Raw genomic sequence first — 57,671 nt, forward strand, 5'->3', positions numbered from 1 at the left:
CTCATTCTCTCCTGGCGCGGTGGCTCTAGTTCTTCTGAAAGCCACCGTTCTCATCTTTATTTAGTCTAAACTCCAGTGATTAATGCCTCGCATAAAGTTGGTCAATAGCCTTCATAGCCTTGATGAAGGCCTCTCGACAATTAATCCACCCTCGCTGGACTTGACGAAAGGGGGGTTGGACGTAGGATTGACCCGATCGCCCGCGTGCCGTGTCCCGTGAGACAGAAATCACCCGCAACTAAACTCTCCTTAATTCAAACAACCCCAAAACACCTGATAGTTAAGTTAGTTATCAGCCTTTGAGGTTCGATATCGAGCTAGCCTCCTCAACGCCTACATCTAAAAAGTGTAAGTGACCCTCCGAATCAGTATTCGTAGCAATCACCAAACCCGTCTTCCCCCAAGGGGCGATCGCCCTAGGTGTAGCGGGGCTGCTAAAATTCCCTACTTGAGTGCCTTGACTGTTTAAAACGAGAATCTGCCCCGCAACATCCGCCAAAACCCATCCCCAATTAGCCACACAAGCAGAGACGGGCAAACTTTCCAGGGGAATCCGAGCTACCTTGAGCGGCCACAATTTCATCAACAACACGGCCGCTTTCCCAGATTGAGGAATTCCCAGCAAAGTATAAGGCTCAGGTGTCAGCAGCATCTCTCCGACGCTGGCAGACAACCGCACAGAACCCACCGAATTGCCGCGACGAGTGTAAACCCTAAAAATAGTTTGGGGATTTTTCGGTTCGTTGTCCGGCCAAATGGCTAAGACGTGTCGCCCATCCAAAAACATTAATTCAGGTAAATAGTGTTCCGCGAACGGTACAGTAGCGATCAACCTGGGAGCTTGTTCTAGATTGCCCTCGGCACTGTTTGCACCTAAAGCATAAAAGCGCAGTTCTCCCGGAACAGCCACTGTCAACCAGCGGCCGTGAGAATCAACAGCAGCTTTAAAAGCATCCGCACCTTGCCTTAAACCCGTATCCAGCAAGCACTGAGGTTCCCAAGATCGATCGCCCATCCAGTAAATTTTTTGTGGAGTCAGAACGCAGCAGCCGTGGGAAGTAGGTAAAATGCCACGCACGGTTTCGGGCATAGATATAGAAGTCGGCATTTCTTCGGTAACTAGCGGATTTTCCGGCTGACACCAAACCTTCACATCTTTATCTACTGCAGCGTAGAGATACTTCTCAGTCGCAATCAAAGCCGTCAGCGGTGCAGAAAGTATCAGTGGCTTTGGCTGCGAAACCGCATAACGCACAGTCCGAAGTAAATTAATAGCCTGCGCTGACGGTTCTTTCTCTTCAACTTGGGTCAAAGAATCAGTGTCGGACTTCAGACTTTTAGCGCCGCGGGTTGCGGGATTTTCCCAAGGAACTATGCAGTCGCCCAATTGCCTGACAGCGGGGTCGTACAGGATCAGCCGCAGAGCTTGAGCCATTTGGGAAGCACTGGCAAAACGCCGGGCCGGAAGCTTTTCCAAAGATTTTTTGACTATTGCTTGTAAAGGTTCTGGAATAGCGTCGGGAAGTTGCAAGCGTTGATTCAGGTGGGCCCACCTCAAGTCTCCGGGAGTGCCACCGAAAGGGCGGTAGCCCATTAGCAACTCAAACAACAGAATTCCCACTGCATATATATCTGACATGGGGGAATAAAGACCGTAAAACCGCTCTGGGGCCATGTAAGCGGGGGAACCTACGGTAGCGTCTGGAGAAAGTTCTTGGTGGAGGCGAGTTGTACCGATTTCTGGTAGCCGGCGGGCGATACCAAAGTCAGACAGGCGTGGCGACCAACCTCTGGAGCCTAGAGTTAGGAGAATATTTTCTGGTTTTACGTCGCAGTGAACTACACCTCGGCGGTGGGCGTAGTCTAAGCCTGTTAAAACTTCCATGACTAGCTGCAAACCTTCGAGCAGCCGCAAGGGACGGTCTTGTTTGAGCAGGTTGCGGAGGGTTCCGCCCTCGCAGTAGTCCATGACCAAGTACCTGCCTGTAGCTGTGTGTTCTAGAGCTCGGCAGGTGACAATGTTGGGGTGCTGTAAGGTGATCAGAAACCACAGCTCTCGCAAGAATTCGCTAGTTGGGGCTTTTTGATGGCTGAGTTCTTTGAGAGCAACCAGTTGGCTGGTGAGGCGGGAGTCTTTGGCGGGAGTTTCTCGAACGCTGGCACAAAATACCCGACCGAATTGCCCTTGTCCGACTAGCCCTAAAATACGGTATTTAGAATGTTGCATCTGTCTAATTATAGGAAATGCTTGAGCTAGTATTAAAATATGTAAAAAATTCTGACCAAAATTCAAACTTTGAATCGATCGCCAGTTACTGCTATGTTATCTCAGGTTCCTTCTCGGCTGAGTAAAGGCGATCGCGCAATCTCACCTACTAAAATCCTTGAGCTTCGGAATCAGTATCAATATTGCCTGATTCGGATGCCTGATCTCGAACTGCCTGTGGCTGCTATTTTAGTCGATCGCGAGTATTACAGTTTGTTTAAGGCTTTCGAGAAACCGTCTCAGGTTTTAGCCATCGCACCTTACGTTGGGGAATAGGGCGACTCAACAGCGATTACCAAAACAGCACTCGCGGTTATGCAATCAGGGTTCGAGAACCGGAAGCCAATGCTGTCAAACCATCTTAACGTTTTTACGAGTCACCCCAAATTGTTTGAACTTTAAATATTTCACGCTTGCATACTTAATTGGACAGAATGAAAAATCAATATGGTTAAAATTATTAGACTAGATCCAATTGCCGAAGAAATGGCAGTGGAAACCCGATCGAATATCCTGTCTGCCTTACTTTCCAAAGACTTAGACGTTCTCAAGGAATGCGGAGGGCGGGGAATGTGCGCTACCTGCCACGTTTACATTAAAGACGGCATGGAAGGCTTGTCTGACATCAACCGCCGCGAGAGGAGGACGTTGGAAGTCATTACTACAGCTCAAGCCAATTCGCGACTTGCTTGTCAGGCGCAAATTATCGGCGAGGGTGTGGTTGTACAGATACCTGCGGGGATGTACATCAATGCTATCGAAAATGTGGAAGCTCTGATCGGCCGCCGGGCCCAGCAAGATTTGCTACACCCAATTACGGGTCAAGTAGTTGTGGAATCGGGAAAGTTGATTACTCGTTCGATAGTTGCACAGCTTAATGAAACCCGCTTCCAAGTAGGACAATATTTAGTTCGGACTAAAGAAGCGTAAATTACCAACGTTATACCATTTTTCTAAAGATGTGCTGATGAAGTCTTAGCCCCCCGATGCTTTGGGGGGGTTGGGGGGTGTAATATCTAGCGCTACTTTATGAAATTGGTATTAATCTAATTACGCATGGGAGACGCTGCCCCAATTAGCGTCAAAACTTGATATGTTGTATTTAAACAGATTGTTGCCCAAAATAAAAAAATTATATGCTGAGCCAACTTGCGCGTTTAAGTACCGAAGCAGACGGACGCTACGCCACTGCTGACGAGCTCCAATTTTTGAAAGACTACTTTCAGTCTTTGAATCACCGGATGAGTGCTTATAAAAAAATTCAAGCCTCTGAAACAGAAATTATGCGGCAAGTGGAAGCACAAATGCGGTCTCTCGACCCTAATTTATTTCGCCGGGGGACTCAAGATGTGACTGAAAAGTGCCGTGGAGATATTCTGCGGGTGTTGAGGCATTCGACGGCAGCACTGTTGATTAATGATACTGAACGGTTGCGCGATCGACTATTGCTTTGGTTGCAAACTATTTTAGGCGCTGTTCAAGTTAGAAATATTGCTACCGTGACCTACGATGTGATGAAAAAGGTACTCAAACAATATCTCACGACTGAAGAAACCAACCTATTTTTTCCTATTCTGGACATGAACCGCACTTTACTGGGCAAATAATCAAGGGAGTTAACACCTTAACCGCGATAAATTTTGCCGTTAGGAAGAATGACTCCAATCAATTTTGCTCCAGTCAAATTCGCCTCAGTGAGAATCGCTCCCCGGAGGTTGGCTCCTGTCAAGTCAGCTTTCCGTAAGTTGGCTTTACTCAGGTTAGCTTTGCTCAAATCAATTTCATGTAGGCAAGAATTAGAAAGGTTGGCACTAATCAGGTAGGCTCCGCTCAAGTTGGCTTTGCTGAGGTTGGCCCCGCTCAAGTTGGCTTCCATCAGATAAGCACCGCTGAAGTTAGCTTCGTTCAACAATGCCTCTGCCATATTGATTCCAGTTAAAAGTTTGCCACTCAAATCTACACCAGTCAGGTCTGCGTTGCTGAGGTTGATACCGCTTAAGTGACAGCCATTCAAAGCAATCTTTCTCAGGTAGGTTTTGCTGAGGTCTGCTTTGCACAAGTTGGCTCTTTCCAAGCAAGCTTCGGTGAGGTCTGATTCGCTCAAACACGCGCCGTTTAAATAGGCTTGAGTGAGGTTGGCTCGTCTGAGGTTAGCTTTCAAAAGGTTGGCACCGGTGAGGTTGGCACCGGTGAGGTTGGCTCCGGCTAGATTGGCTTTGGACAATTCGGCTCCGGTGAGCTGCGCTTGGCTCAAGTCTGCTTCTTTGAGACTGGCTAGACTCAAGTCTGCATCTTTCAAGTTTGCCCCGTTGAGATTAGCTTTAATCAGATAGGCTTTACTGAGATTGGCCTCGCACAGAACAACTTTGGAGAGTTTTGCCGCGCTCATATCTGCACCTATGAGACTAGCCTTGAGGAGAATTGCTCCAGTCAGGTTTGCCCAATTCAGGTGAGCACCACTGAGGTTTGCTCCGGTGAGGTTGGCTCCGCTGAGATTGGCTCCGCTCAGACTTGCAGCCATGAGGTTGGCTCCGGTGAGGTTTGCTCCGCTGAGGTCGGCTTTGCTGAGGTTTGCTCGGCTCAGATGGGCTTTGGTGAGGTCGGCCCCACTGAGATTGGCACCAATTAAGTAGGGTCGCTGCTGGTGTTCGTTGAGGTTGTCCAAACGTAGAGTTGGAGCATCGCTGGAACGGAATAAATCGATCGGACTCAACACAATGCCGCGCAGGTTTGCCTGTCTAAAATCTCTTTCGCCGGCTGCATATCGATTTAGAAGTTCATTGGCGTCCATTAAGTTAGATAAAAAAAATTGAGGTTGTGATTGCTTTTAAGTTTTATGAGTTTGTTGGGTAAGTTATGAATTGTCTAGCTGCGAGTTTCCAACTTTTTTTGATGGCTAAAACCATTTTTAAAACTCTGTAGCTTTTTTATAATTTAACTTACTTTTTAGATATTTTTGTAGATGCAATGGTGAAAGAATAATCTCGTTTGCGGTAGATTGACAACAATAAGATTGATTCGTAGTGCGGACTTTAGTCCGCAGCCTGAGAGCGGACTAAAGTCCGCACTACGAAATATTTTTGTTATGGTAATTTACCAGACATGATAAAGTCCATCTGAATATTGGAGCATCTCCGGCTGTGTAAAAATATTGTTTTAGTTGAGTGCTGTCCGCCAAGAGCGAGTGTTGTATAACGTATGCTGTGCGGGGGGCAGGACTACAAATGCAAAATTTAGATGCTCGCTCTGATAGCAGTCTCCTAAAAAAGAAAATTTTAGGCCTGCGTTCCCCACTCTAGCAGCGATCATACCACGTCGGCTCAATTTGCCGCAATCTATAAAAGTTGGCAATGAGGAATGCAAGTCCTCATCATTAGAGGACTTGCATTCCTTTCGATCGAACCCATCTGATTGCGATCGCCCTTTTCGGAGATGATATTAGTTTTTATTGACCGAAAATTTAAAATATTATCACAGCTATTAGAAACCAACTAATAGCTGTGATAATAAGTCAGTTTTTGGGTTTGCAAAGTTTACTAATAATAGCTTCGTGAGTTTCTCCTTCTTCGAGCATTAAATCTGCTGGTTGCAGGCGATCGCGTATACCTAAAATAAAGCGGTTGCAGTCGGAACCCAAGGATTCGCAAGAGGTTTGCAGGCAGTGGAGTTCTCTACCTGTAAGCTGAGTAAAGAAGGAACTTAAGATGCCTGCTTCTAAAAAACAGGCTGGCCACTTGGATTGGGGGGCTGTTTTGGCAAACAGAGAGTTAGTAATTTTTACTATTAAAAATCCCTGTTCGGAATAGCTGGGGTCAAGTTCAAATGTGCCCCATCCGTGAGTTTTCCAGCACTGTTGCAGGGACTGCAGAAATTCTACCATTTCCATTTCGGAAACTGGCTGACCGTAGTATTCGCTGACTTCTTCGCAAAAACGCACGTAGAAGTTTTTTCCCCACCAGCGACCGCAGTTAAAAAGGACGAGTCGGGAGGCTTGACCGGTTTCTTGTTCTAAGCCGATATAAATGGCTTGAATTAGTGTTTCTGGGAGGGCTATGAGTCGATCGCCCCGGCGGTTCTCCAGCAGCCCGAGTTCAAGGTCGCCTCGGACGTAGGCATCGCTAGCAAAGTAGTTTCCAGGGAGTCGGGGCTGTTTGAGCAGGTCGGCAATATTAATCATGGGAAATTAGGAATTAGGAATTGGGAATTGGGAATTGGGAATTGGGAATTGGGAATTTGCCTATTCTTCGTTATCTCGATCGATAATCATTGACTGTGCTTGGTCAAAGAATGGTTGCAATATAGCTCTGGCTTGCTCAGAAAGTAGTTCTTTTAAGCGAGTTTGCAGCATATTGCACACACTTATTTCGATCTTTTGAGTGTGGTGGGCTTCGACGATGCCGGAAACCCAGTCGAGGAGTCGCTGTTCGAGAAAATCTCGATCGTTTAGCAGCATGGCCATAGAGCTGTACCGCAAGACTAAGAGCCAGTGTTTGAGCGATCGTTCTAGGGTTTCTAATTTTTCATCTGGGAATGCTTCTTGTAGCTGGTTGGCGATTGGTTGGAAGATGCTTGCTTCCTTCTCTCGCAAAAATTCATAAATTTTTAAGCGTTGGGAGAGGGTTGCAATTTGACGCTTAAAAGCTATGAGTTCTTCGCCTTTTAAAAAACGGTTTTCTGCCTGATCCAGCAGCGCCTCAATTTCAGGGTGCATAATTTTAATTTAGTGGTAATCGGTTATTGTTGACATACTCCAAGCGCGTAAACGCACTCTTGATTCCAAGAATTACTTCTTAGACTTTCTGTTTCTAGGCAACTAACTACCCGACAGAAGTATTTTTGTTAAGTCTTACGTTCGCTCTACAGACTGAAACGGCAAGACCTGACGCCCAAATATTTATAGCTGAATTAATATCGCGGACATGGTTGGTCCCGCATCTCGGAAAATCCCACTTTCTGGTATTTACTGGTAACTTATCTACAATATTACCGTAATTCCGGCAACGCCTATAGCTAGAAAACCATCGGTCAATTTTGACAAATGTCCTAATGTCCTACGGTACCACTCACACTTATATTCAAGTTGCGTGATTAATTCTTTCCAACTGGCATCACTAATAGAATCGGTACTTGAATGCTCTCTGTGTCATGTCTCACACCATAGCATTTATTCTCTAAAAGGAAGGAGGAATGAAGAAGAAAGAAGACAAATGGAAGTTGGAAGAAGGAAGGGGGAAGATAGATTTTTTTTGTTTTCTCTTCCCCAAACAGATTAAAAGAGGTCGAATAGGTCGTCAATGGTGACTTCGGCTGGTTCGGAAATAGAAATTACTGGCAAGGGTGGTGGTAGGGGCAAGGATCCAACTTGGGGAATTCCTTCCCAAGAAATAGCTTGAAAAAATTCGGCTACCGATCGGGTTAAAGTCAGGACTTGACGGGGAGTGGAGCCATTTTGGGTTTCTAAAGGTTTTCCCAGCCAATTGTAGTTATTAAAGAAGTCTTGGACAGACTTGTCCAACCATAAAGTTTGACTTTTCATCTTTCTTCCTGCCTGGAGAGGTCCACCGTCGCACTTTCAATCGCGAATTGGTGGGAGGAAAGGCAGGGCAGGTTATGTGCCTTTCCAGGTTGTTTAGCGCAACATTTCACCGTTTTGCAGTCGATTTTCAATATCGCGGGCGTTAGCACCTTCGTTAAGCCAGAATGCTGCTGCATCAATTTTATCTGGGTTGCCGAGGAGGAATTTACAATAGGTTTCTCCCATTGAGTAACATTGGAGTTCTATGCAGCTTAGAGGCTTTTTGACTAGAGCTCCGAAGAAACCTGCAAACAAACCGGCGTATAGGTGACAGACTGGTTTGCCCACGTCGCCCAACGTGCGAGCAACTGCTGAGTCAAAGAGGTTGATGAAGATGCACCCGTTTTTGCGATCGCTCATGTCCACTTCCCAGCGACCCCAACCTTGAGCTGTGAACGGCCACCACCAAGTTTCTAGCAGAAACATGAGATTTGACTGGCGAATGTTCTGGTCGAATTCGGCACTAAACCATTTTTGAAAAAATTCGGAATCTTTGAGTCCCCACTGACAACCAATAGTATACATGATTACAGAAGAAGCAGGGCCTACTTCTTCTTCGAGTCCTTCTACCAAGCCGATGATGAAGTCTTCGCTGGTAAAAATGTTGCGCGACTTACCCCAGTCGTTGATTGTTCCAAACTGGCGATCGAAGACAAAAAAATCCTGAAACCTATAATGGTTATGGCTTTTAGGAAATTTTTTCTTGAGTAGGGACTCGCTGGGGGTGGCAATTTCTTTTTGAACTGTAGAGACCATTTAGCGGGTTACTCCTGTTTTGTGTAGTTTGCAAAAAATTAGAATCAAATAGAACAAATAGAGCGGCCTGTGTATCCAATTTAACGTCATTTTTCTGAATAGAGGTAGAGGGTATAATTTTTGACTGGAGTATATACCCTTTCGAGCTCTAATATGAGGTACTATCCGGCCTAGGGCATCTTGCCCCCCGAGCGAAGTCGAAGGGTGGGCATAGGCCGGATAGGGCATACCTCACCACGCTTGAGAACCGCTATATTAAGCTGTGAAACTTTGAGGATGCTGATTTTGGATGGTTGGGACTTGTGGCTGGGGAGAATTGCTGTCGGAGGCTAGAAGGTAAAAGCGGATATAACGTTAAACGACTATGTGTTATCGTTTTGTGCAAGCTGTTAACTATATATATAGGGTATAGGGCGATGAAACATCACGCTTGTATTGCAATAGGCATCAATCAATATCAGTTACTCCAGCCTTTGAGTTATGCCCAAGAGGATGCAGAGGCACTGTACGGTTTTTTGACTGAGGAGGCTGGTTTTGCACCGGAGGGATGTCTGCTGATGACGGATAGCTCGCCGTCGCTGTGGGGTCAATCAACGTATCCGAATCGCGAAAATATTCTGAGGTTGACGCAAAACCTGTGCGCGGAACACTTGCAACAGGGAGATATACTCTGGTGTTTTTTTAGCGGCTACGGTGTCAGCTATGAAGGAAAGGATTATTTGATGCCGGCGGATGGAAATCCGGCGGACATTGAGGGTACGGGGATTTCCGTAGAGTTCCTGTTGAATACTCTGAAAAAGGCTCCTACGGAAACGGTGTTGGTGCTGGTTGATATGAACCGCAGCCAGATTGTGAAGGCGGGGGAAACGATCGGCGCTCAAACGGCCGAGGTGGCGCGGGAGTTAGAAATCCCGACGGTGCTTTCTTGCCGCCCGAATCAAGTTTCGCGGGAAACTTCGGCTTTGCGTCAGGGATTTTTTACGACGGCGCTTTTGGAGGGCTTGCGATCGGGACAGTGCACGACGCTTAAGGGTTTAGACCGTTTCTTGAGCGATCGGCTCCCGGAGCTGTGCGACCACCATTTGCGTCCGAAACAAGAACCTTTGATGGTGGTGAATCCTCCAGGAAAGGCTCATTTGGTGATTTTGCCGGATGCGAATGGGGTGCCAACTGCGGCGCTGGCGGGACGGAATGGGAATATGGCTGTTGGTGTGGCTGAGGGGTTCGATCGCCCACAAGTCGGAGTGGCTACGGCTAGCATCGATCGGCCGGAGGCTACTAACAATGCGATTGATGCGCCGGTGGAGAAGCCGCCTGTGTCGCCGCCAAATGTTGTCCCTGCGGATGGTGGGGGGAACGATCGAGCCAACTCGGTACCTCCGCAGGATGCGGATAACAGCGGCTCGGACAAGTCGTTTTTGCAGCAGCTAGTTTTGTGGAGTGGAGCTACGGCTTTGGTGCTGCTGTTGGGTGTTTTTCTGACGAACCGATCGATTTTTATCGGTCAGCAGGAATCAGAGCCTCCATCGCCTGCTGAGAATGCCCAAAATCCTCCGCCTAAAAAATCTACTGCTGCTATTTTGCCGCAGAAGCAACCGCAGGCGGTGGAAGCCGCGAGTGGAACCAAGCAAACTGAGTCAAGCCAGCAGGTGTGGGCTGAGGCGAAAACTTTCCTTAAGGATGGTTCGGCTTCTAGTTTTAATCGAGCGGTGGTTAAGGCTCGAACGATTGCGGCTAGCGATCCGCTCTACCCACAGGCTCAGGAGGATATTGAGCGCTGGAGTTTGACGATTTTGGATATTGCTAACGGGCGGGCGACTCGGGGCGACTTTACCGGGGCGATCGCAGCGGCTAAATTGATGCCTGATGTCAATAAGGCGGTTTACAATCAGTCAAAAGAGGCGATCGCTCAGTGGGAAGAGCTATCAAAAGAGCAGCAGGTAAATACTGCTTTGCTATCGGTGGCTAAGGGTCAAATTAAGCGGGGAGTTGCCTCTTCTTACGTTAAAGGCATCCAGCAAGCTAGTAAAATTAAGGCTGGTCAGCCGAAGTATGAAGAAGCTCAGCAGTTGATTGGAGAGTGGAGCGAAGCTATTCTGAAAATTGCTCAGTTGCGCGGCTCTCAAGGAAAGCTGAAAGATGCGGTTGAAACTGCTTCGCTGATACCGTCGGGTACTAAGAGTTATCAGCCGGCTCAAAAGGCGATCGCCAATTGGAAAGCTAAGCTGAAACGATAAACAAAGGTTGGTTTAGTTGATAATTTCCCGGTTTCCACCGGGAAATTATTTTAGCTACCAAGTTGAGGTAGGTCGATCGCCCGATCGCTCTTAACACTGCAAGAGAATACCTACAGAGCGATTAACACCCATAATTCGATCCACAATTGCCCCTCCGTCAATTTTGCCAGAGGAGATTTTATATGCTGTCGGAGCGATGTTTTTTTGTTGAGCCAACAATCTCCGACGAACTGGTTAATTAATATCTTTAATTCACGTCCTGGAACTCGATCGACAGGGAACATCGATCGCGCAAGCTGTTGACCGTGCATTTTTCGCTCGCTTGATTATACCATATCTTCGAGCTATTGCGCGAACGCGCTTAAAGAAAACATTTAAGCGCGATCGAAATGAGTTCCTTCCGATTGACGCGCCCCTCCACAGTAGAAAACCTGTTTTTTTCAACCCGAAGGATAGCGGTAACGATGTGTTTAAAAGAAATCAGGACTTAGGCAAATAAACCGGGTTTGTCTCATAATATCAAATTTTCTCTTCATCGGAATAGTAAATTCACTGTTGACTATTAACTGTTGACTGTTAACTGTTGACTGTTAACTGTTAACATCATGTATGAGTGCAACTGGAATTTATATAAATATTGGTTTTTTAAGTATAAAAACAAGTCTTAACCAGATTTTTATCCTCGCCTGTGGGAATTCGGGAAAATGATTCTTTTTTCTAAATAAGTTGATTTGGTTTGTGAATCAAACTATCAAATATTAGTTATTCCTAGTTTATTTAAACTGTAAATATACTTAAGTTTTAATTTGATTGTATCGTATCTTTTGTGCAGTCGCAGTCATTAACACTGGTTCGGAGTGAAAACTTCAGTTCCCACACATAGAAAGACTAAAATCATGAATAAAAATCTTTTATTGCATATCTAGCTAATACATTAAATTGTTTATTTGACATTTTTAAATTTATATTTAATCAAGTTAATTAGTATTAAAACAGTAGATTAAATTGTGACTGTTGACTGTTGACTGTTAACCGTCAATAGTTAACATCATGTATCAGTGCAATCGGAATTGACATCACATACTCAAAGCGAAAAATAATTCTGTACCCTAAACCTAGAGCGTGCGGGTATTTACCTGTTGATTTGTTTTACTTATATTTTTGACTAGCAGCAGCTATCGCTAGATGAAAGCCTATTTGAACTTGTGCTGTTTTAAAATTATTAGGATCGAGGGATTTGTGATTAATTATACAAATGAAGGGCGATCGGTAGTTGTAGTCGGCGATCCCCGCCATTAATGCGGAAAACCGATTCATCCCCATTAGCGCAGAATGTCTAGATTCGCCAACAGCGATTTTTCGCTGACCAAAATTACTAAGTTTCCTTAATTAACAATAATCAGGGCTTTGCAACAAAAGCGGAAAAATATATCATTGAGCAATCAGAATCAAAACTTGCTCGCTTGTTGTAGCCCAAGTAACAATACGTATGCCTTAAGTTATAGTTGAGAGCTAAATATAGGACTGCTCTAAATCAATAAGGTAAGGTAGCAGTGTCTGGGTGTTCATGGGGGCGATCGAAAAGGAAGGTTCGGCGATCGATCCCTTCCCAAGGGGGGAGGATAAAACCTAGAAAAGGATGGATCGCGAGGTAATGCCGAACTTTTTGAGTTCAAGAGAGTAGCGCTAGCACTAAACTCTGCATTATTGTGGGAGGTGAGCAAAATTTGTAACAGTTCTTAATTATAAATAATTCTGTCAAAACTGCTAGCATAGTGACACTTTTGCTGGCAAAAACAGATAAAGTAAATAAAGTTGGTTAGCTCTAGACACCCGATCCCCATCCTGGGGATATTGAATCAATTCGATTGGTATCAATTGGTTTTAGAGTTACAACTGGAATCTAAGCATCGCTATTTAACTGAGTTCTTTAGTTAATTTTACTTTTTGCTATGAACGTGGATTTTATCAAAGCCCAAGTCAGGTTGCTACAGGGTGCAAGTTCATCGGAGCGAGAAACCCTTATGAAAAACATCGGTGTCTGTGCTGGCGTAATCAGACCGGGCGAGTACGTGACTCCGCAGCGGAAGCACGCCATCACTCTCTGGCTGCAAACAAATGCGGTACGACTCCGGCTTCCCCAACTTCCAATGGATTTATCGGGCCAAAAGCCTTCACACGGAAGTCATTAAGGGGTAGTGACAGAGTACATAAATCAGTCAATCTTACTTAAAAGTGGTTTTTGTTGAGCTGTATAGCGTCAAGGAGACAGGATCGAGATTGAAACAATGTTTGTAGGGAGAGTTGGGCTCGGAAAAACGCCTGCTGACAAGAAGTGGCTTACCGCTTTGGTAAAAGCAGGAGATGAACGTCAAAACTGCTAAAAAAGTAGATTTGAGTCAGTTTCGCAGAACGAATGATGGCGCACAACTACAACCAAGGTTATTTGCTTTTAGATTTGAGATTCACGATCGAGCTCGAGCTGCATAAATTTGCTATTTATCGATCGACCCAAAAAAAGAACCCTATTCCATAGGTATATCTAATTACAGGGGCAGTCACTGAACTGCCCTTAATTTTGAGCTTGGAGGCGAAACTGCTGCAAGTTACATACAATAAACACATATATAGCCTTTCTCAGCCAGATGAGGTACTATGCGGCATAGGGCATAGGCCAAACCGGGCATAGGGCATCTTGTCCGATCGCGAAGTCGAAGGGTGGGCAATAGGGCATATCTCACCACGCTTGAGAACCGCTATATATTAAAGAGAGAGTTTAGCTTGACTGTCCTGTAAGCTCCAGTTCAGCGAAAGATGAGGGAAGAGGTTTTTCGCTCGTGGGGAATGTAAGATTAATATAATAGAGTAGAAGAAGTTATTTCAATTAACTTGCTTTGTCAGATATTTGTTAACGAAAATACTGTGCCGAAGAAACAAAAATTTCCTTATTTAGTTGGTTCCCGATGGACTTCTCACCAAACAACTTGGGGGTGGCGGCACTTCCAGGTAGTCAACAGAAAAAACGAAGGTAAATGGGTGTTTGCGGAAATGGTAGCGGCTTGCGATCCTAATGTCCGTTTTTGGTTGAATGCCAGACAGCTCAAAGATCGATCGCTCTGGGAAGCTGGATGGCAGTCTACGCAAGAATTAAAGGACTTAGAAACAGCAGACTAAAAGACAGCGCTTTGGGGGATAGTCTGATTTTTTAAATGATACAGAATAATGAGTAGATTTAGAAGCCGGTCTCGCCACTGCTATATTTTTTGAATGTTAATAACTATTGTCAAGATAAAGTATTCAAGAGGAACAACAGCCTGTTCGGTTTCGGTCGATAACGATTATTTGTAAGCTGTCATCTGCAAAAAAATTAACTCTATATATTGGTTTGAGAAAATGATTTTGCCCGGATAAATGCAGGGTGTGCGCTGCGGGCGATCGGCAATCAGGTAAAGTCTTGTAACAAGATGCAGCGCTTACTATTCATGACTTTGAGAGTCAAGCATTTTACTCTGTCTTTGACAAAATGCACTACCTATCACTTGTCTGTGTAGTGAATTCTGTACTCATTGCTGATACACTAATTGCGATCGCCCTCAAGACAATTTGATGCTATGTGGGACAAAATTGCCGCGCACATCTCTGAAGCAACCGGACAAACATTTTCCATCGACAACCGCCGTTCAGTCAGCGGCGGCTGCATCAACCAAGGCTATGCTATCAGCAGCAGTAAGCGCACTTATTTCGCGAAAATAAATCAAGCTTCCCAAGTTGCGATGTTTGAAGCTGAGACTCTGGGCTTGCAGCAAATGGCAGAAACTCAGACGATTCGCGTTCCTCAACCGATTTGCTGGGGAACAGAAGGCAATTCTGCTTATATTGTGTTGGAATGGCTGGATTTGCGAGGTGGCGGGGGCGAGATAGCTTGGTTAGAAATGGGGCGTAAACTGGCTCAAATGCACAAATACATCCCCCCCCATCCACCTGGGCTAAAGGGGGGAGAAGAGGGTGATTTTGCCGTTGTGGGCGGACGTTTTGGTTGGGATGTCGATAATACGATCGGCTCAACTCCTCAAATTAATCAATGGACTGCTGATTGGGCGGAATTTTGGGCCGAACATCGGATTGGTTATCAGTTAAAGTTGGCCAATCGTCGGGGCGGAAATTTCAGTCGGGGGGAAAGCTTGCTAGCAGCTATTCCGAAGTTGTTGGAGGGTTACAAGCCTCAACCTTCCTTGGTTCACGGGGATTTGTGGGGAGGAAATGCGTCGGTAACTGCGACGGGAGAACCGATAATTTTTGACCCGGCTGCTTATTGGGGCGACAGAGAGGTTGATGTGGCGATGACTGAACTGTTCGGCGGTTTTTCAGCAGCGTTTTATCGAGGTTATAATGAAGTTTGGTTGCTGGATTCTGGCTATGAAAAACGCAAAACACTTTACAATTTATATCATGTTTTGAATCATTTTAATTTGTTTGGCGGGGGTTATGAGTCGCAGGCCAATCAAATGATTAATAAAATTTTGGGTTAAGGCTTCAGTATTAGCTGAATTAGAAGGAATCAACAATGAAGTTTTGGCACTGTTGCACAAAATTGGGATTTACAGTTTTGTTTTTGACCAGCATCGGGGCTAAAAATTCTTTAGCTGCTTTACCCTTACAGGTTGGTGTCTATCACGGCGGCGGTTCTCGATACATTCAGATTGCTGAAAAGGAAAATAGAATCTGCTTCAGAGGCTTTTCTTCTAATGGAGTTACGGTGGCTTCCGTTGCTGCGGATATTCACCGCGAAAACTTTTACACAATCAACGGATTTGAGGATACATTGCTGTTGCAACAAGATACAGATACTATCTTATTCGGCCCGATGAATCAGTTGATGAAGTATGTGGCAGATTATGGTTTTCCTAGAGATTTAGGTGATGATTTGCAGCAGTGTCTGAGTTCCGAAAAGCCTTTCTTTAAGCGGAAATCAGGTGGCCGGGGCGATCGCTAAAAGATGTATCAGCCGCACCCTACAGCTAAATATTTGTAGGGATACGGCCACGTCGTGTCCGTAGCAGTCAAGTAGTATCATGTCCGGTCGATTGACGGATCTCGCGGCGCGCGCGTCATATCAAATCCGGTAGCATCGGAATTATTCATATCTCTATTCTCTCTCTGTGTCCTCTGTGTTCTAGCGCCGGTTAAATCATTCCGATGCAACCGGAAACGATATCATATCAAATCCTTTCTTCATCGGAATAGTAACTTCACTGTTGACAGTTAACTGTTAACAGTTAACATCATGTATGGGTGAACCGGAATTGATATCAGTCAGTGTCCGCACTACAAACCGTTTTTGTGACAGTCATCGAGCGGACATGAGATTACTTACTTTTGTTTGGCGGCGGCTTTTTTCTTGGCTTCTTTTTCGGCTTTTTTAGCCGTTTTCTCTGCTTCAAGTTTTGCTAACTTGGCTTGTTCTTTTTCTTCGGTTATTTTATCGAGGTAGTAATGGTAATCTCCCAGATAAGTCCGAAACTCTCCGTCTCTAACTTCTACTATTTTGTTGGCGACTTGGGAAATAAAATAGCGATCGTGCGAAACGATGATTACGGTGCCGTCGTAGTTCTGAATTGCCTCTTCCATCATCTCCTTGGCGGGAATGTCGAGGTGATTTGTCGGTTCGTCCAAAATTAGTAAGTTCACGGGTTCCAGCAGCATCTTTGCTAAAGCTAGACGGGCTTTTTCTCCGCCGCTGAGAGCGCCGACGTGTTTGAATACTGTTTCGCCGGTAAATAAGAACCGCCCCAATAAGGTGCGAACTTCTTCATTTTTCCAGTCGGGTACTTCGTCGTGAATGGTTTGCATCACGCTTTTATTCAAGTCTAAGGCTTCAGCTTGATTTTGTTCAAAGTAACCGGGGATGACGTTGTGACCTCCCATTTTGACTGTGCCTTCGGTTGGTTGTTCTAAACCCATAATCAGGCGCAATAGGGTTGATTTGCCTGCACCGTTGGGGCCGAGAAATGCTATGCGATCGCCTCTTTCAATTAATAAATCTGCTCCCAAAAATAGGATTTTTTCGCCATAGGTGTGCACCAAGTTTTCAATTATGGCGACTTCCCGGCCGCTGCGAGGGGCGGGGGGAAAGCGGAAATGCAGGGTTTTTAAGCCACCGGTGGGGGCTTCGATGCGTTCGATTTTGTCTAATTGTTTTTCGCGGCTTTTGGCTTGGGTGCTGCGCGTGGCGCTGGCGCGGAATTTTTCAACGAAGGCTTGCTGTTTTTCTAGTTCTTTTTGCTGGCTTTCGTAGGCGCTGAGTTGGGCTTCTCTGGCTTCTGCTTTTTGTTGCAGGTAGGATGAGTAGTTGCCGAGGTAGGTGCTGGAAACGCCGCGTTCGGTTTCGACGATTTGGGTGCAAAGCCGATCGAGAAATTCGCGGTCGTGGGATACGATTACCATCGGGGTTGTCAGCCCTTTGAGGTATACTTCCAGCCATTCGATCGTTTCTAAGTCGAGGTGGTTGGTAGGTTCGTCTAGCAGAAGGATGTCGGGTTTTTGGAGGAGAATTTTGCCCAAACTCATCCGCATTTGCCAGCCGCCGCTAAAGGCGCTGACTAATCGATCGCCATCTTCCATCTCAAATCCGATTTCGGGCAGAATTTTCTCGATTTGGGCTTCTAAACCGTAGCCGTTTAAGCCTTCAAATTGCCGTTGCAACCGATCCATTTTGTTGATCAGTTGGTCGAGATTTTCTGGGTTGGAGTTTTCCAAGTCTCGGTGGACTTGCATCAAAGATTCGTGAACTTCGTTGGCTTCGCTGAAGGCGCGCCAAAATTCTTCTTTGACGGTGCGGGTGGGATCGATTTCAAATTCTTGGGAGAGGTAGGCGATGTGGAGGCTGGCGGGGCGAATGACTTCACCGGAGGTGGGTTCGATTTCGCCGGCGATGATTTTGAGTTGGGTGGATTTGCCGGCACCGTTTACGCCTACTAAGCCGATGCGATCGCCCGGTTTGACTTCCCAGGTGACATCTTTGAGTACGACGCCTGTGGGGTAAATTTTACTGATGTGTTCGAGTCGCAGCATTATTATCGAGACTGGGGAAGGGCTGGTTTAGCGGCGGATGGAATACCGGCGCTGAGGTCGAGTTAATCTTAACAAATTTTAATTAAATTTAGTCATTGGGAAGATTTTAGGTTTGAATGGGCGATCAAATTTTGGATTTTAGATTTTAGATTTTAGATTTTGGACGCAGGGTAGGCAGAAACCGGGTTTTTTAGCAAAATAGTTCCTACAAAGCCAAAAATTCCTGAAAAACCCGGATGATTCAGATATATATTCTCGGACTCTGTGTACTCTGTGTTCTAGCGCCGGTTAAATCATTCCGATGCTACCGGAAACGATATGAGTGCGATCTAATTTTAGATTTGATCGCGGCTGTCAGAAACCGGGTGTTTTACAAAAATACTTCCCACAAAGCCAGAGATTTCCTAAAAAACCCAGTTTTTTTGGTGCGTGAGTGCGATCGCCAACTGCTTAGCATGGATGTATAATTCCTCTTCGATTGTAGTTGATACAATTGATGGCAGCTCTAATTGCTCGATCGTTCTAAAAAAAGTCTATTTTTGTGGTATGGGAGAAAGGGCGATCGCCTAAAGTGCGGTATAATTGCTCGCCGGAAAACTAGACGGAAACCCAGGGCTTGAGACGCGGTTCGGAAGTCGGCAACACTTTCAACAGCCTTCAATATTTATTTAGATATAGTCCTGGACGCGCGGGCGGTCAAAAATTGGGTTTTTTTTACTAAAATCCTGCGTTTTAGCCGACAAATCGGGTAAAAGACCAGGTTTCTTTAGTCTTATGCGTAACTCCTGACAAAATTAGATGATTAAAGCATTTGAGCTGAAATTAATTGAGATGTTTTAGGTGGAATTTATATATTTTAACAATTATTTCGGCTGACAAATTGTAGAATAATCAAAAGGAATAGGTGAGTTTTATGGGGCGTCTTACCGATCGAGCTTTTGACATTTTGCGGGCGGAAGTTGACAAGTGCGCCGCGGCTAATAGTCTAGCGGGTTCAGTGTACCGGGGGATAGTAATCAAGCGGTTGGAGAAATTGCGATCGCAACAGGGAATTTTTGCATCAAAAGAAGAAATTCGCGATACCTTCAAAGACGAATTTCCCAACTTCAGCGAACAAGCTCTCAAAGCTGCTGTCAAAGCCAACCGCGCGCCCGGATTATTTAATAAAATCATCTTTGCTGGCGGTTTGCTGGGCGCTGGTGCGGGCATAATTTGGTTGATTAACTTACCTTTTCCCATGATTCGCTGGCCCGTGGCGAAGACAATGCCGGTATTATTGCTGCCGAGTTTTATGAGTATGGATTATAATTACCGAGAGGCGATCGCCCTTGTGGAACAATCCGATCAACTAATTAACAAAGCGACTGCTGCGGCAGATTTTGACTTGGGCGAAACTAAAGCAAAACAAGCTCAAAAACATCTAGACGCTTTACCTGTGTGGTTTCTCGGCTATTATCCAAAGAGGTACTGCTCTTTTTTCCGCTGCACTTGGCGCTTTACATTCGATGAATTTCAAGCAGCCCGTAAAAATATCGGGCGGATGGATGCTCAAATTTTCCAGCAAAAAAACGCTTTTACTGAGTTAAATCGAGCCGAAGAAAGTCTCAAGGCGGCAAAACAGGAGTACCAGAAAGGAAAAACGGCAACTGAGAGACAAACAGCGAGTGGAAATTGGCAAAGTGCGATCGATCAACTCAATCAAATTCCCGCCGACACCCTCGCCGGAAAAACGGCTAAGCAAAAACTCCAAGCAGCAGAAAGAGACTTTCAAGCAATGGGAGGAATCGCCACCGGTTCCGCGCGCGCCGACAACTTAATCGAAGCAGCCAAAGAATTTGCTCTTTCCGCCGCCGTCGCTTCCCAAAAACAGCCGCATCCAGCCGCCCAGTGGGAGCAAATAGCAGGATTGTGGGAAGAAGGAATTAACCGACTAAAAATGGTTCCTGTCGATAATCCGGGCTATCTCGACGCTCAAACCAAACTGGCAGAATATCAGAAAAATTTAGGGATTTCTCAGATTAGATTGCAATCAGAAAAAGAGTCTGCAAAAGCTTTGCAAGAAGCTAAAAGCTTATTTGCCAACTTGCAAAATAATGTGAATTCTCCCAGTCAAAATTCCGGTAACTCTCTGGGCCAGTTGCAACAAATTATCAATCAATTAGAATCCGTCAAAGCCGGCACAACTGTTTATCCCGAATCTCAAAAATGGCTGCAATCTGCTCGAAAAAAACAGCAAGAATGGCAAAAATAATTAAAGGTTAGCAATAAAGTCTGGGAGTTACCTACCAACCACCAACCACCAACTGCCAACTGCCAACTGCCAACTACCTAATTACCAACTGCCTAATTACCAAGCAGGGTCAACATACAAATTAATTGTTACTTGCTTTTTCCCGGAAGGGATGCCGGAAATACAAGCACAAATCGTCTCCCCGCCGTCAATTTCTACTTCGCAAGCGTGACAAGAACCCATCAAACAGCCTGTAGGAATGGAAACCCCCGCACGTTTTGCTACATCTAGCAAAAGCTCTCCCGGTTCTGCTTCTACTGTCACATTATCTGGTAAAAAACAAACTTTTGTCATTAAATTTTAACCTCAACTCTAACAAACAACAGTTAACAGTCAACAGTTAACTAATTAACCTAAAATTTGCTTGATATCTAAATGTTTTTCCACCGTATCAGCTAAAGTCTCTAACAGAGCTTCTCGGTGCTCTCGGTAATTCGGAATACCTGTAGGTAATGCACGGAGTCCCCGCTGCTGGCGCAGGTGATTTAACCAAGCTCGCCGCCAAGCTCCATTATCAAAGATGCCGTGCAGGTATGTGCCCCAAACTGATTGAGCAGTGTTGACAATTCCTAAAGTCGGATCGTCAAATAGCGGTTGAGTCAAATCTGACTGTAGCATTTGCGTTCTTCCTTGGTGAATTTCGTAACCTGAAACTGGTAAACCCGGTTGAGGATAGTTAGATGTTACGACACGCTGGCGGGCGATTTTGTCCGGGGCGATCGCAGTTTTTAACGGTAGCAATCCCAATCCTTCAAATTCTCCCTGTTGTCCCTCCAGTCCTTGTTTATCGCTGATACTTTTTCCCAGCATCTGAAAGCCGCCGCAAATTCCCATGACTGTACCGCCAGCTACTAAGTAATTTTGAATAGCTTTTGCCATACCTGTTTGGCGCAGCACCTGTAAATCGGAAATTGTGGTTTTAGAACCCGGTAAAATCACGGCATCTGGATGGCCTAACTGGTCTTTTGGGCTAACGTATTTGACGGTGACGCTAGTTTCCGACTCCAGCGGGTCGAAGTCGGTAAAATTGGAAATTCGGGGCAAGCGGATGATGGAAATATTTAGGTCGGTTTGAGTGTTGGGAGAACGCCGATCGAGCAAATCGAGAGAATCCTCGGAGGGAAACACTTCGTCTATCCAAGGAATCACCCCAACTACCGGGATTCCCGTTCTTTCTTCCAGCCAAATCAGCCCCGGATCTAAGATTGATTTTTGTCCTCGGAACTTATTAATAATGAATCCTTTAATTAAAGCTCGTTCGTCGGGATCGAGTAATTCCAAAGTACCGATGATGTGAGCGAAAGCGCCGCCGCGATCGATATCAACGACTAGCAAAGTCCGAGCGTTTAAATGTTTCGCCACTCGCATATTTGTTAAATCGCGGTGTTTGAGATTAATCTCAGCAGGGCTGCCGGCTCCTTCACAAACAACCATGTCAAATTCTTGTCTGAGAAATTCTAAGGATTCCCGAATCGCTTGCCAGCCTAAATCGAAATATTTTTCGTAATATTGAGATGCTCGCACGTTGGCGATCGCCCGGCCCTTGACAATCAATTGAGAAGTCATGTCTCCTTGCGGCTTGAGCAAAATCGGATTCATTTCTACCCAAGGTGCCACGCCCGCAGCCCAAGCTTGTACTGCTTGAGCGTAGCCAATCTCTCCGCCGCTGGCTGTGACATAGGAATTCAGTGCCATATTTTGACCTTTAAACGGAGTTACCCGCCAGCCCGATCGAAAAAAGATGCGACACAATGCTGAAACGAGTAAAGATTTTCCTGCGTGAGATGTTGTTCCCACGACCATAATTGCTTTCATAATATTCAGGGGAGGAGGAAGAGGTTAGAGGGCAGAGATTCGAGGGAAGAGGTTCGAGGGAAGAGGGAAGAAGTCATATAGTGCGATCCTAAATCATTTGCATAGTTCTTGTAGGGGCAATCCCCCCGTGGTTGCCCAATCTCTCGGAGGGCGGGCCCGCACCATCCACCGCCCCTACATATCTGCATGAATGATTTAGGATTGCTATAGCAATTTGATAAAGTAGCGCTACACCTCATCCCCCAACCCCCCAAAACTTCGGGAGGGCTAGGACTTCATCAACACATCTTTAAAAAAATAGTATCAGTTCGCGATCGCACCCTGACTCCTAGAAACCAGCTTTTTTACTGAAGTTGGGGGTGAGTGCGAGATATTGTCGGGAAAAAACCCGGTTTCTTGCTACCTGCGGGTAACTTCCTGTCCGAGCGATCGACCGATCTAAAATTTGATATGTGTGGAATGCAAGTCTGCAACCGAGCTAAACCTGCATTCCCCAAGTGTTATAGCAGTTCGAGCGCGTGGTGAGGTATGCCCTATTCTGTTTTTGCTATGGTAATTGACCGGACATGATATAAGTCTTAAAAGCAAAAAGTAGAAACCAGAATCAAAAAAATTCTGGTTTCTACCTTTGGCTTTTTGGCTTAAGATGATGGCTGATCTTCGCCGGATATATTCTCAAATTTTGATTCTACGGGCGGTTTAGCAGCTTCGACTGGCTCGGAAGCGGGGGGATTTGGGCGAATCAATTCCGGTGGTTCTTCCTGGGAAGATGGTTTTTCTTCTGTGGATTCGATCGAGATTTTTGATACTGAAATCGTTTCCACTTGCACGCTCAACCCCGGTTCTCCCGGTATTTCTACCTCTACAGGCTCCGCCACTTCCACCACAGTCATTTCTATAGATACAGCAGGGGCTTCTGCTTCCGTTACGCCGGAGGCTGTTTCCGCTTCATCCACTGCTGTCTCCGCTGTTTCTGGAATCAACGGCGCTGTCTGAGTTTCAGGGGAGGCTGTGTCTAAAATTGGAGTTTCCTCTATTTTGGGAACACTCGCGGCTTCGGCCACCATCAACTCGGCCATTGCTTCTAAATCGGTGGGAAATGGCACTGCTTGGCTGGTTTCAACGACAGTGTTGCTGGTTTCGGCTTTCACTTCTTGCGCGACTTCGGCTAATTCAGATTCGAGAACCCGATCGATATCCGGTGTAGGAATTGTTGTTATTTTAGGTTCCGGTGCGATCGGATCGGAAGTTTTTTGCGCTGTTGTCGCCGGAGTATTTTGATCGGACGCGATCGGATCGGGAGTCTTTTTGGCTGTTGTCGCCGGAGTATTTTTATCAGACTTGTTTTTACTCGCACCCCGTCCCAAGATATCGCCGATACTATTTTTGATATTGCCGAACAGACTTGCGAAACCGCCGGATTTTTTAGCTGTTTTGGCTGGAGTTGAGTTGGCCGTTGGTGTCGCCGTTGGTGTCGCCGTTGGGGTCACCGTTGAGGCTGTCGAACTAACAACAGACTCGGACTCTTTAGCCTTCGCCCTCCAAATCTCCTCAAAATCGTCTGTTTCAGGCTGCAGTTGAGGCTCTGGCTTAGCCTCTGCTGGCTCCACAGTTGCTGGGGCGGCAATTTCTGAAAATTCTATAGGTAGAGGTAGAGGAGTGAAGCTGGTGGCTGATTCTGCTGGGTCTGCTGAAGTCTCAACAGCAGGAGTTTCCACGGAAAATACTGGTATTTCTGCAATTGCAGGTGTTTTGTCTTGGGGAATGGTTAAGTCAGACCCGATCGCGCTTTGGGCAATTTCTTCAGCGATTGAGGGAGTTGCCGGTTGTTCTTTTACCTTGACCTCAGTCGGATTCACAGCGGGTGCTGGAACTACATCAGTTTTCGGTTTGGGCGATCGAACAAACTTAGGTTTTTTCCCTGCGGGTTCTGGTTTTTTACCAAACAAACCCGATAGTGGCCCGCCCATCGCCCCGGCCAAATTCGCCGGCACGGGAATCGGCGTTTGCTGAGCGACGGGTGTCACCAGCCTGCGTAAAGTCAGGGTTTCCCAAGCCAACCAGCCCAACATAGCTACGCCCGCCATTTGACCCAGCAGGAGAGCACCAGTAATTCGCCCCGCACAAGTCCATAAAATTAACGCATAAAAAAGTCCTACCCCGCTCCAGGTAAAATCACTTTTGCGGTGAACTTCTGGAAAAAAGAAGGCCGCCATGTAAATACTGAAGCTGCCTAGACCGACCGCTAACGCCAGAATGTATGCAAGCATCTTGTCGGTACCTCCGCTTTGTCAAATAACTTCTACGCGCTAATTCTACCTTTGTGAGACACTCAACGGCTTCTTTCTGTAGACCAATTATCTATTTGGAAGCAAGTTCGGCAGCGGATTAGTGTCCTGGATTTAACGGATTTAAAGGATTTAACGGGTGGATGTTGACCGTAAAGCTCAAGCGTGAAGATTTTCCCTACTTTCCCAATCTCTACCTCTTTACCCTCGGAGCGAAGTCGAAGCGCTTCTCACCCCTTCTTGGTCTCACCCCCTACTCGGTAGTGATGCGTGTCACTTAACTATGCCGGTACGATCGCACTTGCGGTAGAAGATGTTCTGTAGGGTATAGGTGTCGGAGGAATTATGCCTAGGGGCATAGATATTGGAGGTAGTGTCATGTTAGAAAAATTGTTGTTAGCTGCGGCTTTAACCTTATCGCTTCAAATTTTTGCTGGAGTCGGCACTGCCTCCAAGCTACCGAAAAATCTTGTATTGCGATCGAGCGATCTGCCGACACAAACCATACAACTGCCCCAGGTTGGAGCACCTTTGTCCGCACAGCAGAACGTCGAATCCTAATTCAGAGGGGAAAAATGAGAGGTGCAAGTGCGATCGAACCAAAGGCACAGCCTCTCTCTCATATTTTATGCAAGCTGTTCTGTTTTGTATTTTAGTCTTGACAATTTAGAGGTTTCATCATTCAGACTTCAGTCCTGATTATCAATTAATCAGGATTTGCGTTTCCAGCGATCGAACAGTAGGTAAATCAGGAATAGCCGATCGCATCTTAATTGCCACAACCTCAGACAAATCTTACATTAGGTTGCCAGTTATCAACACTCAAGGCTTCAAATGCTTGTGCAAACTTCAGTAAAGGATCGAAATAGATATATAATTTTCTGAAGGAACTTGAAGCTAATAAACACATTCACTGTTAAATCAAGGAGAGCAAAAATGGCACTTAGCGATATTTTATTGAATGAAAACAACAGAGACAATTTTGTTGATGACTGCGTACAGTTGATAGAGAAACAAGTTGCAGCAGCGCCGGGATTGGGCGGTTTGGCTCTGAAAGCCGCCTACTCTACTGTCAAAGGGATACGGGCTGACTATTGCGCTCAAGTCGTCGATCAAATTCTGCCAGAAATCTCGATCGCACTCGACCCCATGTGGACTGAAGCCGTAAACAATGGCAACCCAGTAGAATATTTTGCTGAAAGAAAAGCTGAAGTAGCAAACCAATTGCTCCAAATCAGTGACAAAAAAGCCGATAACAGCACAAGAGCAGTTGTTAAAGGTGCCTATGCCAAACTCCGCCCATCAGCTAAGACTTACGTAGAAAATGGCATACCGGATTTAGCCAAAATTATTAATAAACATACTGCGACCTGAATCTTGAATGGGTAGGAATTTCCTACCCATTTCAATGCTATTACGGGCAAAAAATTTCTGCCAAATTAGTTAAATCTCGCGATTTTGTAGGGTTGGAACTAATATTAGTTGGTCAATTGATATCAAATCCTCTCTTCACCGGAATAGTAAATTCACTGTTGACTGTTGACTGTTGACTGTTAACTGTTAACTGTTGACTGTTGACTGTTAACCTCATTCCGATGCCACCGGAAACGATATGAATCAGCAGAGAGATTTTTGATTATTCATATCGCGTCTGGTAGATTGACAACGATAAAATAGGTTCGTAGTGAGGACTGAAGTCCGCCACCTATTGCGCGATATTGTCCGCACGCGCGCACCTTGTTATGGTAATTGACCGGACATCAGATTAGAACATCATCAAAACTGACGCACCCTAGGATCTAAAATTGTATTATCCGCCAGCTACCCATTGATTCGCCGCCCATATTTTCCACATTGCTTGTCCCGAAATTCCCAATCCCAAAAACATTACTAACATCGCGCTCAAAGCCGGCAGAAACTTCACGGCTGTTATCTGTTTTGGTAGCTTATCAAAATTCCGTTTCGCATAAACTAAGATTAATCCGATCGCGCTCAGCACCAAAGCCAATCCCAAACTAAAGGCTACCACTAGCGCCATTCCCAAACCTACATTCCCCAAAGCAGACGCGCTCAACAGCATCACCAAAGCAGAAGGACAAGGCAACAATCCCCCCGAAATTCCCAACAATAATAAGCTTTTCCAAGTAATTGGATCGCCGTCAGCACCGGGGGGCAAATGTGAGTGCAAGCGCCCGTCTCCGTGATGGTGGTAGTGCTGAGAGATATCTGATTTTACTGGCTTAAATTCTCTTTCCCAAGTTCCTCTATTGAGCAGATTTACTGGTTCTTCAAGGTTCGTATTCAGGACGACAGTCCTGGTTTTTTTGCGAACTAAACTCCTCACTACGAACCTGATTTTTTCTAGGAATTTATTTAAGCCGATCGTGGTAAGAATTTGATTTTTTGATTTTTTGCGGACTGTCGTCCCCGTTACTAACCTTGTTTTGATTCTTTCTGAAAGTAACTTAAAGCCGATGACTGCTACTAATAAGCCGGAGATTAAACTCAGCCAAGGATCGAGTTTTTCTGGTTCGATTAAGTTGGAAGCGAAAAGAGTAATTCCGCCGACTGCAAACACCCCCGCAGTGTGAGTTATTGTGGTTGTTGCTGCTAAAAATAAAGCGTGCATCGGAGTAGCCCGCGAACCTACCAAATAAGCGCCGACTATGGTTTTTCCATGTCCGGGCGACATGGCGTGCACGCATCCCCAGACAAATGCTCCGGCTACTGCTAGCAGCAAACTCCAACCTGTATCCCAGATAGATTCATTTCCTGTTAACAAAAACTCCCGGTTTTGGGCTGTAAATACAAAGCTTTTAACAGCACCGGCTTCCACGATGGTAGCTTGACAGCTAGCTGTAGCAACTCCGGGTAAAAATAGATTGTAGTTAATCCGCAATTTTTCGTGTTTGGAAATGACACTAGAAGCGGGCCAAGTGTAGTTTAAGATTAATGTGCTGTGGGTATTAGTTTGCTGGATTAAATGGGCGGTTTTACTGGCTAATTCTAGCGGATTTACTGTTAATGAACCTTGAAGTTTGCTGCTGTTGGTGATGCGAATTTGTTGGCTGAAAAACTTTTCTAGCTCTTTTTTGTGGCTGCGAACTTCGGCTGCTTGTAGCTGGCCGTCCCGATTGTCGTCGGCGAATTTTGTTAAGCCGGTTGGAAAAGTTAATGTTACTTCGGTTTGGAAATCGTTGACGATTATTTCTGCGACGGATAAGTCTGACCAGTGCGAGTAAACTGGTTTGGTTGATGTTGTGAGAAATAGTAATAGGGTGAGGGATAAAAGAATGAGGTATTTGTAGGATTTACGTAACTTTTTGGGCATATTTTTAAATTTTAAAACAAGTTGATTTTGTGAAATATTGTGGGTTTTTCAGGAGGCGATCGGGGGATTTATTCCCTGACTAATAGCTTGAGATTTTGTAGTAGGTACTCGTTATTAGTTAAAATTCAAAACTTCCTAAACTTAATGTTTTGCCATCACGCCCGTCAAAACTCGGATCTGTTTCTTTAGCCTTTTGAAAATAAGCGCGAGATTCAGCATCTTTTCCTAATGTGCGGGCGATCGCACCAGCCCGGTAAAAGATACCCGCATCGCGAATGCCCGATCGCATTATTTCGGCCATCACCCGATCGGCTTTTTGCCATTCCCCAGTGCTAGAAAGCGCCTTGGCGTAAATATCCAACGTCACAGCATCCCTGCGGATTTTTACCTCATCCTGCATTAACAGCAGCGCTTCGGCGACATCCTGCGATCGACCTTTTTCCAACAGCAAACTCGCCAAATCGCGCCGGTGTCCGAAACCGCGAGCTCCAGAAGCCTGTTCCTGTCGCAGCCCCGCTTCTGCTTTGTCGCGCAGTCGCTTGGAGGAGCTCGCATCTCCCTGCAACTCCTTCACCCTCGCCATACCGCGATCCACAAGGCGATCGTACACCGTCGCAGCACCCCCAGCATAGGCAGAAACCTTACTGTAACTAGCCTCCGCTTCCCGATAATTGCCCTGGTTGGTTTCCAAATCCGCCAAATAAATCAGCGCTAGCGGGTTTCGAGGCACCAACCGCAGCGATTCCAAAAACAGCGCTTTCGCCTGCACAAACTGCCCGCGGCGGGCGTAAAAGCGACCCAAGAGCGATCGGACCCGCGCCGATCCCGCAATCTCTCCGGGTTCCTCCGCCACCATTGCTTGTCGGTAATCCTGCAAAACCTCAGCATCTCGGCCCTGCGCCTCTCTCACTAACGCTCTTAATGTGAGAGAACCTAAGTTAGGAATCCGATTAACTAAGGTTTCTGCGGCTGTGTTTGCCTCACTAACTTTTCCCATCGCCAAGTTAGATGTAACCGAAAGGGCGATCGCATCTTCATTATTAAAACCCACCTGTTTCACCAAGCGCAAAGCACTAGCAAAATCGTGTCTCGCTTCAGCAATTCGAGCTAAAACCAACAGCGCACCTTTGTTGTCAAAAGGCAAATCGGCGATCGACCTTTCGGCCGCCTGTTCCGCCAATAAAAACCAACCACCCTCCCCAGTTGCGCGAGCCATTTTCAGATAAACTCCCGCCAACGCAGCCCGATTCAAACCGCTGTGAGAATCCACAGCCAATCGCTGCTGATAAAAAGCAATTTCCTGATTAATCGCTTCCTTTGGACTGGGATTATTTCTGAGAGCGTCAAAAAAATGGTAGCGGTAACTTGCATCAAGATTAGCCGGAGTTTTCTCGGCAAATAAATCAGAAATAAAACGCAGATTTGGGGGAATGTTAATAACAGCAATACCCACAACAGGAACTGCTATCAATAACCACCACCAAAAAACATCAGATTTTATTACTTGTCCTGTTTTAGTTTTCATACATCCCCGTTAATCAGCGTTCATCTGCCGTAAAAAAAAAGCATTTTAGATAGTCATTTCTCAAAAAGATGAGGAACCCTAGGGCATAGGGCATAGGGCTATCCTCACCACGCGATCGAACCGCTATATGTCATTAGCCAACAAGCAATCACCAATCACCAATCACCAATTACTAATTACTAATAACTAATTACTAATTACTAATAACCAATAACCAATAACCAATAACCAATAACCAATAACCAATAACCAATAACTAATTCGGCAAAGCCAAATAAGGAAAATTCGGTTCTAACGGCTTGTGTCCCTGAGCCGCGTTTCCGGGAGTTCCGTTATATGAAACATTATCGCCAACTGGAGAACCTACCAAAGCTCCCAGAGTGATATCAATAACATCGTCCATCAGCATACGACCTCCGATCAAACTTCCTTGAGCATTTGTCGCACTACCGTAGCCGCTGGGTTTTGTGGTATCGATCCGCATGACATCGGGTAAGAAAGCTGCGGCGATCGCATTTGGATCGACATTATCGCTACCATCCAAAAGATCAACAGCATTCAGAGTAGCAACCGCTTCCTGCCGCACTGGAGCAGCAGCAGCGCTCAAATCCAATTTCGGAGAAATACTATTAAATGCCTCCATAAACGCGGGAGTAACTACCAAACCCTCGTTAATTGCAGGTCTCGCCAAGCGCTCGAATTGTTTGAAACCGCCAACTCCATCCCGGATCGAAATTGTTGACCAAACATCAAAAGTATTCGCCCCAGTTCCTGCTTGCAAAAACGCTTTTGGAACGCGGACGGTAATTGTATTGACGTTGTAACCTTTTGTAAAGTCGATCGCTTGATTCGGTGGCTTGAAACCTACTTTCGCCCCCGTGCCCAAAGCCCCAGCGCGGACTCGGAAAAATTGTTCTACATCAAAGAAAAATGGATCTTCCCGCAAACCTGCAAATACAGTTAAGTTAGAACCGTTCACAGGTACTGTATTCAAAACAGCATTAGAATTTAGCGGAGTTGTGGCAATTAGTCCACCATTAACTGTCGTTTTAGTAGTTGTTTCCGAGCCGTTGCGAATAACAGTTATGGCTACCGCTTGCATACCTTGATTGTTAGGCGGACTGAAGGCAAATCGCAAGATGGTATCGGCGCGTCCAGTAGGTGTAGAATTAACATCACCTACCTGCGAGATGTTAAATTGGTAGAGGGCTGTAGTGCTGAAATAATATTGATAGCGCGCTACAGACCTAGGATTTGAATTCATTGTCAATATTAAATCCCCGTCCGCAGCACTGGAATTTTGGTCTTTTTCGCGATATACGTACAAGTCTGTTAAATTAACAGTTCGACCTTTGATATCGACTTCGCCGTCGTCGTGATCGGAAGCGGCAATTATCCCTGGAGTTAATACAACAATTAGAGCTAATTCAATAGCTAGTATGGTTTTACGAAACTTTTTTGTTAGTTTCACAGTTAGCACCTTTATTTCAATGGGATTTTTGGACAAATCAATGGCAAATAACCCGCGTTTGCGGGTTGTATTTTTTTAGCAAAAGGTTTCAACCTTTCAACCTGTGGGGCTTTGGTGCTGTTGCCGATTATTGTGCTATCAGTATACGAGTTAGTATACGAAGGTTTGGCAATTTTGGATCTGTGCAGAAATATTAAGTATTAAAAACTAGACCGTCAGCACCCAACTGTTGCGGTTGTTGCTACTAACAAAAGCAGCAGGTACAATTTCCAGATTCATGCCCAAAGCCTTGAAAGTAGCGCGAATAGCTGCTGCGTGGGCTGCTTCTGCCATGCCGATGCTAGCTCCTGCAGTAATCAAACCCGGAGTCTTCAACTTGGCAGCTTCCACAGTGTAGGCGATCGCAGCATCGGTCTCTAAAGCCAGGGCTAATTTAGCAATATTTACATCAGAATCTATATTTCCCTCCTTCTTATTGATGTATGATGAAAGGTCGTAACTCGACTCGGCTGTCACGGGATTTGCGCCCAAATTTTTCACCGCAGAAGCGAGAAGATCTCGGTGCTCTTTGTGGTCGTTTTGATTGCGAAGTGCTAGGGCTAAGACTGCTTTGCCAACATCAGTATTTGTGAGCTTCCCTGCTGCAAAACTGTAGGCCCAAATTGCCTGATGTTCGTAAAAAAGTGCGTTGTTGAGAATAGCAGCATCATTTTTGTTGTCATCGGGAGTGGCGGCGATCGCCTTTTCCCCAAGCAGCGAAATGCCCAAAGCGCCAGCTAACCCGGCAATAGCACCACCTGCAAGCGCAGCGCGGCGCGATCGCAAATTATAAGTATGGCGAGTTTTAGACATTTGAGATAAAGCTATTTCTTCATTTTGCATAGAACGTATTGCTAGGTTTGAAAAGTTAACAAAAAAGGTGACAAAAGTGCAATATAAATCGGGAGCGTGACAATTTAAAGCATGACAAAATTAGCCCCTCAAGGCATACTTACGATCGCATCCCCAATTGACTTACAATTATGTTCTATAGTGATATACGCCAAATATTTAATTTTGGATCTGTACACTCAAAACAAAATTTTTTAGGTACACTGAGATGACAGGCCAGAAGTCCAGCGATGAATCGCTGCTTTTAGTGCAGATTGCCCGGAAAGACCAAACGGCATTAGCTCAATTTTACGATCGCTACGGTCGCCAAAGTTATGCACTAGCTTACAAAATCCTGGGTTCGGTAGAAGAAGCGGAAGAAGTGGTATTAGATGTGTTTTCCCAAATTTGGCAAAAAGCAGCAACTTACGATCCTTCTCGCAGTCGAGCGGATACGTGGTTGTTCATGCTTACCCGCAGTCGTTCCCTCGATAGACTCCGAGTTTTGCAGCGAACAGGCCGGGCGGCCGAAGCTTGTCTGGAAGATGCAAAAATTCCTTCTTCGAGCCTTCCAGAACCCATGGAAGATGCAATAATCGAAGAACGCAGGGAACGAGTCAAAGCAGCGCTAGAAAAATTGCCCGCAGAACAGCGAATTGCGATCGAACTCGCCTACTACCAAGGACTGACTTGTGCGGCGATCGCGACTAAAATTGGTATTCCGACAGGTACAATCAAAACCAGAATTCGTTTGGGTCTTTCTAAATTGCGTCAAGCTTTGAGTGAAGATATTTAGGTTGTCAAACAAACACAAGTTAAATTGTCTAACATCAATCGAAAATTATGGCATCTCCAATTTTCGATATTTAGTGCGGAAAAACCACTCTAAAATCGCAAATCTAAAATCTAAAATCTAAAATGGAAATGATGCCCGATGAGGAGTTTAATATGCTTGCAGCTTTTCAAGTTCTCGATACGCTCGACGAGTCAGAAAGTCGCGCACTTGCAGAGAAATTGGAGAAATCGCCAGAACTGGAAAGCGAACGGGTGGCCTTGGAATCAGCAATTTCTGCGATCGCCTACACAGCCCCTCCAGTTCCCGTCGCCGCCGACCTGAAAAACCGCCTGTTGCAGCGTATAGCCGAACTGTCGCCTACTCCGGCAGAATTAGTCAATTTACCGCCAATTGTTACCGAGAAAACTGAGAATAATACTCGCTCTTTAATTGTGCGATCGGGCGATGTCAAATGGAAACCTTATGGAGTTCCCGGAGTTTGGATCGGCAAGCTTTCTTTTGATAAGAAAAAGCGCGAAATCACCTGCTTGATGCGACTGGAACCGGGGGCAAGTTTTCCGCTGCACCGACACGCGGCATCGGAAGAAGTCTTTGTATTAGAAGGAGATTTAATTGTAGAAGGGGAAGTTTGTCATCAAGGCGATTACATTCATTCCGTTCCCGGTTCCATACATTCGCCGCTCAGTGAAGGGGGATGTTTGCTGTTAATGAAAAGTTCCCTAAATAATGAAATGCTTGTTTGATATCGACAATTCGGTTTGTAGTAAGGAATGCGAGTCCGGGCGGTTTTGCGGACGGTCGTTTTCACTACAAACTGAATTTAGGTTCGTAGTAAGGAATGCGAGTCCTTAAGCGGTTTAAAATTCCAACTAAATAAGGTGAATGCTATGCTAAATTACTGGCGCTTAACTGCTGTGATGTGCGCCGTTATTATACAATTTGTACCTAGCGACAAAAGCGCGATCGCCCAAGAACACGAAGGATGTTTTTTGGTTAACTCAGCGGGAGAAGTGATTAACTTAAATCAGTTGTGTTCGCCTGAAGAATCAATTCAACTTACAGGAAATGATGGGAAATTTATTGAAGACTACAAACGCTTAGCAAAAAGCTACTCTCCAGAAGCAACCGGCAATTTACTGCAAGCAATCCAAAGAACCCCCGGTAGAAAAATTGCCGCAGCTAAAAAAATGTGTGCGGATGCAAAATCGGGACTTTCTTTGGCGGAAGTTAAATTAAGGGCGATCGGACAATCTCTCAGCATCGAAAATCCAAATGTCAAAGAAAGTTTTCTGGCTGATGCCGATATTATTACCACTCTTGCAGCTAACCATTATTGCCCGGAATTAGCAAATAAATAAATTAGTTGAAAGACGGAAGTTTCCCAATTGAGGAGGCGATCGACAATTACAGATTTTTGTGCAATTTAAAATAGATGAAACATTTAAAATCAAGTTCCGCCGACTTGCGGGATTTATTCAAAGACAGCATTACTGTTAAATACCTGGCGGAACCGCTAAAGTCTGTCCCCGCTGACGAAGATGCAGCCAAATTGCGATCGTGGATGGAGGCCCGGGATTTTGATGTGCTGGGGATCGAAGAAAACGGCACTGTTTGCGGTTATATAGAACGATCGCACTTAATCACAGGTAAATGTAGCGACTACCAGCAAATTTTTCACCCCTGTGAATTAATCGCCGCCGCGACTCCGCTGATGGAATTGTTGCCGCTGCTGCGAGAAAAACCGAGATTGTTTGTATTGGAAAGCAACCGCATCAACGGGATTGTCACCTGTGGCGATTTGCAAAAAGCACCGGTGCGGATGTTGCTGTTTGGGTTGGTGACGCTGCTAGAAATGAATTTATTGCGGATTGTGCGGATCTATTTTCCCCAAGATTCGTGGCAAAATTCGCTTAAGGGCGATCGTATTTTAGCGGCTAAACATCTTTGGGGATTGGGGCGATCGCGAAATGAAGCAATTGACTTAATCGATTACCTGCAATTCTGCGACAAGCGAGATTTAATCCTGACGAATGCCGAAATAATCGATCGGCTGGGGCTCAAATCCAAGCGTTACGGAGAGCGTTTTTTAAAGTCAGCAGAAGCATTGAGAAACAAATTAGCTCACGCCCAAGATTTAATCAACGGTTCTTCTTGGCCGGAAGTAATTTTGCTCGCTCAGGAAATAGAAGCGTTATTGCAGCGCTGCGAAGAAATTGAAATCACCATAACCACTGAATTATAGCTTTTTTCAATAAGGTTAAAAGTTAGTCAATTTGAGATTTGAGATTGAGGGAGCGATCGATACCTCATATTAATTCCGGTTGCACTCCTCATGATGTTAACAGTTAACAGTTAACTGTTAATTTACTATTCCGATACTAACGGATTTGATATCATCTTTCACTCTAACTGCTGCAGACAGCATTTAATCCTTAATTTCTTAGTCCGCGGAGGCGGACATCGTTTGTATAGCAGCGATTTCAATCGCCGAGTATTGTCATTATTTCTTATTAGTCCGCGGAGGCGGACATCGCTTGTATAGCAGCGATTTCAATCGCCGTCCGATATCTGATTTAATTTCTAATTTTGAGTTTCCGGTTAGTATACTGAGGAACCCAACCTTGAGCGGTGGTGTAATACTGCACAGCTTTCAAGTAAAGCAACGGAGTTAAATAAAACCAATGTTCGGTATTGGATGGCACTTTTATGTATTCTTCAGCTTGTAACATTAATTGTACCTGAGATCCGTTAGGATACACAAATCCAAAAACACATTCGCCAGCTAACACATGAAGAACTTCTGCATCTGCGTGGGTGTGAGTGCGATCGCTTTGAGTCATGAGTGGGTAAATTTGCGGCGAACCGGGATGCAGCACTTTTAAGTCGCACCACTGACATCCGCTTGTGCGCTTTAACTGTTCAAACTTACTGTTAAATGCTGAGAGAATCTGCTGTTTTTCTGTTACGCTGAGAATGTCTTGGATGAGAATTTCTTGAACCGCAGGATTTTTTTTCGTTAGCAGGCGATCGACCTCAATATTTAAAATAGCCAGTTGGCTGGCGATCGCGCAAATATCGCTGTATGTCGTACCGTCTTCTAGTTGCAGAACAGCCATCGTACACCACCTATTTATTTGACTTTGAGAAGAATTTAGTTTCCAGTTTCTATATACTGTTGTGACAAACTAAACTCCTGCTTATTTTCAATAATAGCCGATCGCTCAAATTAGATATTGTGCTTCCCGAACATTTAAGGTGATATCATATTTTAACTATCAAGCCTTAAATTTTAACTTTTATTTAATAACCTTGCGAGTAGAGTCCGCCACAATCACCTGACAAAACTCAAAAAATTGACAGCAGCATTCCCGCCATGCAAGCAGTCATAAAACAAGCCACAGAACCAGCAATCATCGTCCTCATATCAATTCCGGTTGCAATCCTCATGATGTTAACGGTTAACTGTTAACAGTTAACCGTTAACAGTGAATTTACTATTCCGATGAAGAGAGGATTTGAGATCGCGCCCAACCGAGCAAAATCGCCCTGATGCGATAGCGCGATCGCACCAATCCCCCAAATTTGAATCCCGATGGAAGCAATATTAGAAAAACTGCACAAAGCATAAATCGGAATAATTGCCGATCGTTCAGAAATCGTTTATGGTGATAAATGAAGAGAAAACAATGAGAGTCGGCAACACTGCAAAACCGATAAAACGCTCCATCAATTTTTCTCCATATAAAAACTTTGCTCCGCTATATAAAAAAATTAGAAACTGGGTGACTAAATCTCCTAAAAATGTAAATAGCGCCAAACCACGAGCAGTTTTGAGAATCAAAATTGTCCAAATTAGCTGCCAAGCAATTCCCCAAAGTACGGGAAGCCACTTAACAGCGCGCCGAGAAACTGAAAATGCCTAGGACAAAGCGACAAAAACCGCTAACCCCAAGAGAGAAATAAGTCTGTCCATTTCAGTCAGATTCCCTTATAATCAGAGACTAAAGCTCAAAATTACGGCGCAGCATAATTGCTGCTACATTTATGCCTCTACCTATAGTTGCTATTATTGGACGCCCCAATGTAGGCAAATCGACGATCGTCAACCGTTTAGCCAACAGCCAAGACGCCATCGTCCACGACGAACCGGGAATCACGCGCGATCGCACCTACAGACCAGCATACTGGGGCGATCGCGAATATCAAATCGTAGACACAGGCGGGCTAGTATTCGACGACGAAACCGAATTTCTGCCATTAATCCGGGAACAAGCACTGGCGGCGCTTGCAGAAGCCAGCGCAGCCATTTTCGTAGTAGACGGAAAAACCGGACTCACAGGCGGCGACGAATCCATCGCATCTTGGCTGCGCCTGCAAAAAGTCCCCATCATTCTAGCCGTCAACAAGTGCGAATCGGAAAATACCGGACTCACACAAGCAGCAGACTTTTGGACATTGGGACTGGGAGAACCTTTCCCAATTTCCGGGATTCACGGTAACGGCACCGGCGAATTGCTAGACCAACTAATGACTCACCTTCCCACAGAAATAGAGCCAGAAGTAGATGAAATTAAAGTAGCAATTATCGGTCGTCCCAATGTCGGAAAATCGAGCTTGCTAAACGCATTTCTCGGAGAAAACCGCGCCATAGTCAGCCCAATTTCCGGCACAACCCGCGACGCGATCGACACCATAGTAGAACGCAACGGTCAAACCTACCGCCTGATCGACACCGCCGGAATTCGCAAAAAGAAAAACGTCGAATACGGCGCAGAATTCTTCGGCATCAACCGCGCCTTCAAAGCCATCCGCCGCGCCGACGTTATACTGCTAGTAATTGACGCAATTGATGGCGTTACGGATCAAGACCAAAAATTAGCCGATCGCATCAGCCAAGAAGGTCGAGCCTGCATCATGGTCATCAACAAATGGGATGCCATAGAAAAGGATAACGACACCATCTACGAGTACGAAAAAGAAGTAAGAAGCAGACTTTATTTCCTCGACTGGGCAGAAATGATTTTCGTCAGCGCCATGAGCGGACAGCGAGTTGAAAAAATCATTGAATTAGTAGACAAAGCCTCCGACGAACACAAGCGTCGCGTCCCAACCGCCGTGATTAACGAAGTCATAGAAGAAGCCACAAGCTGGCACTCAGCGCCAGTTACCCGCCAAGGAAAACAAGGTAAAATCTATTACGGAACCCAAGTGCGATCGCAGCCGCCAACAATTGCATTGTTTGTCAACGATCCCAAACGGTTCACCGAAAACTACCGCCGTTACATGGAAAGCCAATTCCGCAAACACCTAGGCTTTACCGGCACACCAATGCGGCTGCTGTGGAGAGGCAAAAAAGTTCGAGCCACCGAAGTCAGCACAACAAACAGAGCACTCCGAGTCAAGTAATTTTGGATTTTAGATTGAAGAAAAAACGCAATTTAATGATAAAATTAATGAATTGCGTTTTTTTGTTTCATCAAAAATCAAACAATTGCAAAATCCCAATGTCAAAGACCCAATCTAAAATCTAAAATTTAAAATTCCAATGAAAAAATCAAAAATCGAAAATCGAAAATCCCAAGATGGACGAACAAGAGTTTAAACAAAGAACGAAGGCTCTAGCATTAAGACTTATTAAGCTAGTAAGTTCACTGCCCAAAAATACCGTTTCTGAGGTAATTGGCAAGCAGTTAATTCGTTCAGGAACTTCTGTAGGGGCTAACTATCGAGCAGCTTGTCGCGCTAGATAGACAGCAGACTTAATTGCAAAACTCAGAATAGTGGAAGAAGAAGCAGATGAATGTCTTTACTGGATGGAGCTGATAGTTGAAGCTAAATTAGTAGATGTCACTAATTTGAGGAGTATCATGTCAGAAACGAATGAAATTTTAGCAATGACAGTTGCTTCAATCAAAACTTTAATTGCTAAGAACCCAACAGCAAGTCGCAAATAAAATAATCTCAAATCCCCAACCAAAAAAGTTTTCCCTCAAAAATTAAACAATAAAATAAAGTCCAATCAAATAATTAAACAATTCAAACAATCAAAAAATCTAAAATCTAAAATCTAAAATCTAAAATCTAAAATCGCAACATGGATTTACTTCGATCGCTCCCGATAGGACTTTACCTAGAACAACCCGTAACGTGGCTGCACCGCGTAGACTCCCGCGTCAAACTAGCCTGGTTGATGACATTCCTAATCGCGCCCATACTCGCCAACCCCGCTTGGCGGTTGATGCTAGTAGCAATGTTAATCGTACTGACACTAACCGCAGCCATTCCCCTGCGCGTGTGGAAACAGCAAATGGGACTGCTGCTGCTATTCTGCCTTTTAGTATTTTGCCTCAGCGCGATCGCCCCCGACGCACTCCCCTCAGAACACCAGCCCCGCATCCCCGCCGACGAATTAACCTTTTCCCAACAGCCCGCAACCCTTCCACCCCCTCCAGAGCCGAAAGCGTGGTACAAACCTTTTAATTTAGGCTCAAACTCCCCAACCCAAAATTCCAAATCTCAACCGCAAACTAAACTCCCCCAACCCACAAACTACCGTTACGTTTTATTTAAAGGCGGCCCGATCACAATCACCCGCAAATCCATAGATTTAGCTATCAACGTCAGCACCTTATTTTTCACAGTAATTTACAGCACCAACCTCTATCTACTCACCACAGCCAGCGAAGAAATCACCTGCGCTATTGAAAATTTAATGAGCCCGCTGCGCCGCTTGCACTGGCCTGTCACCGAAATAGCGCTAACATTAACGTTATCTTTGCGCTTCATTCCCCTAGTATTGGAAGAAATACAAAATTTAGTGCGATCGGTCAGCACCAGAGCCATAAACTGGAAAAAACTCGGATTTCGCCGCGCCGCTCAAGTTTGGCTGCTCATCGCCGAGCGACTGTTAGAAAATTTGCTGTTGCGAGCCGAACAAATAGCCAGCGCCATGACTGTTCGTGGCTTCACAAGTCCCGATCGACACCGTGTAGAATGGCATCAGTTGCACTTCAAAATCCGAGACTGGATCGCCCTCGGTTGCTTGATCCTTCTCTGGAGCGCCCGCTTGGTTTGGGGTTGGGATAGTTAGGATTTTAGATTTTAGATTCTTCGACTTCGCGAGGGAACAAGTTTTAGATTTTAGATTTGGGGATTGAGTGATTGATTGATGGGTAGTTGACGCCGCATTAGACCCGTTGGGCGATCGCGCTTCCTCGAAAAAGTTTACACGCCCGCCGAACGCAGGGATTGCGGGCAATAAAATTCTCAACACAGCAGCATTAAAGGTAAAATGAATCGAGTTTCCTGCAACCAGCTAGCTGCTGGGCCGCCAAGGACGCTGTTGTCAAAGCTCTAGGCACCCGATGGCAGGGAATATGATATGCAGATGTGGAAGTTCGGCGGGACGATCGCGGTGCTCCAAACGTGCAACTGCACGGAACAGCAGCAGCACGAGCTTCAGCCACGACGGAGACTACTGAACCGCTAGGGCGATCGCCCTTTGTACCCCGCCAGAAAACAACCCCCTCCCGTGATTCCCCAGCGAAACTTAAATCTAAAATCTAAATCTTTAAACTAAAATCGATCGACTGTGAGCATAAATGACTACAGAAACCTACCTGAACCATCCAAACTTCGGCCTCCTCTTCAGGGTATCCCAGGTTGAAGACAGCCAAGAATTATTCACCACACTATACGCCCAACGCCTATTCTTCTTAGTGACAAACGGCCCAGGCGGCCTGAGATTTGAACCCATCAGCCGCTCCGACGCTCGCCTGATGGTAGAAATTCGCCTGCGAACGCTCCGCCGCAACGGGCAATACAAAGATTACGACCAATTGCAAGCCATTCACCAGCGTACATTTCAATAGCGAAAATCTGTCATTGGTCATTAGTCATTGGTCATTAGTCATTGGTAATTGGGAATTTCGTAATAGGAAATTCCTCGTTACCAGGCTCTGCCTCTGTTTCCCTCGCCGCTTCTGGAAACACAGAAGTGTAGCAGATGTTTAAATTAAGTAACCGGGCATCATTAATTACAAAAAGACTCTTGACGCTGATTGGGCCCTGGGGCGATATGCAAGTGTAATTAATTCAGCACGCCCTACTGATTAAATTTTCGTTCCTAACTTTCCTTCCCTCCACTTCCGAGCATTGAGCAACTATGACCATTACCTCTCGAATTAACAGCATTCGCCAACACTTGCCCGAATCAGTGCGGTTAATTGCCGTTACCAAACAGGTATCGACTGATGCTATCCGCGAAGCATACGGCGCGGGCATCCGAGATTTTGGGGAGAGCAAGGTTCAAGAGACTGTCGAAAAACAAAACCAACTGCAAGATTTACCCGGCATCAACTGGCACCTCATCGGGCACTTGCAAGCCAACAAAGCAGCCAAAGCCCTAGAGCATTTCCAGTGGATTCATTCTGTAGATAACTTAAAATTGGCAGCTAGGCTCGATCGCATAGCGGGAGAACAGTCCTGCTCTCGGGAAGTCTGCCTGCAAGTCAAAATGTTGCCAGATCCCGACAAATACGGCTGGACAGTCCCAGAACTGCTTGCCGACCTCCCAGAACTGAATAAATGTCAGAATCTCAAAATTCAAGGTTTGATGACAATACCTCCGCTAGGATTAGATGAGGCGCAAATCCTAGAATTGTTTAACAGCACCCGCGAACTTGCTAATAAAATCCAGCAGCAAAATTTGCCCCACATCCAAATGCAGCAGCTCTCGATGGGGATGTCGGGAGATTATCATTTGGCAATTCAAGCAGGTGCTACTATGATACGGCTAGGAACAAGCTTGTTTGGCTCTAGAAGAGAGGACAACTTGGGTTAAAAATAGAGTAGTTAGCGACCCGCGGCTAACCCGCAACGCGAGTATAGTCGGGGCAGTACAGTCGTGAAGGAGCTTAAATGGTGAGCATTTTTTCTAAGCTACGAGATTTTGTAGGCTTCAACAATGAAGGTGAATACGATTACGAATACGACGAAGCGGATGGAGATCGTTTTCAAACCGTCTACCAACCGCCCGAACCGAACGCCGCTGCAGCCGCTGCAGCAGAAGAAGAACGCCGCCAAAATCGCAGAATGCGGGAGCGGTCAGTAGTAGGATCGACAGGTACGGATGTTGTTGCACCAACCGGGGGAGTAGGGTCAGTAATGAATAACGTGATTGGAATGCCTGGAGCTATGAACGGGATTTCGGAAGTAGTAGTAATGGAGCCGCGCACTTTTGAAGAGATGCCGGCAGCAATTCGAGCGCTGAAAGAGCGCAAGTCTGTGGTTTTGAACCTAACTGTGATGGATCCAGACCAAGCGCAAAGAGCTGTGGACTTTGTAGCGGGCGGTACTTACGCCCTTGACGGTCATCAAGAGCGAATTGGCGAAAGCATTTTCTTGTTTACGCCTAGCTGCGTGCAAGTGAGAACTCAGTCTGGTGTGGTTCACGAAGTGCCCCCAGCCCAAGGACGCCCCCGCCCTGCTGCTGCTGCTCCTGCACCGACTGTCTGGCCGGCAGAACAAGCTCCAATGGCTCAGTAGTCAGTAGTCAGTTGTCAACTGACAGTTGACAGTTGACAGTTGACAGTTGACAGTTGACAGTTGACAACTAATAAGCTGCTACGCATCTAAATTGAATACAAAGACGGGCTCTCCTGCCCATCCCACAATAATTGTAGAAAAATTGACTGTCAAATTAGATGCAAAGCAGCTTAACTGTGGAATCAAGACTGCAGATTAACTAACAAGCGGGAAGTCCCCCACTCTAATGGTAGTCCGTTGAGTGCCGGGATAAAAGCGTACAGAACAATTGGGTTCTATGCCCACTTGTTCGCTCTGCGATATTTGTAGATCGGCAAAACCTTTGATCTAATATTTACTATTAATTAGGAATTAGCAGTAACTAAATGCTACGCAAAGTTGTCAAAGTTCGTTTATACCCTACCGATCGGCAGTGCAAGCATCTGGCACAGAGCTTTGGTTGCGCTCGTTGGTGGTGGAATTACGCGCTTAATAAGTCGATTGAAGTCTATCAAGAGACTGGCAAAGGGCTTGGACAATCTGCATTAAATGCTTTACTGCCAGCCCTAAAAAAGGAATATGAATGGTTAAGTGACTGCTACAGTCAAGTGCTACAGGCGGCTACGCTTAATCTCACGATTGCCTATAAAAACTTTTTTGACAAAAGAGCTCAGTTTCCTAAGTTCAAGTCAAAAAAGCATAAGCAGTCGATTCAATACCCCCAAAATGTTCAAGTCATTTCTGACGCTGAACTCAAGTTCCCTAAACTTGGAGTAGTCAAAGCAAAATTACATAGACCGATTGACGGAAAAATCAAAACTGTCACAGTTAGCCAAAACCCTTCAGGTAAATACTTTGCTGCAATTTTATTTGAGATTGAAGGTGAAAATCCAGAATTTTCTACTTCTGGCAAAATCCTTGGGATTGACTTAGGATTAAAACAGTTTGCAATCGTTGCCGATGGCACTAAGATTTCTAAGTTTGAGAACCCTCAACATTTTGTAAAACATCAACACAATCTCAAGCGTAAGCAGCAAAAGTTAGCGCGTAAAAAGGATGGCAGTAATTCTCGCAAAAAAGCTAAAAAATTACTGGCTAAGATACACGAACGGGTAGCCAATTTTCGGCATGATTTTCTGCATAAACTCAGCGCAAAGCTGGTCAACAAAAACCAAGTTGTCATAGTAGAAAATCTTCATGTTAAAGGCATGGTTCGTAATCATTGCTTAGCTAAAGCTATTTCTGATGCTGGTTGGGGAATTTTTGTCAATTTCCTGAGCTACAAATTAGACCGCAAAGGCGGTAAGTTAGTAGAAATTGATCGATGGTTCCCTAGCTCTAAAACCTGTTCAGTTTGTTTGCATCAAGTCTCGGAAATGTCTTTAGATGTGCGCGAGTGGACTTGCTCTTACTGTGGCACTCATCACGACAGAGATGGCAATGCTGCAACAAATATCAGGAATGAAGGTATCAGAATGCTAAAGACGGATGGAACAGCCGTTTCTGCTGTTGGAGGGAAGGTAAGTCCAAAGGTGGGGCGTAAGTCCAATCTGAGGCACTCCCCTGCGAAGACAGAAGCCCACGCTGTATGCGATAGCATCAGCGCTGAGTAGTTCACTAACATTAGCTAACAACTGACAACTGACAACTGACTAATGACTAACATCAAATTTGGTACGATCGGCGGCGGGGTAATGGGAGAAGCTCTCCTGTCGCGCCTCATAGCACAAAAAGTTTATTTACCCTCAGAAATATTGGTCAGCGATCCGCAACCCCAACGGCGCGAATTTTTGACGGAAACCTACGGAATCGCTACAACAGCAAGCAATCTAGAAGTTGCTACCGCTACAGAAGTGCTGTTTTTGGCGATTAAACCGCAAATGTTTGATACGGTAGCTTTGGAGTTGGCTGTGGCGATCGATCGCCAACAAGCAAATAATGGAGAAACGGCTAATTCCCAGCCCGAAGCGTTGATAGTATCGATTTTAGCAGGAGTCCCGCTCAGCAAGCTAGAACCGGCTTTCCCTGGGCGGGGAGTGCTGCGGGTGATGCCGAATACTCCGGCGACGGTGGGGGCGGGAATGAGCGCGATCGCCCCTGGCAAACTTGTGCAACCAACCGATTTAGAATTGGTAAAACGCATCTTTGGCGCTGTGGGAGAAGTCGTGGAAGTTCCCGAAAGTATGCTGGATGCGGTGACTGGGCTTTCCGGTTCCGGCCCTGGTTATGTGGCAATTTTTATCGAAGCCTTGACAGATGGCGGAGTTTGTGTTGGACTGCCACGGGCGATCGCCTCTCAATTAGCAATCCAAACTGTATTCGGTACAGCGAAGCTATTACAAGAAACAGGAATGCACCCCGCCGAATTAAAAGATCGGGTGACAAGTCCCGGCGGTACAACTATTGCCGGAATTGCTAAATTAGAAAGTAATGGCTTTCGATCTGCTACGATCGAAGCAGTCAAAGTGGCTTATTTGCGTTCTCAAGAATTAGGGAAATAGGTGTTATAGCCTTTCTCGTAAAGATGAGGTATGTCCGGTAATGGGTAATGGGTAATTGGGAATTGGGAATTGCGAATTGGGAATCGCAAGTGCCTATAGGCTTTCTGAGGTTTCTGGAGGTAAAGACGGCCTCCGTGCGAAAAGCTGATCGTCGCATAATTTGGCATACCTCATGTTTTTGAGAACCGCTATATATCAAATCCGTTCGATTGACCGCAATCAGTAAAGTTTGTAATGCGGACTTTAGTCTGCAGCCGGAGAACGGACTAAGAACGAAGGGTTTTTGTTATGGTCATCAACCGGACATGATATGATTATCGATCGCTAGCTGCTGTTTCCAATTTCTCTCCAATCCTCGGTTCAGTACCGTTCAACAAACGCTGAATATTGCTGCGGTGCCGCACAATCACAAACACACCGCCCGCAATTGCAAACAATACATAAGCCAGCGGCTGATGTAAAGCAAACATCAATCCAGCAACGCTAATTGCTCCGATAATTGAGCTTAAAGAAACAATTCGGGACACTGCAAAAACAATTCCAAAAATCCCTAAAGTTCCCAAACCAACTGGCCAATACAAACCCAGCAAAACTCCCAAACTTGTAGCCACAGATTTACCGCCGGTAAACCCCAACCAGATAGACTTGCTGTGGCCCAAAACAGCAAACAAGCCTGTTAAAGTTGCCATCCAAGGAATGATAGTGGAAGTATTTTCTATACCTGCGCCGATCGCTAGCTGAGTGGTAAAATCTAGAGAGTAAATGTAGCGGGTTAGGACGATCGCACTTACGCCCTTCAACACATCAACCAGCAACACCGCCAACCCCGGCCCTTTCCCCAAAGTCCTCAGTACATTAGTCGCGCCAGTCGAACCAGAACCCACCTCTCGAATATCAATTCCCAGCATCCATTTACCCAGGGTGTACCCAGTCGGAATTGAACCCAGCAGATAAGCTGCTATTAAAAGTGCGCCATTTAAAACTATCCAGCTAGTCATGTTTTAATTTAATCTTCGTGTATTTTTACAATTTGCCATAGCAAATGTGTTTTTTTTACCTTCATAAAGAGAGGGCGGATTTTGCCTCGATCGAGTTGCTTGTTTCATAGATTCTGAACTCAACCCGCCCCTGCCGGGTATGGTGTGTTTTTTGCTTGTCCAATCAGCAATTACCGATTACCATTAGCCGTTACTAATTACTAATTACCCATTCAAAAATCTTTAGGAACCATCAAACTTTGCGGATCTGGAGCAAAGGCCAGCCACAGCGGAAATTGCAGCATTGACAAACTAATTAAATCCTCAGTTTCATCGATCGCAATTAGCGGCAAATTGCCATCTTTCACCAGTCGATCGGCTTTTTGAGCCAAAGCCTCGGGAGACTCAAACATAATAATGCCGCGTTCCGGGCCAAAATCGCTGCGAGTAATCCCCAAACAGTCCTGCAAACCCCTGCGCCACTCTCCCAAACGTTCGGGAGTGTTGGCGAGCACCAAAGTCCGCACCCGTGCGCCGTAGACGCTTCTGAGGACAGAAACAATCGCCGAAGTAATCAAGATATTTTGCAAGCGCGAACCCATAGTTCGCAAAGCGCCCCTTCCTCCTTGGGTGAAAAACCAGTTAGAGACTCGTTCCGCGTGGATGGGTTCAAAGGTGCGGCGGAGTTGCCAAGCTGGGCCGTAGTAGTCCGGGAGGGTGCGATATTGGTCGAGGATGCGGCGAATTTGTTTGGTTTGTTCTTGAAATCCTGGTTCGGCAAATCTCAGATTTACTGGTGCTGAGGACTCCGATTCGTCCGCATACATTTGCTTGGGCGTTTCTTGGATTGGCGGTGTCAAATCTAAGAGTTCCGCAGTGGCGGCCAAATCCTGCAAACTTCCGACTAGATAGTCTTTGAAACCCTGGACTCGGATGGCTAAGTCTTGGGAAACGCCTGCAAAAGTTGTCCGCATTTCCTTTTGAATTCGATCGCGCCGGCGTTCGAGTTTTTCTATTTCGATTTGTAGGGTTTGTTTGCGCTTGTCTAATTGAATCAAGCCGTCTTGTACCAAACGCCCCATCGATGATTGAGCCTCGCTCAACGCTTCTAATGCTTGGGCTTTGTCGGCTTCCAGCGCCGCAATTTTTTCTGTCAAATTTTGTTCTTGCTGGAGCAATTTTTGAACTCGATCTGCCACATTTTCGGTAACATTTTCTGAAATTTCTGTCACCGTTGCGGCGGTTGCTGTTGGCTGGGAGTCTGTTTCTGGCTCGATTCGACCGATCCTCTTCGAGGGCTTCGCTAACGCGCTTTCAAAAGAGCGATCGTCTGTTTCTGGCTGAATTTTGTCGATCGCGCTTGCTGCGTCCGCTTCATCGGCGATTTCGGCCTCTTCCTCGGCCCAGGGGTCTGTTTCTGGCGGGAATTGGGCGGCAGGTTTGTTAAGAGCGATCGGCTTTTGCGGTGTCTGAGATGGAAGTTGGTACTCCGTCTCAGATACCGATAAGTTTAGTTCGCCGTCAGCGGCGGCTGTTTCTTGAGGTTTTTGGGTTGGAGATTCGTCTGAATTCATGGGAAATTTTGTTCGGCCCAGGGCACGGAAAAGCTAAATATTTTAAATTAACAACTTTTTTAGTCTTGACGGGGACAGCGCTGTTCTAAGCAGGTCTGTAGCATTTTACGATCGAACAGAACCGGCAGAAAGTGAATGCTGTTAATTTCTTTGAAATAGAACAAAATCGGCAGCGCGGGCCAAAATATCCGCCAATTTTGCCATTCTCGGTAAGGAAAGCGGCGGATTAAGTTTTGCGATCGATAAATGTCCAAATCCGTTGCGGTGAATTGCAGCCGGATGGTGGCGGCTTGGTACATCAGAAACAAGCCGAACAGCGAAAGCGGCAAACTCGCCCACTTCTGCACGAACAGCAGCGGTACGGCGGCCAGTACCAGCACTAGGGGAATCGCAAAACTCGGGGCGAGCTCGATCGTATTTGTGGGCGCGGTCGCAGAGGCGGTTGTATTCACAGGTTTAAATCAAAGGTACATAAACGAATGTTGCCAATTATTCATATTTTATCTGTTTCCTAGCTTACAAGCCTTTGAGTACGCTAGAACCCGTCCCCTGAAACATGATCCAAGTCATCAAAAAGTTAACCACAAAAATTGCCAGCAAAGCCGTCACCACCGCTGTAGTAGTCGATTGTCCCACACCTTTTGCGCCGCCGGTGGTGGTCAAACCCCAGCTAGTACCGATTACAGCAATCAAAGCACCGAACACAAAAGCCTTAATTGCTGCGCTGCAAATATCCCACAGACTCAGGAAATGCCGGACAGATTCTAAAAACACTGTTTGAGAGATGCCGTACATTGTCGTTGCAATCAGCAGCCCGCCGATGATGCCGGTGACTAGGGACAATATTGTCAGAATTGGCAGCATCAAGCAGCAAGCAATGACGCGGGGAATTACTAAGTAGTCTATCGGGTCTGTTCTGAGCATCAGCAGGGCATCTATCTGCTCTGTGACCTGCATCGTGCCGATTTCCGCCGCAAAAGCCGAACCTACCCGTCCCGTCACGATTACCGCTGTTAAAACGGGGCCGAGTTCGCGAGTCAAAGACAAAGCCAAAACGCCGCCGACGACATTGCCGGCACCGAGGTTAATAAACTCCCTCGCTACCTGAATAGTAAATACCATGCCGACAAAACCAGCAGTCAGCAAAGCAATCAACAGCGATTCCGGGCCAACTGCTGCCATTTGGTCGAGGGTGTTGCGGCGGTTAATTTTGCGCGTCAGCAGGTGCAGCATGACTTGGCCGCCCAATAAAATTGCTGCGAACAACCGCTTACTCCACAAACTGAGGCTCGACTGTGTAGTTGTACTCAAGGGATTTTGACTGTAGAACAACTGCCAAAAATGAAATCTATCTACAAATCTTAAACAAGTTTCTTCTCTAAGATTTAAGATTTTTGACAGAATTGGCTGCGGAGGGCGATCGCTGCCTATCGTAGAAAAAGACAAGTTTTGTTTACTTGCACCTTTCGGCAGTTTAGCTGAATTTACTGACTCTTATGAGCATATTTCCTAATTTTCTTCGCTCTTTACTGCTGACGGGCCTGTTGAGCTTTGTCGCTCCCTTATTGTCGATCGGCGCGGGATTGACTGGCTGTGCGCTGATTAGCCTCGTCCCTGGCTTCCAAGGGCTCGGTCGTTCTGGAGAAAACATGATTTTACAGTTCTTAGCGACTTTCGGCAGTGGCTCTCCTCTGCAGGGTGTTTTGGCGATCGGTCTAGCTTTTGGTTTGGTTGGTGCTTTGTTTGATACCTACGCTTCTTATCAGCATTCGCGGTGGGATTGACCGACTTGAGAAAAAGCAGAGCAATCTCAAATTTAACATTATTTAGCTGTGGCTCCCTCGGATACCTGCGCCTGTAATGATTTAGCAGTACGATCGCCAATGTTCGGAAATGCGATCGCCCTTTTTGCGGAAAACCGAATATCGCTGTTGCGGAAGCAGGAATATATTAAATACAGGTTGAGTCAAGTGTTTCTCAACCTCTAACAACGTAAGAGATTCGAGGTATCAATTATGGCACTTATTCGTTGGGAACCTTTGCGAGAAATGGACTCCTTGCAGCGAGAAATGAATCGGTTGTTTGATAGCTTGACACCAGCGACCGATCGCCCATCTAACGGCCTAGCTTTTGTCCCCCCCGCCGAACTCAATGACACTCCCGAAGCCATCCACCTTAAGTTAGAAATCCCAGGAATGGAAGCTCAGGATTTGGACGTACAAGTAACCGCAGAAGCGGTGGCTATTAGTGGCGAAAGGCGATCGGAAATCAAGAGCGAAGATAAAGGCATAACCCGTTCAGAGTTTCGCTACGGTTCCTTCCGCCGGGTGATTCCCCTACCCGCACGAGTTCAAAATGACAGCGTACAAGCTGAGTACAAAAATGGGATTTTGAACTTGACTTTACCAAAGGCGGAAGCAGAAAAGAACCGCGTGGTTAAAGTTCAACTCGGCTAATCAATAATTCTTTACCACTTTAGTTAGTTTATTAATAGGGGGCGCAGTGCGTACCCCTATTCTTTGGGTAATTGGTAATTGAAAATTGAAAATTGAAAATTGCGAGTTTAAGGAATAATTCTTCCCTCTTCCCTCTTCCCTCTTCCTTCTTCCCTCTTCCTTCTTCCCTCTTCCTTCTTCCTTCTTCCTTCTTCCCTCTTCCTTCTTCCTTCTTCCTTCTTCCTTCTTCCGACGGACTTACATCCGTTACATCCCGTACATTGCTCGTTGCCGAACTTCCTTCTTCCATCTTCCGACGGACTTACATCAGTTACATCCGTTACATCCCGTACATTGCTCGTTGCCGAACTTCCTTCTTCCAACCGTGTTAAACTCAAATCAGCAATGGTTGGTGGGGAGACTGGCGTGCCGAGTCAGGGAGTTGGAGGACATGGAACTGCATCGGAATTTGGAAACTTAACCGGAATGACTCGCCAAGAAGTCGATGACTTTTTGCGCGGACTGGGTGCAGAAATCCGACCTACTAAAGGTGGTTATCTTGAATAGGAATTTGCCGCTCGTTCGCGAGTCCATATTCGTATTGATGGTGAAGTTATACGCACCGCTGCTCCTAGATACGGTTCAGATGGCAGAAGAATAAACAAAGGTTTGCGTCTTGACAAAGACGGCAGTTTGATCAAAACACGCGATGAATTTGGCAACCCAATTCTGGGTACACACAATACTGGAGAAAAAGTGAGGAATTAGTATGCCGGATGACTACAACTTACTTAATTTAGGTGGACTGACATCCCTCGTAACCAATGTCAATGTCTCTTTGTGGGGAAATGAAATTTTATTTCAATGTATTTACGATCCTACAGGTGATCGCTTGCCTTATACCATAGTATTTCATGACTGCCGAGATGTCAGTTGGGAAGTGTTTCATCCTGAAGATGTACAAGAACCTGAAGCTGATTTAATTGGCATTCATTTGGGTGAAGACGAACACCGTCAAGCAGCTTTAATTCATACGGATATTTTTGAGATTTCTATTCTGTATGGCAGCTTCAATATTCATAAAGGAGAGGGTTTGAATTTAGAAATAACATATTTAGAAACAAAGGTTTTGGTGTCCTAACCGCCAGCAATCTTGTAGGGATCTTAAATTGCCTCGCGACTAAGTTACATATTAGTTAATAATATGATACCTATAAAATAACCATTGTCAGGTTAGAAAGTTCGGACTTGTACCCGCAAAATAAGAGAGGAGATAAATCCCAGCACCTCAACGAATTACCAATTTTTTAGTAAAGACAGTAGGTATTTTTGCCCGCATCAGTTTACGATACTTAATAGAACTTTTTTGCCAAACGAGGTAGAACAAAATGCCTGATATTGTGGATATTGCCGTAGGTGCGGGTTCCTTCCAAACCCTTGTAACAGCGGTGCAAGTAGCTAATTTAGTAGATGCACTCAAAAGTCCGGGGCCTTTCACGGTCTTTGCACCCACTGACGATGCTTTTGCGAAATTGCCACCGGGAACTATCACTACGCTAGTGCAGAATGTCCCCCAATTGAGCAGAATTTTGATGTTTCACGTCGTCTCCGGCAAGTTTATGAAGGCTGATTTGGCAAAACTCGGTTTTGTTACTTCTTTAGAAGGTTCGCCAATTAAAATTGATTGTTCTGACGGTTTTGAAGTGAAAAACGCTACTGTTGTCGCGGCAGATATCGAAGCTGACAATGGTGTCATCCACGTTATTGATAACGTGATTTTGATGGGATAATTTCACTTTTCAACTTTGCAGCGGGAGCGAAGCAGGTGTCTTGCACTGCTGCTTCGCTCCCGATCGCGCTTTTATTTTGTGACGAATGAAGGTAATTTAAATCTAAAAAAGTTGTCTTTTCGCCGGATATATTTTAAAATTATTGTTTAAAAAAGTTTGAAAATCAATAATTATAATATAAGGAAACCTGTGTGGTGAGCACTATGCAAATCCTAGCCGCCAGCCTCAAAGCACAAGTCCGCCAGCGTACTTTTGAACTGCAAGTTCTCAACGAACTTACCGTGAAAGTACAACTTGCCAGGGTTGCTGAGGAAATTTGGTCTGCGTGTATCGAACATATCGGGCGTCTGATTCCTGCGGAGACGATCCTCTTCGAGGGCCCAGCCACCCTAGGGGCGGGCTTTCCTTCGGATCGCTTCGCTAACGCTAACGAACTTTTGACGCTACCGGACGATCGACTATACCTCCAACCACTGTCAAACCCTTTAACTGCTCGCACCAAAGCCAAAATTAAAGCACGATTGCAAGCAGCCCGCGTTGAATGGCTCGCTGGAAATCGGGACTGGGCGTACAACATCGCTTTGCCACCAATCGGTCAGTTTAAGTCTGTCTTGATGGCACCAGCTAACGAAGATGAAAGTCAAGAATTGTTGGGAGTATTTTTTATCGGTGCAGAGCAGGCAACTGCTTTTAATATCGAACACCTTTGTTTGCTCCAAACTGTCGCTCAAATCTGTGCAACATCTTTGATTAATTTAGCAGCTAAAAAGCCGAATGTCAAGGAAAAAGATCGAGATAATTTTGCAGTCGGTGAGGAAACTAAAGAATTCGTATTGCGGGCTTTGGCGGACTGTGCGCCGGACATAGTTTTTGCCAAAGATAGAAATTTTAAATACATTTTTGTTAATCAAATTTTGGCGCAATATTTAGGGAAAAATGTTGAAGAAATTCTCGGAAAAGATGACATTGAATTAGGATTTTCAGCAGCAGACGTATTTGGCGATCGCCAAGGCTTTGTTAGGGGCATTCGCGAGGAAGATCGAGCTGTACTCGCCGGGGAGATGGTTCGCAATCCCTACCAGGCGATCGTCTTTGGAGGCGACAGACAACACTTTTTTGACACCCAAAAACTGCCGCTGCGGGATGCGGAGGGCAATATATTTGGGGTTTTGGGTATTTATCGGGAAATTTTAGAACACTCTGCAGCAGAGGAAGCCAGAAATCAAAGCCAAGCCAAACTGCAAAAAATTACTGCTAGCGTACCTGGTACGGTATATCAAATTGACTTGCAGCCAGACGGTTCGATGACCTTCTCGTTTGTGAGCGCGGGCTGTCGAGAATTGTATGAAATAGAACCAGAGGTGGCTCAGCAAGATTTTAATGTAATTGTTGACATGATTCATCCCGAAGATCGAGATGATTTTGTTAACTCGGTGCAGATTTCTGCTGAAAGTTTGCAGCCTTGGCGGTGGGAAGGCAGAATTGTTACTCCGTCGGGAAAACTGAAATGGATGCAAGGAGCTTCTCAACCGGAAATGCAAGAATCGGGGGAGATAGTTTACTACGGCTTGTTCACGGATATTAGCGATCGCAAACGAGCGGAATTAAAACTGCAACTTTATCAAGAAATATTTTTAAAGTCTAACGATGCGATCGCCATTTTAGACCCCCAAGGTTATTATTTAGAAACAAATCAAGCTCACACAGCTTTGCTGGGTTACAGTTCATCGAAATTGTGGGGAAAAACCCCTGCGATTCACATGGGAGAACCGGCTTTTGCGTCGCTGCTGCAAAGCTTAGCCGAAACAGGGAGTTATCGAGGCGAAATAACCTGTGTTAAGGCTTTACAAGCCGGAATCTTTGAGGCGGAACTTTCGGCTTTTGCGGTTCTCAATGATGCTGGGGATGTGGTTTGTTACGTCAGCGTCAAAAGAGATATCACCGAACGCAAGCGAGCTGAGGACAAACTTAAACTTTATCGAGAAATATTTTTAAACTCCAACGATGCGATCGTAATTATCGATGCTGATGGGTTTTTTCTCGAACAAAATCGCGCTCACCAATCGCTGCTAGAATACACAGACGCAGAATTAGAAGCAGAAGCGCCGCCGCTGGTGGCGGAGGAGCGCTTTTCGGCAATTACCAAAAATTTAGCGAAAACAGGAACTTTTCGGGGCGAAATTACTAACTCTACTAAAAAAGGGCGCACGCTGGCGATCGACGTAGCGGCATACTCTGTGATGAACAACAGCGCCGATATAATTTGTCACGTCTGCGTCAAGCGCGACATTACCGAACGCAAAAAAGAAGAAGAAGAACGGCAAAAATTTGTGTCGTTGATTGAAAATAGCAGCGATTTTATCGGTATGGCTACTCTCGAAGGCCACACACTGTTTGTCAACGAAGCCGGACGCAAAATGGTTGGTGTAGATCAGCTTTCGGAAATGCTTTATACGGAGATATGGGATTATATAGGTCACACTTTTAAACAAGAATTTACTCAAGAAATTTTGCCCAAAATGCTCAGTGACGGTCAGTGGCAAGGTGAAGGTAAAATGCAGAACTTCCACAGCCAAAAACGCATAGATGTGGTGATAAATGCTTTTCTGGTAAAGCATCCTCAAAGAAGCGAACCGCTGTGCTTTGCTGCGGTAATTCGCGATGTGACAGAACGCAAGCAAGCTGAGAGAATGCTGCGGGAACAAGCAGAACAAGAACGGCTGGTTTCGGCGATCGCCCAGCGAGTCCGGCAGTCTCTCAATCTCACTCAAACTCTGAGCACAGCCGTGGAAGAAGTGCGGCATTTGCTGGCGACTGACCGCACGGTAATTTATCGTTTTGATTCGGAGGAAACAGCGATTGTGGTTGTGGAATCTGTGGGCGAGGATTGGATGCCGCTGCTAGACAGAAAGCTGGAAGAATCATCTTTTGAGGAAAGTTATGTATCGGTGTACCGCGCTGGTAAAATTCAAGCTATTGAAGATGTTCATGCGGCAAGCTTGAGCGACATCCACCTAAATTTTTTGGTGAGTTTGCAGGTAAGGGCTAATTTAGTTGTCCCAATTTTTATCGGCGATGAAAATCAAGAGTCGATCGCCGAAAATTGGTCAAAAACTCCCGGAACAGAATCGCCCATCGCGAGTTGGGAAACCAGTCAAAATCGGTTGTGGGGATTGCTGGTTGCTCACCAGTGCGGTGGCCCACGCGCTTGGACTGATTCTGAGGTGGATTTGCTGGGAAGGTTGAGCGTGCAGTTGGCGATCGCCATTCAGCAATCTACTTTGTTTGAACAAGCGCAGCAAGCCCGAGAAGCAGCCCTAGAAGCCTCTAGAATGAAGTCGCTATTTTTAGCAAATATGAGTCACGAAATCCGCACTCCGATGAATGGAGTGATGGGAATGACTGATTTGCTGCTGAAAACAAATCTCACTCCCGAACAGCTAGACTTTGTGCAGACGCTGAAACTCAGCAGCCAAAATTTGCTATCAATCATTAATGATATTCTCGATCTCTCCAAACTGGAAGCCGGAGAAATGCGCTTGGAAACCATCGAATTTGACCTCAGTATCTGTTTGGATGAAGTGCTGGATTTGTTAGCAACTCCCGCACAAGAAAAAGGTATAGAATTGGTGGCGCTGATTGACAGCGACGTGCCGCAGAAAATTAGAGGCGACGCAGCGAGGTTGCGACAAATTCTCACTAACTTAATCAATAATGCGATTAAGTTTACCGAAGTAGGAGAAGTAGTAATTGAAGTTTCTACTGGCAGACCTCCGGGGTTGGTGGCAGCCAGTGCCGCCCGCCAAAAATTAGAGAATATGCAGCCGTTAAAACTCGGAAGCGATCGATCGCTGTTCCTGCTGTTTAAAATCACAGATACAGGAATTGGTATAACGACAGAAGACCAAATAAAGCTGTTTCAATCTTTTACTCAAGTTGATGCTTCTACGACGAGAAAATACGGTGGTACAGGTTTAGGTTTGGCTATTTCTAAGCAGTTGGTGGAGTTGCTAGGGGGTCAAATAGGCGTGGAAAGCACGCTTGGTCAAGGCTCAACTTTTTGGTTTACTGTGCCGGCTGTTAAGGAAAATTTGACTGCTGCGAGGACAGCGTGCGACGTGAATTTGCAAACGGTGTTGGCGGGACGAAAAATGTTAGTTGCTAGCGATAAGCCGACATTGCGAAAAGTGCTGCTGAAAATGGCTGTTTTGTGGGGAATGGAAGTTGACGAGGTTGAGAACGGTTGGATGGCGATCGCCTCTCTGTACAAAGCTGTCAGCATTAATTCTCCTTACGCTATTGTTTTGGTTGATATTCAGTTACCGGAAATGGTGGCGGGAAGTCTGGAACGTTTGATGATTGCTGAGCAGGCTATGCAGCAAACGCATTGGGTGGTGTTGACTTCTATTACTCAGATATCGGAGGCGAAACGTTTGGTAGATATCGGTTTTAGCGGCTATTTAACTAAACCGGTGAAAGCTCATCGGCTGTTTGATTGTTTGGTGAATGCGATCGCCCCTAGTGTTGAAATCGATCTGTCGCTGGCAAATCCCACCAATAATCAACCCTCAGTTATTGACAATCGGGAGTTAGCCAGCTTGAAGATTTTGTTAGTTGAAGATACTCCGATCAATCAAAAAGTTGGCTTGAATCAACTCAAACTTTTGGGATGCGCTGCGGATGTGGCGAATAACGGTGCTGAGGCGCTATCGATGCTGACTCTCAAAAAGTATGACATTGTGTTGATGGACTGTCAGATGCCGGTTTTGGACGGTTACGAAGCGACGCGGGAATTGCGCCGTCTGGAAGCGACAGGCGCTGCTGGTTTGGGAGAGTTGAAGCTTCATACGGTGGTGATTGCGATGACGGCGAATGCTTTGAAGGGCGATCGGGAAAAGTGTCTGGCGGCGGGGATGGACGATTATATTAGCAAACCTATTTCGATCGAAAAGTTAAAATCTGTACTCGAAAATTGGTCGGTAAAGTTAAAAATTGAAAGTCCCAAGTTTCAGGGCGAGGAACTCGAAAACTCTGCAGCGGATCTAGAATCTGTAGTGGATATGGCGCGTTTGCACGAAATTGCTGGCGCTGATTTAGATTTTGAGCTGGAAATTTTGCAAACTTTTGTGGTGGATACTGACAGTTATTTAAAAGCAGCTAAGGGGGCGATTTCTTCGGGAGATGTGCAGGCGCTGGCCCGCCACGCGCATCAAATTAAAGGTGTCAGCGCTACGGCGGCGGTGCGGCGAATGCCGGATTTGGCTGCTGAGCTTGAACGTCTGGCACAATCAAACGATTTGGAGGGCGCGACGAAAATCATCGCTGAATTAGAATTAATTCTGGCGGGGGTTGAAAAGTGGACTGCTGGTCAGTGATAGGTTCTACAGTATTTGTATGAGTGCCCAGGCCTAAAAAATCATGATAGTTTGGCTACAAAAGAAGTGTTGGGTTTTTTGCACGGGCGATAGTTTGCAAGGTGCGGATCTATGAGATTATGGATATGTTTAGGGATTTTCGCTAGGCGACGCAACCTAGGACTTGATTGATTTTATGCAAAAGTGGCCCGATCGCCCGATCGCAAATACCTCCTATTAGCCCCTGCGATCGATAACCTGTAAAGATTTTTAACTTTTTATCAAGATATTTATTTCTATGTGACGAGATTAGGAACTCTTATAACATCTTGTGTGTTGTAGCTTTTGACACTACTAAATTGAGTTATTGTGGTGAAATATAAAATAATCATTAAGCCGATCGCTCAAAAGGTACTTTTCGTATATCGGCTTGAAAGACTAAGATCGGATTTTCGCCCGCCCAACCCATTAACTGCGTATTTACGCTTGAGGAGGTTTTATGACTCCAATCATGTTACGTCAACTCTGGTCGTTAATTGAGACCACCCAAGCCACTCTGTTAGTCAATTTAGACGATGACACCCTGGTACAGTGGCTGCTGAAGCAGTTAAAGGCAAATTCTGCGCTCAATGGCAATGAAACAGATGTGTTGAACGAGTACATCGAGTCTCGGCTGTCGCTAATTCGCGATTTAGCTGAGGAGCGTTTGGCCCCCGATCAGTTCTGAGCCCATTAAATCAAAATTGGATAAATATTGTAGACAAGGGCGATCGCCCGCAGCCGGCTCAAAAAGATCGGCTGGTTTGCGTGGAGTTGTCGCGGTTCACAACAGCTAATTTGAAGCAGCCCAATGTTGTAAATGGGCGATCGGCAAAGTTATCGACAGCTACAAGGTAGGATCGTCAGGAAAGCGTTCTACTAAAATCTATGCGTAAATGGGGATTTCTATTGCTAGCAAGCGTGTTATTAGTCGCACCGCTAGCATCTTGTCGGGATCGATCGGCACAAACCGGACAAAATACAGCGACAAATTCTGGTGAAGGCAAATCGCAACAAGGTTCCAGCCGGATAGATACTATTGTCAGCCGCGGCAAACTCATTTGTGGCGTCAGCGGCGAACTACCGGGTTTTAGCTTTGTAGACGAAAAAGGTAAATATTCGGGACTCGATGTAGATGTGTGCAGGGCGGTGGCGGCCGCAATATTTGACGATCCCGAAAAAGTC

Annotated in this window: 54 protein-coding genes and 1 pseudogene (1 of these 55 running past the window's edge); 32 read left to right on the top strand and 23 right to left on the bottom strand. The window is 45.6% G+C overall.

Features of this window, described 5'->3' with window-relative positions:
• Positions 1-292: 292 nt before the first annotated feature.
• Entirely contained in the window at positions 293-2,227 is a 1,935-nt protein-coding gene (locus QT998_RS24425) for a serine/threonine-protein kinase (RefSeq protein WP_333092798.1), read from the bottom strand.
• A 93-nt stretch (positions 2,228-2,320) separates the two neighbouring features.
• Here QT998_RS24425 and QT998_RS24430 point away from each other — a divergent pair, with 93 nt between their 5' ends.
• The 3 genes from QT998_RS24430 to QT998_RS24440 all read left to right on the top strand — a co-directional run bounded on the left by QT998_RS24430 (position 2,321) and on the right by QT998_RS24440 (position 3,873).
• Positions 2,321-2,542 carry a hypothetical protein gene (locus tag QT998_RS24430; RefSeq protein ID WP_333118246.1) on the top strand — a complete coding sequence of 74 codons (222 nt, stop codon included), beginning with the start codon at positions 2,321-2,323 and terminating at the stop codon, positions 2,540-2,542.
• A 171-nt stretch (positions 2,543-2,713) separates the two neighbouring features.
• Positions 2,714-3,196, top strand: a complete 483-nt coding sequence (locus QT998_RS24435; RefSeq protein ID WP_194071056.1) for a 2Fe-2S iron-sulfur cluster-binding protein — start codon at positions 2,714-2,716, stop codon at positions 3,194-3,196.
• A gap of 206 nt (positions 3,197-3,402) precedes the next feature.
• Entirely contained in the window at positions 3,403-3,873 is a 471-nt protein-coding gene (locus QT998_RS24440; protein WP_194011820.1) for a phycobilisome protein, read from the top strand.
• 17 nt (positions 3,874-3,890) lie between these two features.
• On the opposite strand, the gene QT998_RS24445 is transcribed toward QT998_RS24440, so the two are convergent.
• From QT998_RS24445 to QT998_RS24470, 6 genes are all read right to left on the bottom strand, one after another.
• Positions 3,891-5,057: a pentapeptide repeat-containing protein gene (locus QT998_RS24445; RefSeq protein ID WP_333092800.1), complete on the bottom strand. Its 1,167-nt coding sequence runs from the start codon at positions 5,055-5,057 to the stop codon at positions 3,891-3,893.
• Between the two features lie 720 nt (positions 5,058-5,777).
• Complete coding sequence (locus QT998_RS24450; protein WP_333092801.1) at positions 5,778-6,443, bottom strand: V4R domain-containing protein; 666 nt, start codon at positions 6,441-6,443, stop codon at positions 5,778-5,780.
• A 60-nt stretch (positions 6,444-6,503) separates the two neighbouring features.
• The gene (locus QT998_RS24455) at positions 6,504-6,977 is read right to left on the bottom strand and encodes a phycobilisome protein (RefSeq protein WP_333118245.1); all 474 of its coding nucleotides are present in this window, start codon (positions 6,975-6,977) and stop codon (positions 6,504-6,506) included.
• Positions 6,978-7,083: 106 nt separating this feature from the next.
• Entirely contained in the window at positions 7,084-7,314 is a 231-nt protein-coding gene (locus tag QT998_RS24460) for a zinc ribbon domain-containing protein (protein WP_333092841.1), read from the bottom strand.
• A gap of 221 nt (positions 7,315-7,535) precedes the next feature.
• Positions 7,536-7,802 (bottom strand): hypothetical protein, encoded by a 267-nt coding sequence (locus tag QT998_RS24465; RefSeq protein ID WP_194011816.1) that lies wholly within the window; start codon positions 7,800-7,802, stop codon positions 7,536-7,538.
• Between the two features lie 93 nt (positions 7,803-7,895).
• Complete coding sequence (locus QT998_RS24470) at positions 7,896-8,597, bottom strand: V4R domain-containing protein (protein WP_333092804.1); 702 nt, start codon at positions 8,595-8,597, stop codon at positions 7,896-7,898.
• A gap of 416 nt (positions 8,598-9,013) precedes the next feature.
• Between QT998_RS24470 and QT998_RS24475 the strand changes: the two genes are divergently transcribed.
• From QT998_RS24475 to QT998_RS24495, 5 genes are all read left to right on the top strand, one after another.
• A complete protein-coding gene (locus QT998_RS24475; protein ID WP_333118243.1) occupies positions 9,014-10,834 on the top strand; it encodes a caspase family protein in 1,821 nt (606 codons plus the stop codon).
• Positions 10,835-12,858: 2,024 nt separating this feature from the next.
• Positions 12,859-13,026, top strand: a complete 168-nt coding sequence (locus QT998_RS24480) for a hypothetical protein (RefSeq protein ID WP_228042412.1) — start codon at positions 12,859-12,861, stop codon at positions 13,024-13,026.
• A gap of 730 nt (positions 13,027-13,756) precedes the next feature.
• Positions 13,757-14,008 carry a TIGR02450 family Trp-rich protein gene (locus QT998_RS24485; RefSeq protein WP_333092806.1) on the top strand — a complete coding sequence of 84 codons (252 nt, stop codon included), beginning with the start codon at positions 13,757-13,759 and terminating at the stop codon, positions 14,006-14,008.
• Between the two features lie 437 nt (positions 14,009-14,445).
• Positions 14,446-15,363 carry a fructosamine kinase family protein gene (locus tag QT998_RS24490; protein ID WP_333092807.1) on the top strand — a complete coding sequence of 306 codons (918 nt, stop codon included), beginning with the start codon at positions 14,446-14,448 and terminating at the stop codon, positions 15,361-15,363.
• Positions 15,364-15,398: 35 nt separating this feature from the next.
• Entirely contained in the window at positions 15,399-15,827 is a 429-nt protein-coding gene (locus tag QT998_RS24495; protein ID WP_333092808.1) for a hypothetical protein, read from the top strand.
• Positions 15,828-16,204: 377 nt separating this feature from the next.
• Here QT998_RS24495 and QT998_RS24500 read toward each other — a convergent pair whose 3' ends face one another.
• Positions 16,205-17,905, bottom strand: coding sequence for an ABC-F family ATP-binding cassette domain-containing protein (locus QT998_RS24500; RefSeq protein WP_194011810.1), 1,701 nt, complete (start codon positions 17,903-17,905; stop codon positions 16,205-16,207).
• A 913-nt stretch (positions 17,906-18,818) separates the two neighbouring features.
• Here QT998_RS24500 and QT998_RS24505 point away from each other — a divergent pair.
• Entirely contained in the window at positions 18,819-20,156 is a 1,338-nt protein-coding gene (locus QT998_RS24505) for a hypothetical protein (RefSeq protein WP_333118242.1), read from the top strand.
• Between the two features lie 96 nt (positions 20,157-20,252).
• On the opposite strand, the gene QT998_RS24510 is transcribed toward QT998_RS24505, so the two are convergent.
• From QT998_RS24510 to QT998_RS24520, 3 genes are all read right to left on the bottom strand, one after another.
• The gene (locus QT998_RS24510) at positions 20,253-20,489 is read right to left on the bottom strand and encodes a 2Fe-2S iron-sulfur cluster-binding protein (protein WP_194068361.1); all 237 of its coding nucleotides are present in this window, start codon (positions 20,487-20,489) and stop codon (positions 20,253-20,255) included.
• Positions 20,490-20,543: 54 nt separating this feature from the next.
• Positions 20,544-22,010 (bottom strand): cobyric acid synthase CobQ, encoded by a 1,467-nt coding sequence (gene cobQ / locus QT998_RS24515; protein WP_333092810.1) that lies wholly within the window; start codon positions 22,008-22,010, stop codon positions 20,544-20,546.
• 641 nt (positions 22,011-22,651) lie between these two features.
• Positions 22,652-24,280 (bottom strand): Ycf66 family protein, encoded by a 1,629-nt coding sequence (locus tag QT998_RS24520; protein WP_333118240.1) that lies wholly within the window; start codon positions 24,278-24,280, stop codon positions 22,652-22,654.
• Between the two features lie 396 nt (positions 24,281-24,676).
• Between QT998_RS24520 and QT998_RS24525 the strand changes: the two genes are divergently transcribed.
• Together QT998_RS24525 and QT998_RS24530 are read left to right on the top strand one after the other, a co-directional pair.
• Complete coding sequence (locus QT998_RS24525) at positions 24,677-24,859, top strand: hypothetical protein (protein WP_194011459.1); 183 nt, start codon at positions 24,677-24,679, stop codon at positions 24,857-24,859.
• Between the two features lie 375 nt (positions 24,860-25,234).
• Entirely contained in the window at positions 25,235-25,672 is a 438-nt protein-coding gene (locus QT998_RS24530) for a DUF6918 family protein (protein WP_194011455.1), read from the top strand.
• A 436-nt stretch (positions 25,673-26,108) separates the two neighbouring features.
• Here QT998_RS24530 and QT998_RS24535 read toward each other — a convergent pair whose 3' ends face one another.
• From QT998_RS24535 to QT998_RS24550, 4 genes are all read right to left on the bottom strand, one after another.
• On the bottom strand, positions 26,109-27,629 hold the full coding sequence (locus QT998_RS24535) for a nickel/cobalt transporter (protein ID WP_333118239.1): 1,521 nt from the start codon (positions 27,627-27,629) through the stop codon (positions 26,109-26,111).
• 118 nt (positions 27,630-27,747) lie between these two features.
• On the bottom strand, positions 27,748-29,154 hold the full coding sequence (locus QT998_RS24540; RefSeq protein ID WP_333118238.1) for a tetratricopeptide repeat protein: 1,407 nt from the start codon (positions 29,152-29,154) through the stop codon (positions 27,748-27,750).
• A 256-nt stretch (positions 29,155-29,410) separates the two neighbouring features.
• Positions 29,411-30,625 (bottom strand): DUF4331 domain-containing protein, encoded by a 1,215-nt coding sequence (locus QT998_RS24545; protein WP_333118237.1) that lies wholly within the window; start codon positions 30,623-30,625, stop codon positions 29,411-29,413.
• Positions 30,626-30,832: 207 nt separating this feature from the next.
• Positions 30,833-31,507 carry a DUF4439 domain-containing protein gene (locus QT998_RS24550; RefSeq protein ID WP_333092815.1) on the bottom strand — a complete coding sequence of 225 codons (675 nt, stop codon included), beginning with the start codon at positions 31,505-31,507 and terminating at the stop codon, positions 30,833-30,835.
• 217 nt (positions 31,508-31,724) lie between these two features.
• Here QT998_RS24550 and QT998_RS24555 point away from each other — a divergent pair, with 217 nt between their 5' ends.
• From QT998_RS24555 to QT998_RS24570, 4 genes are all read left to right on the top strand, one after another.
• On the top strand, positions 31,725-32,291 hold the full coding sequence (locus QT998_RS24555; protein ID WP_333118236.1) for a sigma-70 family RNA polymerase sigma factor: 567 nt from the start codon (positions 31,725-31,727) through the stop codon (positions 32,289-32,291).
• A gap of 122 nt (positions 32,292-32,413) precedes the next feature.
• A complete protein-coding gene (locus tag QT998_RS24560; RefSeq protein WP_333118234.1) occupies positions 32,414-33,034 on the top strand; it encodes a cupin domain-containing protein in 621 nt (206 codons plus the stop codon).
• A 144-nt stretch (positions 33,035-33,178) separates the two neighbouring features.
• Positions 33,179-33,649, top strand: coding sequence for a DUF732 domain-containing protein (locus QT998_RS24565; protein WP_333092818.1), 471 nt, complete (start codon positions 33,179-33,181; stop codon positions 33,647-33,649).
• Positions 33,650-33,723: 74 nt separating this feature from the next.
• Entirely contained in the window at positions 33,724-34,533 is an 810-nt protein-coding gene (locus QT998_RS24570) for a hypothetical protein (RefSeq protein WP_333118233.1), read from the top strand.
• A 331-nt stretch (positions 34,534-34,864) separates the two neighbouring features.
• Here the strand turns inward: QT998_RS24570 and QT998_RS24575 are convergent, their stop codons facing one another.
• From QT998_RS24575 to QT998_RS24580, 3 genes are all read right to left on the bottom strand, one after another.
• Complete coding sequence (locus QT998_RS24575; RefSeq protein WP_333118232.1) at positions 34,865-35,407, bottom strand: acireductone dioxygenase; 543 nt, start codon at positions 35,405-35,407, stop codon at positions 34,865-34,867.
• Between the two features lie 349 nt (positions 35,408-35,756).
• Positions 35,757-35,948, bottom strand: a complete 192-nt coding sequence (locus QT998_RS27590; RefSeq protein WP_442921998.1) for a nucleoside transporter C-terminal domain-containing protein — start codon at positions 35,946-35,948, stop codon at positions 35,757-35,759.
• Positions 35,941-36,159: a Na+ dependent nucleoside transporter N-terminal domain-containing protein gene (locus QT998_RS24580; RefSeq protein ID WP_333118247.1), complete on the bottom strand. Its 219-nt coding sequence runs from the start codon at positions 36,157-36,159 to the stop codon at positions 35,941-35,943. Before QT998_RS24580 ends, QT998_RS27590 begins: the two co-directional genes overlap by 8 nt.
• 176 nt (positions 36,160-36,335) lie before the next feature.
• Between QT998_RS24580 and der the strand changes: the two genes are divergently transcribed.
• The 9 genes and pseudogenes from der (at position 36,336) to proC (ending at position 44,317) form a co-directional block, all read left to right on the top strand.
• Positions 36,336-37,697: a ribosome biogenesis GTPase Der gene (gene der, locus QT998_RS24585; protein WP_333118231.1), complete on the top strand. Its 1,362-nt coding sequence runs from the start codon at positions 36,336-36,338 to the stop codon at positions 37,695-37,697.
• Positions 37,698-37,873: 176 nt separating this feature from the next.
• A pseudogene (locus QT998_RS24590) lies at positions 37,874-38,245 on the top strand (four helix bundle protein).
• A gap of 140 nt (positions 38,246-38,385) precedes the next feature.
• On the top strand, positions 38,386-39,381 hold the full coding sequence (locus tag QT998_RS24595) for an energy-coupling factor transporter transmembrane component T family protein (RefSeq protein WP_333092822.1): 996 nt from the start codon (positions 38,386-38,388) through the stop codon (positions 39,379-39,381).
• A 299-nt stretch (positions 39,382-39,680) separates the two neighbouring features.
• Complete coding sequence (locus QT998_RS24600) at positions 39,681-39,857, top strand: hypothetical protein (RefSeq protein ID WP_333118229.1); 177 nt, start codon at positions 39,681-39,683, stop codon at positions 39,855-39,857.
• A gap of 35 nt (positions 39,858-39,892) precedes the next feature.
• Positions 39,893-40,162, top strand: a complete 270-nt coding sequence (pipX, locus tag QT998_RS24605) for a transcriptional coactivator PipX (RefSeq protein ID WP_194011441.1) — start codon at positions 39,893-39,895, stop codon at positions 40,160-40,162.
• Between the two features lie 293 nt (positions 40,163-40,455).
• Positions 40,456-41,133, top strand: coding sequence for a YggS family pyridoxal phosphate-dependent enzyme (locus tag QT998_RS24610; RefSeq protein ID WP_333092823.1), 678 nt, complete (start codon positions 40,456-40,458; stop codon positions 41,131-41,133).
• Positions 41,134-41,210: 77 nt separating this feature from the next.
• On the top strand, positions 41,211-41,837 hold the full coding sequence (locus QT998_RS24615; protein WP_333118228.1) for a cell division protein SepF: 627 nt from the start codon (positions 41,211-41,213) through the stop codon (positions 41,835-41,837).
• Positions 41,838-42,202: 365 nt separating this feature from the next.
• Positions 42,203-43,429, top strand: a complete 1,227-nt coding sequence (locus tag QT998_RS24620) for an RNA-guided endonuclease InsQ/TnpB family protein (RefSeq protein ID WP_333092825.1) — start codon at positions 42,203-42,205, stop codon at positions 43,427-43,429.
• A gap of 42 nt (positions 43,430-43,471) precedes the next feature.
• Positions 43,472-44,317, top strand: a complete 846-nt coding sequence (gene proC / locus QT998_RS24625; RefSeq protein WP_333092826.1) for a pyrroline-5-carboxylate reductase — start codon at positions 43,472-43,474, stop codon at positions 44,315-44,317.
• 314 nt (positions 44,318-44,631) lie between these two features.
• Here proC and plsY read toward each other — a convergent pair whose 3' ends face one another.
• From plsY to QT998_RS24645, 4 genes are all read right to left on the bottom strand, one after another.
• The gene (gene plsY, locus QT998_RS24630) at positions 44,632-45,315 is read right to left on the bottom strand and encodes a glycerol-3-phosphate 1-O-acyltransferase PlsY (RefSeq protein WP_333118226.1); all 684 of its coding nucleotides are present in this window, start codon (positions 45,313-45,315) and stop codon (positions 44,632-44,634) included.
• A gap of 212 nt (positions 45,316-45,527) precedes the next feature.
• Entirely contained in the window at positions 45,528-46,868 is a 1,341-nt protein-coding gene (locus tag QT998_RS24635; RefSeq protein WP_333118225.1) for a DUF3086 domain-containing protein, read from the bottom strand.
• A 59-nt stretch (positions 46,869-46,927) separates the two neighbouring features.
• A complete protein-coding gene (locus QT998_RS24640) occupies positions 46,928-47,320 on the bottom strand; it encodes a DUF3119 family protein (RefSeq protein WP_194011621.1) in 393 nt (130 codons plus the stop codon).
• 64 nt (positions 47,321-47,384) lie between these two features.
• On the bottom strand, positions 47,385-48,179 hold the full coding sequence (locus tag QT998_RS24645) for an MlaE family lipid ABC transporter permease subunit (RefSeq protein WP_333092843.1): 795 nt from the start codon (positions 48,177-48,179) through the stop codon (positions 47,385-47,387).
• 185 nt (positions 48,180-48,364) lie between these two features.
• Between QT998_RS24645 and QT998_RS24650 the strand changes: the two genes are divergently transcribed.
• Together QT998_RS24650 and QT998_RS24655 are read left to right on the top strand one after the other, a co-directional pair.
• Entirely contained in the window at positions 48,365-48,652 is a 288-nt protein-coding gene (locus QT998_RS24650; protein ID WP_194068401.1) for a hypothetical protein, read from the top strand.
• 231 nt (positions 48,653-48,883) lie between these two features.
• Entirely contained in the window at positions 48,884-49,324 is a 441-nt protein-coding gene (locus tag QT998_RS24655; RefSeq protein ID WP_333092830.1) for an Hsp20/alpha crystallin family protein, read from the top strand.
• A gap of 107 nt (positions 49,325-49,431) precedes the next feature.
• Here the strand turns inward: QT998_RS24655 and QT998_RS24660 are convergent, their stop codons facing one another.
• Complete coding sequence (locus tag QT998_RS24660) at positions 49,432-49,701, bottom strand: hypothetical protein (RefSeq protein ID WP_333118223.1); 270 nt, start codon at positions 49,699-49,701, stop codon at positions 49,432-49,434.
• A 7-nt stretch (positions 49,702-49,708) separates the two neighbouring features.
• On the opposite strand from QT998_RS24660, the gene QT998_RS24665 reads away from it, so the two are divergent.
• The 6 genes from QT998_RS24665 to QT998_RS24690 form a co-directional block, all read left to right on the top strand.
• Positions 49,709-49,870, top strand: a complete 162-nt coding sequence (locus QT998_RS24665; protein ID WP_333092832.1) for a hypothetical protein — start codon at positions 49,709-49,711, stop codon at positions 49,868-49,870.
• A 202-nt stretch (positions 49,871-50,072) separates the two neighbouring features.
• Positions 50,073-50,444 (top strand): hypothetical protein, encoded by a 372-nt coding sequence (locus QT998_RS24670; protein ID WP_333118221.1) that lies wholly within the window; start codon positions 50,073-50,075, stop codon positions 50,442-50,444.
• Between the two features lie 247 nt (positions 50,445-50,691).
• Entirely contained in the window at positions 50,692-51,093 is a 402-nt protein-coding gene (locus QT998_RS24675; protein ID WP_194011615.1) for a fasciclin domain-containing protein, read from the top strand.
• A 203-nt stretch (positions 51,094-51,296) separates the two neighbouring features.
• Entirely contained in the window at positions 51,297-56,468 is a 5,172-nt protein-coding gene (locus QT998_RS24680; RefSeq protein WP_333218175.1) for a PAS domain-containing hybrid sensor histidine kinase/response regulator, read from the top strand.
• Between the two features lie 478 nt (positions 56,469-56,946).
• Positions 56,947-57,174 (top strand): hypothetical protein, encoded by a 228-nt coding sequence (locus tag QT998_RS24685; protein ID WP_333092834.1) that lies wholly within the window; start codon positions 56,947-56,949, stop codon positions 57,172-57,174.
• A 200-nt stretch (positions 57,175-57,374) separates the two neighbouring features.
• Positions 57,375-57,671, top strand: partial view of an amino acid ABC transporter substrate-binding protein gene (locus tag QT998_RS24690; RefSeq protein WP_333092835.1) — the 5' end (the start) only. The gene runs 789 nt beyond the window's last position; 297 of the gene's 1,086 nt are visible here — the first part of the coding sequence; it begins with the start codon at positions 57,375-57,377; its stop codon lies beyond the right edge, outside the window.

It is taken from the genome of Microcoleus sp. S1D4, assembly GCF_036700765.1.
Lineage (GTDB): Bacteria > Cyanobacteriota > Cyanobacteriia > Cyanobacteriales > Microcoleaceae > Microcoleus.

Coding starts and splice junctions, on each gene's coding strand:
- QT998_RS24425 (WP_333092798.1), bottom strand. CDS start 2,227: ATGCAACATTCTAAATACCGTATTTTAGGGCTAGTCGGACAAGGGCAA.
- QT998_RS24430 (WP_333118246.1), top strand. CDS start 2,321: ATGTTATCTCAGGTTCCTTCTCGGCTGAGTAAAGGCGATCGCGCAATC.
- QT998_RS24435 (WP_194071056.1), top strand. CDS start 2,714: ATGGTTAAAATTATTAGACTAGATCCAATTGCCGAAGAAATGGCAGTG.
- QT998_RS24440 (WP_194011820.1), top strand. CDS start 3,403: ATGCTGAGCCAACTTGCGCGTTTAAGTACCGAAGCAGACGGACGCTAC.
- QT998_RS24445 (WP_333092800.1), bottom strand. CDS start 5,057: ATGGACGCCAATGAACTTCTAAATCGATATGCAGCCGGCGAAAGAGAT.
- QT998_RS24450 (WP_333092801.1), bottom strand. CDS start 6,443: ATGATTAATATTGCCGACCTGCTCAAACAGCCCCGACTCCCTGGAAAC.
- QT998_RS24455 (WP_333118245.1), bottom strand. CDS start 6,977: ATGCACCCTGAAATTGAGGCGCTGCTGGATCAGGCAGAAAACCGTTTT.
- QT998_RS24465 (WP_194011816.1), bottom strand. CDS start 7,802: ATGAAAAGTCAAACTTTATGGTTGGACAAGTCTGTCCAAGACTTCTTT.
- QT998_RS24470 (WP_333092804.1), bottom strand. CDS start 8,597: ATGGTCTCTACAGTTCAAAAAGAAATTGCCACCCCCAGCGAGTCCCTA.
- QT998_RS24475 (WP_333118243.1), top strand. CDS start 9,014: ATGAAACATCACGCTTGTATTGCAATAGGCATCAATCAATATCAGTTA.
- QT998_RS24480 (WP_228042412.1), top strand. CDS start 12,859: ATGAAAAACATCGGTGTCTGTGCTGGCGTAATCAGACCGGGCGAGTAC.
- QT998_RS24490 (WP_333092807.1), top strand. CDS start 14,446: ATGTGGGACAAAATTGCCGCGCACATCTCTGAAGCAACCGGACAAACA.
- QT998_RS24495 (WP_333092808.1), top strand. CDS start 15,399: ATGAAGTTTTGGCACTGTTGCACAAAATTGGGATTTACAGTTTTGTTT.
- QT998_RS24500 (WP_194011810.1), bottom strand. CDS start 17,905: ATGCTGCGACTCGAACACATCAGTAAAATTTACCCCACAGGCGTCGTA.
- QT998_RS24505 (WP_333118242.1), top strand. CDS start 18,819: ATGGGGCGTCTTACCGATCGAGCTTTTGACATTTTGCGGGCGGAAGTT.
- QT998_RS24510 (WP_194068361.1), bottom strand. CDS start 20,489: ATGACAAAAGTTTGTTTTTTACCAGATAATGTGACAGTAGAAGCAGAA.
- cobQ (WP_333092810.1), bottom strand. CDS start 22,010: ATGAAAGCAATTATGGTCGTGGGAACAACATCTCACGCAGGAAAATCT.
- QT998_RS24520 (WP_333118240.1), bottom strand. CDS start 24,280: ATGCTTGCATACATTCTGGCGTTAGCGGTCGGTCTAGGCAGCTTCAGT.
- QT998_RS24525 (WP_194011459.1), top strand. CDS start 24,677: ATGTTAGAAAAATTGTTGTTAGCTGCGGCTTTAACCTTATCGCTTCAA.
- QT998_RS24530 (WP_194011455.1), top strand. CDS start 25,235: ATGGCACTTAGCGATATTTTATTGAATGAAAACAACAGAGACAATTTT.
- QT998_RS24535 (WP_333118239.1), bottom strand. CDS start 27,629: ATGCCCAAAAAGTTACGTAAATCCTACAAATACCTCATTCTTTTATCC.
- QT998_RS24540 (WP_333118238.1), bottom strand. CDS start 29,154: ATGAAAACTAAAACAGGACAAGTAATAAAATCTGATGTTTTTTGGTGG.
- QT998_RS24550 (WP_333092815.1), bottom strand. CDS start 31,507: ATGCAAAATGAAGAAATAGCTTTATCTCAAATGTCTAAAACTCGCCAT.
- QT998_RS24555 (WP_333118236.1), top strand. CDS start 31,725: ATGACAGGCCAGAAGTCCAGCGATGAATCGCTGCTTTTAGTGCAGATT.
- QT998_RS24560 (WP_333118234.1), top strand. CDS start 32,414: ATGGAAATGATGCCCGATGAGGAGTTTAATATGCTTGCAGCTTTTCAA.
- QT998_RS24565 (WP_333092818.1), top strand. CDS start 33,179: ATGCTAAATTACTGGCGCTTAACTGCTGTGATGTGCGCCGTTATTATA.
- QT998_RS24570 (WP_333118233.1), top strand. CDS start 33,724: ATGAAACATTTAAAATCAAGTTCCGCCGACTTGCGGGATTTATTCAAA.
- QT998_RS24575 (WP_333118232.1), bottom strand. CDS start 35,407: ATGGCTGTTCTGCAACTAGAAGACGGTACGACATACAGCGATATTTGC.
- der (WP_333118231.1), top strand. CDS start 36,336: ATGCCTCTACCTATAGTTGCTATTATTGGACGCCCCAATGTAGGCAAA.
- QT998_RS24595 (WP_333092822.1), top strand. CDS start 38,386: ATGGATTTACTTCGATCGCTCCCGATAGGACTTTACCTAGAACAACCC.
- pipX (WP_194011441.1), top strand. CDS start 39,893: ATGACTACAGAAACCTACCTGAACCATCCAAACTTCGGCCTCCTCTTC.
- QT998_RS24610 (WP_333092823.1), top strand. CDS start 40,456: ATGACCATTACCTCTCGAATTAACAGCATTCGCCAACACTTGCCCGAA.
- QT998_RS24615 (WP_333118228.1), top strand. CDS start 41,211: ATGGTGAGCATTTTTTCTAAGCTACGAGATTTTGTAGGCTTCAACAAT.
- QT998_RS24620 (WP_333092825.1), top strand. CDS start 42,203: ATGCTACGCAAAGTTGTCAAAGTTCGTTTATACCCTACCGATCGGCAG.
- proC (WP_333092826.1), top strand. CDS start 43,472: ATGACTAACATCAAATTTGGTACGATCGGCGGCGGGGTAATGGGAGAA.
- plsY (WP_333118226.1), bottom strand. CDS start 45,315: ATGACTAGCTGGATAGTTTTAAATGGCGCACTTTTAATAGCAGCTTAT.
- QT998_RS24635 (WP_333118225.1), bottom strand. CDS start 46,868: ATGAATTCAGACGAATCTCCAACCCAAAAACCTCAAGAAACAGCCGCC.
- QT998_RS24650 (WP_194068401.1), top strand. CDS start 48,365: ATGAGCATATTTCCTAATTTTCTTCGCTCTTTACTGCTGACGGGCCTG.
- QT998_RS24655 (WP_333092830.1), top strand. CDS start 48,884: ATGGCACTTATTCGTTGGGAACCTTTGCGAGAAATGGACTCCTTGCAG.
- QT998_RS24665 (WP_333092832.1), top strand. CDS start 49,709: ATGGTTGGTGGGGAGACTGGCGTGCCGAGTCAGGGAGTTGGAGGACAT.
- QT998_RS24670 (WP_333118221.1), top strand. CDS start 50,073: ATGCCGGATGACTACAACTTACTTAATTTAGGTGGACTGACATCCCTC.
- QT998_RS24675 (WP_194011615.1), top strand. CDS start 50,692: ATGCCTGATATTGTGGATATTGCCGTAGGTGCGGGTTCCTTCCAAACC.
- QT998_RS24680 (WP_333218175.1), top strand. CDS start 51,297: ATGCAAATCCTAGCCGCCAGCCTCAAAGCACAAGTCCGCCAGCGTACT.
- QT998_RS24685 (WP_333092834.1), top strand. CDS start 56,947: ATGACTCCAATCATGTTACGTCAACTCTGGTCGTTAATTGAGACCACC.